The following is a 55,811-nucleotide window of genomic DNA, read 5'->3' on the forward strand; positions in this document are numbered from 1 at the left end:
TTGTAGCCGTCACTGTAGGAGTTAAGTCCGAGCACTGCCGCATCCTCTTCTGTAGCGAGGATGGCGTCGGGATACAGTGCACGGAGCTTTTCGAGAGAGGGCTCGTCGAACGCGCTCTCCAGGTAGGCGATGTTGGTTTCGTCGAGCTTCGCGATGGCGGTGTCGACGTGGTAAAAGCTGGGGTTAATGAGGTTGAGGGAGACAACGTTGCGGCCCGAAAGCTCTGCAAGCTCCCGGTGGCTTTCGACCGAGGTGCGGAAGCCCATGCCTGCAAGGATGTTGTCGCCGACAAGGAGGAAGTCGCCCTCACCCTCATTAACGTTCTCGGGGGAAGCAACGTCGAGGCCGTTGGCGCCGAACCACTCCATGTAGGCGGGGCCTTCTGCTTTGCGCTCGTCGTAGGTGAAGAGGGCGCCGTAGGCTTTGCCGTCGATCACGAAGCCGCCGTTCGCGGCGTAGACCATGTCGGGCAACCCGTCGATGGGGTCGATGAGTTCTACGGTGAAGCCGAGGTCAATGTAGGTGTCGTAGAGCGTCTGCCATTGCTTGACAGCGAGGCTGGTGTCTGTGGGATCGTTGGGATTCATCCACGGGTTGATGCTGTAGGTGACCGTAAAGAAGTCGGGACGGCACATCAGCACGGTCTTCGCGATGGCCTGGCGGGCAGGCGTGGTCGATGAGGTGTCAGTGATCGTCATAGCCCCAGTGTTTCACGCACCTATCCGCAATGTCTCGGCAATCTGCGCACTAATTCGGCGCAATCCCTAGCCACAGCACAACAATCCACCGTACTCTGGGGAGATGGACAAGCTGGACGCAGGAATCATCGACATGCTCCGCCTCAACGCCCGCGCAGGCTATGGAGATATAGGAGAAGCAGTGGGGCTTTCCGCCTCCGCAGTTAAACGTCGCGTCGACCGTCTCGTCGCCAACGGCACCATCCGCGGCTTCACCGTGCAGGTCGATCCCGCCGTCGACGGCTTGGGAACCGAAGCCTACGTCGAGCTCTTTTGCCGCGGCAACGTGGCTCCGCACGAACTCAAGCGAATCCTGAGCGCCATTCCCGAAGTGGTGGATGCCGGAACAGTCAGCGGATCGGCCGACGCTGTCGTCCACATGCGCTCGCGCGACATCCACTCGCTTGAGATCGCTCTCGAGCGGCTGCGCACCGCCACGAACATCGACAACACCCGCAGCTCTATCGTGTTGTCGCGCCTGATTCACCGTCGTTACGAGTAGCAATCTGCCTCGTTGTCGTTCTTGGCGATCTCTTAGATTTGCGCCGTGAAATCGACTCAAAACGACGAAATCCGTTCCGTAACACGATCTTAACCATGTAAACCGTTGCGTCTCATCCGTTTTTCCGGTTGACTACACCCACAGTCGCGAATAAGTTTTCGCGATCTTGGAGGTACGTAGCGTCGTGACAGAGTCATCCCAGAACACAGCCCCCGCCGGTTCAGCCGCAGTGGGTTCCAGTGCACAAACGACGAATGCTAGCGAGCCTGAGGGTTCCGTCGTCCTCGAGGGTGTGACCAAGAAGTTTGGTGGCGCTGTCGCTGTCGACAACATCAGCTTGCACGTGCGTCCGGGAGAGTTCCTCTCCTTGCTCGGCCCTTCCGGTTGCGGAAAGACAACAACCTTGCGCATGCTCGCCGGCTTCGAAGAGCCGACCTCGGGCAGCATCCGCATCTCTGGTCAGGATGTTGTGGGCATTCCTCCCCACAAGCGCAACGTCAACACGGTGTTCCAGGCCTACGCTCTCTTCCCGCACATGAGCGTTGCCGAGAACGTGGCCTACGGGCTTCGCCAAAAGGGCACCCCCAAGTCTGAAATCCGCGAACGCGTTACCGAGTCACTTGATCTCGTGCAGATGCGCTCATTCGCCGATCGCAAGCCCACCCAGCTTTCGGGTGGCCAGCAGCAGCGCATCGCGTTGGCCCGGGCCCTCATCAATCGCCCTGCCGTTCTCCTTCTCGATGAGCCGCTGGGTGCCCTCGACCGCCAGTTGCGCGAAGAAATGCAGATCGAGCTCAAGCTTCTGCAGTCGCGCCTCGGCATCACCTTCATCTTTGTCACGCACGATCAGGGCGAAGCACTCTCGATGAGTGACCGCATCGCGATCATGCGCAAGGGACGCATCGAGCAGTTGGATGACGCGGACTCGATCTACGATTCGCCCGCGAGCGCCTATGTTGCCGGCTTCATTGGCCAACAGAACTTCATCCCGGGCACGATGACAAGCAGCCTCACCGTTATGGAATCGCCGTTCGGCATTATTCATGCGGCCGAGCCGCACGACGACGTTGACCCCGGGATGGCAGCGCAGGCAGCCGTGCGACCCGAGGCTGTCTCCGTGGCGCTCGCCTCGGCATCCGCAAGCTCAGCCCCCACGGCAGAGAATCAGATTCCGGGCACCGTTATTGGTGTCTCGCACCAGGGCGAGACGTTGCAGTTTCTCGTCTCTATTGGTGAAGACCAGACGTTGCTGTCGCGGGTTCCGCGCCCGAATGCGCCCCGACTGGCGATTGGTGACTCCGTGCTCTGCACGTGGGACACCGCATCCGTTCATGTTTTCCCGAGTGAGCAGGCGACTCAGGCTCAGGCCGACATTGCTCGTGCGGTCTCCAACCCAGCACCACCAACCAGTTCAATTTCCCTTTAGAAGGAGCAGCCCGATGTCCCACGAAACTCCCATTCGCATTCTTGCGTCAACGTCAGCAACGAAGATCATCAAGAGCCAGTTGAACCGCCGCCGTTTCCTCGCGCTTTCTGGCGCGGCAGCGAGCGCTGCGGCACTCGCGGCCTGCAGCACCGATTCAGGATCTAGCTCTTCGCCGCAGGCGACCGGTGGCGCACTCGAGGGTTCGCTCTCGGTCTACAGCTGGGGCGACTACGACGACCCCGACCTGGTCACCGAGTACACCGACGAGCTCGGCCCCACGGTCACGTTCGACGCCTTCAACTCGAATGAAGAGCTCATCTCCAAGCTTGTCGCTGCACGAGGCACGAGTGGCTACGACATCGTCGTTCCCACCGGCCCGTTCATCCCGCAGATGATCGAGAACGGCTTGCTCAGCAAGCTCAACCTCGACCTCATCCCGAATATCGCTGACATGGATCCCGACTTCCTTGGTCGCGACTGGGACCCCAACAACGAGTACTCCATCTGCAAGGCCTGGGGCACGACTGGTTTCGTTTACGACAAGACCAAGATCACTCGCGAACTCACCAACTGGGCTGACTTCATCGACGCAGCCCAGAACGAGGCCAGTGGCAAGACCTCGGTGCTCGACGACCCCGCTCCCCTGCTCGGTATCTACTACTGGGCTAACGGAATCGACTGGAACACCACCGACGAGGCCGACCTTGCCGCCGCGGAAGAGTTCCTGACCACTCAGCTGGCCCCGCACATCTCCGCTTTCGACTCCTACCCCGGTGGAGCCGCTATTCCGCAGGCGCAGCACATGCTCATGCAGTCGTGGAACGGTGATGCTCGCATCGGCATCATGGAGAGCGACGACCCCGACCGCTGGCAGTGGGTTCTCGGTTCGCCTGACACGGAACTGTGGATGGATAACTGGGCTATCGCTGAGGGTGCACCCAACCCTGAAGCGGCTCACGCCTTCATTAACTACGTGCTCACACCAGAGGCATCGTTGCGCGAACTCGACTACATCGGCTACCACACCGGAGGAACTGGCATCGAGGACACAGCGCGTTCCGAGGGCCTCGAAATGCTCGACCTCGTGTTCTTCGATGAGGCCCAGATCAGCACCATGCACACTCAAGCCATCGGCGAGGCACAGCAGCGCATCGTTGAAATTTGGGACAAGACGAAGGCGTCGGCCGGCGCCTAACCCGCGACCATCCGGAATTTACTATGACCACTACCGTTGAAGGCCGAACGGCCCCACCGCGAAAGGCGCCCTCGAAGCGCCCTCGCTGGTTGAAGCTGCCCAGCTTTGCCCTCGCCATCCCGGCGTGGGCTTGGCTGTTCGCCTTCTTCGTTGCGCCCGTCGCGCTCGTGGTCTGGTTTAGTTTCGGATACAAGCCGGGCATTTTCGGAACCCACGCCAACGACGTGCTGTCTTTTGACCGCTACGCCGAGGCGTTGTCTCCGACGTTCTTCACAACGTTCCAGAACACACTGTGGGTGGGGGTGGTCGGCACCCTGATATGCCTGGCCATCTCCATCCCGTTTGCGTATTGGCTCGCCTTTAAGGCTCCGGTCGCACGACGTGGCATCCTGCTCGCGATGGTCATGATTCCGTTCTGGACGAACTTCCTGGTTCGCACCATCGGATGGCAGATCATCCTGGCGCCGAGTGGAATCCTTTCGGACGCCCTTCAGTCGATCGGCATGCTGAACGAGCCCCTCGAAATTCTTTACACCCGCACCGCCGTGCTGATCGGTGTGGTCTACAACTACTTGCCGCTCATGATCCTGCCCATGTTTGTGGCATTCGACCGCGTATCGCTCCCGATGCGTGAAGCGAGCAAAGATCTTGGTGCTGGCCGCTGGTCGACCTTCATGAACGTGACCCTGCCGTTGGCCAAGCCGGGCATCATCGTCGGCATCCTGCTCGTGTACATCCCACTCATGGGTGACTACATCACGGCAACGGTGCTCGGTGGAGCAAAGGGAAACATGGCGGGCCAAATGGTCGCTAACCAGTTCCAGACCGCTCAGAACTGGGCGCTCGGATCAGCAATGGCTGTTGTGCTCGTGCTCACGATTCTCACCACGGTGGGGATCGCCGCGCTTGTCACGTGGCTTGCGGCATGGCCCCTGCGCGCCAATCAAAAACTCGTGTTGGGAGACAAGTCATGAAGCGACTCGCCCTGACAGATATTTCGCTCAAAGTATGGGCCGTGATCGTCTTCGCGTTCCTCTTTGCGCCCATCGCCGTCATCATCATCTACTCGTTCAACGAGGGCCGCCTTTTGGTCTCGTGGGATCAGTTCGGTTTCGGCTCGTTCGCGGCGATCGTTACAAAACCAGCGATTACGGATGCCGTGCTGGTGTCGATCCAGACCGGTTTCATTGCGGCGCTCATTGCGACCGCTCTCGGAACAATGGCGGGCGTTGCACTGGCTCGTCGGGCCGGCAAGTGGGCACCCGCGTTCCTTATTCTGCTTGTGCTTGTCACCGTCACCCCTGAAATCGTGGATGCCGTTTCACTCTTGCCGTGGATGGTCTTCCTCGGTCAAGATGTCGGCCTCAGCATCTTCGACAACGGAATCGTGCGACTCGTCGTTGGTCACTCCCTGTTCGCAACCGCTGTTGTTGCCTACATTGTGCGCTCGCGCCTCGTCGGAATCGACGAGAGCTTGGAGGAGGCCGCTGCCGACCTTTACGCTCCCCCCTTCAAGCGCTTCACGCAGATCACTCTCCCGCTCGTGATGCCGGCTGTGCTCGCCGGTGGCCTTCTCTCGTTCACCCTCAGCCTCGACAACACGATCGTTTCGGCCTTCGTGCAGGTGTCGGGTTCAACCCCGTGGCCCGTCTACGTGCTGAGCGCTGTGCGCACCGGGCTCCGCCCCGAGATCGCGGCCGTCTCCACGATCATGCTGCTGCTCACGCTTGCGGCACTCGGTCTCGTTGCCTACGTCTTGCGTCGCGCTGGCGACTCGGCCACCGACATCGCCAAGACTGTGGGTGGCGGCTAGGTCGCTCCCCCGCTCCTGACCGCAGCAGTTCGAACGAACCAGAAGGTGCACGACCATGACGTTTGCTGACCTCGTTTTTACCGGTGGCCCCGTCTTCACGGCTACCGGCGATGAACCGTGCCGCGGAAGCGTGGCCGTGCGCGACGGCCGCATCATCGCTGTCAGCAGCGTCGACGCCGACATCCAGCCCTTCATCGGTCCCGCTACCGAGGTTGTTGACCTTGACGGCAAACTGCTGATCCCTGGATTTCAGGATGCCCACGTGCACGCCGTGTGGGGCGGGCTCGACCTCATCCGCTGTGATCTCTCCGGGGACTCGACGCGCGATGAGTATGTAGCGCGGCTGAAGAACTATGCAGCGGCGAACCCTGAGCTCGAGTGGATTTTGGGCGGTGGCTGGAACATGTCGGCCTTCCCCGGGGGCACGCCAACGGCATCCGATCTGGATCTGGCTGTTGCCGACCGACCCGCGTTCATCCCGAACCGCGACGGCCACGGCGCCTGGGTGAACTCGCGCGCGCTGGAGCTTGCCGGAATCACCGCCGCGACGCCCGACCCCGCCGATGGCCGCATCGAGCGCGACGCCGCCGGCAATCCCACCGGCACGCTGCACGAGGGCGCGATGTCGCTCGTGAACGCGCTGCTGCCCGAAACGTCGCCCGAGGATTACAGTCGCGCGCTTCTGATCGGCCAAGAGTATTTGCACTCCCTAGGCATCACCGCGTGGCAAGACGCCATCTTGGGCGGCTATGGGGATGCCGGCGATGCCACTCCCGCCTACATGGCGGCGGCCGAGTCGGGTGACCTGACCGCGCGCGTTGTCGGCGCTCTCTGGTGGGATCGCACGCGTGGGCCCGAACAGATTCCCGAACTTGTGATGCGCCGGGACAAGAACGCCACCGGTCGCTTCGCTGCGACGAGTGTGAAGATCATGCAAGACGGTGTTGCCGAGAACTTCACCGCCGCGATGCTCGAGCCCTACCTCGATGGTTGCGGTCACCACACCGACAACTCCGGCATCTCGTTTGTGGATGCCGCCCAGCTCATCTCGAACGTCACTGAACTCGACGCCCTTGGCTTCCAAGTGCACTTCCACGCCATCGGCGACCGCGCCGTGCGCGAGTGCCTCGACGCGGTTGAGGCAGCGCGAGCGATCAACGGTCCCAACGACAACCGTCACCACATTGCGCACCTTCAGGTCGTGCATCCGGATGACATTCACCGCTTCGCTGAGATAGGCGTGACCGCCAACCTTCAGTCGTATTGGGCCGCGCTCGAGCCGCAGATGGTCGACTTGACCCTGCCGTTCTTGGGCGACCCGCGCAGTTCGTGGCAGTACCCGTGGGCCGACCTGCACCGCGCCGGAACGCACTTAGCGTCCGGCAGCGACTGGTCGGTGTCGAGCCCTGACCCGATGGCGGCCATCCACGTCGCCGTCAACCGCAGGGCAGCTCCCGGCCACGAAGAGGGCGACTACGACGCGTTCTTGCCCGAGCAGAGCATTGATCTGCTCACCGCGATGACCGCCTACACCGCCGGTTCAGCGTTCACCAACCACCTCGATGCGACGGGCACGATCGCGGTCGGCAAGCTTGCCGACCTGGTCGTTCTCGATCGCAACCCCTTCGCGGGTGCCACGGCCGACATCGGCCGCACCCGCACCGAGCAGACGTTCGTCGAAGGCGAGCGCGTGTACCGCGCGCCCGCCCAACCATAAAGCTCGCCGCCAGGCGAGAGAGGAAAGTGCCCCATGGGCAAGATAGTGTTCGAAAGAAATGTGCCAGCGGCATCCGTGATCAGCCACTCCCTTGAGGGCTCGATGCACAAGCCGTTCTGGATTGACGATGTGAAGGATGCCCGCACCTTCCCCGCGCTGGCCGGCGATGTAACCGCCGACCTCGCCATTGTGGGAGGAGGATATCTCGGCCTCTGGACAGCGGTGCTCGCCAAGCAACGCAACCCCGATGCTCGCGTTGTGCTGCTCGAAGCCCGCGAACTCGGCTGGGCAGCCTCGGGCCGCAACGGTGGCTTTTGCGAAGCGAGCCTCACCCACGGTGAAGAAAATGGCAAGACCCGCTGGCCGAAAGAGTACGACCAGCTTGACCGCCTTGGCCTGCAGAACCTCGACGAGATTGAGGCGAACGTCAAGGCCCTCAACCTCGATGTCGACTTCGAGCGCACGGGCTCGCTCGACCTTGCGATCGAAGAGCACGAGATCGAGTGGCTGAAAGAGGCAGAGACCAACGACGACACTGTCTTTCTCGACGAGGCTGCCATTCGGGCCCAGGTCAACTCGCCCACCTACCTCGCCGGCGTCTGGAACAAGCGCATCAACGCGCTTGTGCACCCCGCGAAGCTCGTTCGTGAACTGGCTCGAGTCGCAAGCGAACTCGGGGTCGAGATCTTTGAGCACTCTCCGGTGCGCGAGGTCGAGACATCCGGTGGCCCAACGGATGCCGCAGTCGTGCACACCAAGAAGGGTCGCGTTCACGCGGCCAGGGTTGCGCTCGCGACTAACGCTTTTCCGTCGTTGCTGAAGCGTGCGCGCCTGCACACGGTTCCCGTGTATGACTATGTACTCATGACGGAACCCTTGAGCCCCGAGCAACTCGCCTCGATTGGCTGGTCGAACCGCCAAGGTCTTGCCGACATGGCGAACCAGTTCCACTACTACCGCCTCAGCGCTGACAACCGCATTCTGTTCGGCGGATATGACGCGGTTTACCATTACGGCCGCAAGGTTCGCGATGAGTATGAGAATCGTCCGGAGAGCTTCGAGCGACTCGCGAGTCATTTCTTCACGACGTTCCCGCAGCTGGAGGGTCTCAAGTTCAGCCACCGCTGGGCTGGCGCCATCGATGCGTCGACTCAGTTCAGCGCGTTCTTCGGGCTCGCTCGCAACGGTCGCGTGGCGTACTCGGCTGGCTTCACGGGGCTCGGTGTCGGGGCGACTCGCTTCGCCGCTCAGGTGATGCTCGACAAGCTCGACGGTCTCACGACGGAGCGCACCGAGCTGGAGATGGTGAAGAAGATGCCGCTCCCGTTCCCACCCGAGCCGATTGCGTCCGTGGGCATTCAGGCCACGCGCTGGTCGCTCAATCGTGCCGACCACAACCAGGGTCGCCGCAACGTGATTCTCAAAACATTGGATGCGCTGGGGCTCGGTTTCGACTCCTAGCCAGGCGTTCGCGCGGCCGGTGCTTTCGCGGCTCCGGTCGCGCAACAACCCGCGCCGCGCGACCGCACCTGTCAGTCACCTGTAATAACTTGCACACTCCTGTGCAAGTTATTACAGTGGCGGAATGACCACTTCCGCTCCCCGTCGCCCGCGACAGGACGCAGTCGATAACCGCGCCGGCATTCTCAGTGCCGCCACCGCCGCTATTGCCCACGACCCCCAAGCGTCGATCAACACCATCGCCCGCAGCGCCGGGCTCTCTCGCCGCGCTCTGTACGGCCACTTCGCCGACCGCAACGCACTTCTCGCCGAGATCATCGATGCTGGCGCCGAACGTTTCAACCGCATCGCCCTCGACGTCACCGACACCGATGCTCAAGTCGCGCTTGCCCGCCTCACCTCACTGCTGTGGCAACAGGCCGCCCACGTGCAGGTTGCCGCCTCCATCGCCCTCGATGATGCTCACCTCGAAGCCACCGGAAAAGCGCTCGCGCCGCTACGGCATGCTGTTGCCGCCATCCTTCAGCGCGGCCAGAATGACGGCACGCTCCGCACCGACGTGGATGTCACCACCCTCGCCCGGCTCGTCGAAGAGGCTGCGCGCGCCGCCATCACTCGCGTCGATGCGTCTCTGCCCGAAGCCCGTTCCCTCGCGGTGCGCACCACGCTCAGCATGGCTGGGCTCTCGTGGCGCGAGACGGTAGCGCTGCTCGAGGCGCATCCCGATATTCTGGGTGCTCCGTCGGCTGACGGCGCTGCCCCTGCCGACGTCGCTCCGGCTGCTGGCGGCGCTGCTCCCGCTGCCGGCGATACTCCCGCCGCTGGGGCCAAACGCTGATGCGCGTCGAGTTGAGCGGAGTGACGAAGGGTCACGACGCCGAAGACTTGCCCGCGACATCCACCACTTATGAAAGTGGCACAGTGACGCTGGCGGTTGCCGAAACTGAACAGCGCCCGACCGTGCTTGGGCTCATCGCCTCTGGTCGCATGCGGCCAGACTCGGGCACCGTCACGATCGATGGTCGAGCGGATGCCCGTGCGCTCCGCCGCAGCGTCGCTCTCGTTGATGCGCCCGGAGTTTCTGACCCAGATGCTGGAGTGCCGCTCGTCGGTGTCGTCGCCGAAGAGCTCATGTTCGCTGGCCGTCGCGCCGACCCCCTCTCGGCCCGGCGCTGGCTCGATGAGGCCGGCTTTCGTTCCCTCGCCTCGACTGCGATAGCCGACATTGAGCCGATCACGAGACTGCGGGTGCTGTGCGAGCTAGCCGTACTGCGCCCCCACGTCGAAGCCCTCGTCGTGACCGCACCTGACCGCCACGGCGGTCAACCCCTCGACTGGTGGACCCTCTTGGGCGAATTTGCTGATCGTGGTCTCGCGGTTCTAGCGGTCGCCGGTCGCGCCTCCGAATGGGCCATTACCCACGCCGATGTGATCGAGCGTGCCGAATCTGCCGAAGCATCCCTGCGCAACAGCCTGGGCGCTTTCGACGAACGTAGCGCTGCCTGGGCCCAAAGTGGCGGCGGCGTAGGAGTAGACAACGTATGAAGGTTCCCGCAATGATCGCCGCTGAACTGCGGCGACTCACTTCGTCACGCATGGCGATGCTCGCTTTGCTCGCGCTCATGCTCGTGCCTGTGCTCTATGGCGGCGTGTACCTGTGGGCCAACCAAGACCCCTACGGCAGCTTTGCCGAAGTGCCGGTCGGGTTGGTTGTCAACGACGATGGTGTGCCCGCAGATGACGACGACGAGGCTGTGAACTACGGCCAGCAAGTCGCCGACGATCTACTCGAGGGCAATGACTTCGAGTGGCACGTGCTTTCCGCCGCCGACGCCGAGACGGCGCTGGCCGACGGCGATGTCGACTTCACGGTGACCATCCCGCACGATTTCTCAGATGCCCTCACCTCCATCGCAGACACCGATCCCCATCAGGCCGAGATCGACCTCGAAACTAACGATGCCAACAACTACTTGGCGTCCACGATCGGCAAACAGGCCGTCGAACAGATCCGGCGGTCGGTAGCGGAACTCGTGGGAGAAGAAGCGGCCGGCACTCTGCTGACGGCGATCTCTGACATCCGCTCGGAGCTGTCGGATGCCGCCGATGGTGCCTCCCAGCTTCTCGACGGTTCGCACGATGCTGTCTCTGGTGCAGGTGAACTGTCGGATGGCGCGAGCACTCTGACTTCGGGACTGACCGAGCTCAGCACCGCCACCGACACTCTCGCGAGCGGAGCCGACCAACTCTCCGCCGGAGCAGCGCAGGTCGCCGCCGGCAACACCGAGCTTGCGGGTTATGCCGATCGCGCGGGCACGGCCGCCCAAGACATCGCAGATGCCCTCCCCACCGCTCGCGCCGACCTCGTGACCGCGCTCACCGAGCAGGGGCTCGACGCGACCGAGATTGACGACGTGCTCTCGGCACTCGACCCGCTCAGTGATCGCATCGCGGCGGGCAACGGCACCGTGCAGTCCGCGGTGTCGCAGGTCGATGAACTTGCCGCCGGCGCGAACACGCTCGCGAGTAGTGCAGCTGAGCTCGCCTCGGGGGCGCAGCAGATCGCCACAGCGACCGGCTCCGCAACATCCGGAGCATCAACACTCAGTGATGGAGTGAGCACCCTCAGAGACGGCCTCGGCACTCTCGCCGACGGAACCGCCGAACTGCGCGATGGGCTCGCGAGCGGCGTCGAAGCTCTGCCCGATTCGAGCGAAGCGCTGCGTGCCCTTCAGGCCGAAACGATTGCTGACCCGGTCGCGGTCGAGACCAGCGCCGTGACGACCGCGGGCAACTATGGTGCTGGCCTTGCCCCGTTCTTCACGGCTCTGGCGGGCTGGATCGGCATCTACGCCCTCTTCCTCATCGTGAAGCCCGTCTCCAAGCGTGCCGTGACCGCCCTGCGATCACCGATTCGGGTGGCTCTGGCCGGCTGGCTCACCCCCGCCGTGCTCGGCGCGCTGCAAATGGTGGCGCTGTTCGGCATTCTCGCCATCGCTCTCGGCTTCAACTTCACGCATCCCCTCGGCACCCTCGGCGTGATGATCGCGGCAAGCTTCACTTACGCGGCCATCATTCTGGCCCTCAACATTTGGTTCGGCTCCGTCGGCCAATTCTTGGGGCTCGTGCTCATGGTGCTGCAACTCGTCACCGCCGGCGGCACCTTCCCGTGGCAAACCCTGCCCGCACCGCTGGCCGCCCTGCACCACGTGCTGCCGATGGGCTACGTCGTGGATGCCATGCGCCAGTTCATGTACGGCGGCGACATCGCCCGAGTCGGCACCGACGCTCTCGTGCTCGGCGCCTGGCTCGGTGGCGCGCTCATCCTTTCTGCCATCGGAGTGACACGCATGACCCACCGCCGTACCCTGCGCGATCTGCAGCCCAGTCTCATAGGCTGAGCCCATGACCGAACCCGCAGCACTCCTCAGCCCCGGCACGCCCCTCGCGGCGAGCGCCGTCCCCGTCGCCCACGAAGCCCTTGAGGCAGACGAGGTGGTTGAGGGCACTCCGACCGCGGGCTACGCCGTGCTCGACACCCTCGGCGACAGCGAGATCGGCGTCTGGGAAATGACGGTGGGCACCGCAACAGACACCGAGGTCGATGAGGTCTTTGTGGTGATTAGCGGGCGCGCCAGCATCCATTACGCTGCGGATGATCGCACCGTCGTTGTAGGCCCCGGCGATGTTGTGCGGCTCACCGAGGGCATGCAGACCACCTGGACGATCACCGAAACGCTGCGCAAGATCTACATCAGCTAGCTCGCGTGCGCCGCCGAGCACGGCTGCGTCGCGTACCGTAGGAGCATGATCACACGCCGGGAAGTTGCACTCCGCCTCGACATTCCTTTGGAAATGGCGAGACGGCATGACCTCCCGAATCGGATGTCGGATGCCGAGTTCGAAGAACTACAAGCCAACCCGCCAGCGTGGCTGGTTCAGTCTCGCGCCAACCGCACCGGCAAGCGCCCCGTCTGGGTGCAGCTCACCTGCACGGTCTGCGGCTTCACGGAGGCGGCTCGTCCCAAGAAGTGGTGGCCAGCATTCACGTATTTGACGTGCGATTGGCATGACGCGGCTGAGCTTCCCGCTCCCGCTGAGGGCGTGTTCCGCTCGGAGGTCGACGGCATTGGCAGTCGCTTCGTCGGCATCGTTGACGAGAAGGTTTAAGCCTCCGCTCCCGCCGTTCGCGCCGCGTCTCTGCGGACGCCGAACTACTTCTTCGGCAGCGGCTTGGCCGCCCCCGCGAGCACGAGCGCGACCACAATCGGCACTCCGATGGCGAGCAGCGCGAACCGGATTCCGACCACATCGCCGAGGAACCCCAGCAGTGGCGGCCCCGACAGAAATGCGACGTAGCCGATGGTGGCAACCACGGAGACTCGGGCCGCAGCACGCTTCGGGTCGTCGGCTGCTGCCGACATCCCCATGGGGAAAGCAAGGGCTGCACCGATCCCCCACAGGGCGACGCCGATCAGGGCGAGCCAGAGGGTGGGCGCGAAGACGAACACGGTGAGCCCGATCGCGGCGGCGGCCATGCTCCCGCGCAGCACAGGAACTCGACCAAACGCATCGATTACTTTTCCGCCGAAGAATCGCATTGCGGTCATCGCGAGGACGAAGGTGGCAAACATGAACGCGCCGTTGGCGTTGGTAACGCCGAGCCCATCGACGGCGGCTTTCGCAATCCAGTCGTTGCCGGCGCCTTCTGTGAGAGTTGCGCCGAGCACGACGACACCGATCAGCAGGGTGCGGTGGTCGCGCCACGCGCTCCGCACCTTCGGCGGGGCAGGCTCGCCCTCGGGCTGCTGCGGCTCCGGGATGCGCGGCAGAAAGTACTTCGGAAGCCACTGCGTTGCCGCAACCACGACGCCAGCGATCACGAGGAGGTGAGCCGGAAGCCCCACACCGATGTTCGCGAGCCCCGCGCCGATGATGGCGCCGACAAACGCACCCCCGCTAAACGCGGCGTGAAGTTGAGGCATGACAGTGCGCCCCAATTTGTGCTCGACGTCGGCGCCCTCGATGTTGATGGCAACATCCCAAAGACCAATACCGATGCCAAATACAAACAATGAAATTGCGGTGCCTATTGTCGTTGCCGCCGAGAGGGAAGCAGCAATGCCGATCCCTGCAAGTGCAGAAATGAGCCCCGCGAGCCGTACCGAATGCGCGATGCCAAGTTTGCCCGTGACCCAGCCGGCGGTCGGCAGCGCGACGAGTGATCCGACGGCAAGGCAGAGCAGCAAGCTACCCATCTGCCCAGGCGTGAGACCGAGAGTGTCAGTGACGGCGGGGATGCGCGCCGCCCAGCTGGCAAACACCAGACCATTGATGCCGAACACGATCACAGTTGCAGTGAGTGCGATCCTGAGTTGTGCCGCGGATGCGGTGGTGCTGGTGGTCATAGGGTCAATACTCCCAGTCCCGATCACCAGCTCAGTGCCACTGCAAGAATCGCACTCGTTTTCGCGTGCGACGCGTCATTCGCGCTACTGCGTAGTGATGGGTGTGGTGACGAGGTCGACAGCGCCAAAGGGGAACGGGAAGAAGAAGGTGCCCGTGCCGTCCCAGTCGGTGATCGGGATCATCCAGAACCAGATTTGGCTGATGAGCACCGAAGCGACGACGAGAATCGCGATGATCGCGGCGGCACGATCAAGGTAGCGCAGCGCGGACTCAACCGTGTGTGCCCGCCGGAGCACAAAGTTGAGGTTCACAACAACGATCGCGAAGATCGCCAGGAAGATCAAGCCACTTGGCTGCAACGTCAGCGAGATGCAGCTCGGATCCACCGCGCCTTCTGGGGTCGGGCAGTAGCCCCTGCTGCCGGTGGTGAAGATCGTATAAACCGCTGCGGCGATTCCCGCAGTCAGAATCAGTCGACGGATGCGCGCCACAATCGGTCGCGCCGGCACCATGCTTACGGCATCCGCCATTTCAGACTCCTCGATGCGCGACATGAGACTCCTTTGGTGGCCCGCGGTGATCCCTCTTAGGGTAATCATGAAGCCGAGAAAATGTCGAGCAAATCTGGCGTCTGCGCACAATGACGGCGAGCGGGTTGGACAGTCAGCCACACACCGGACATGTACTGAGTAGGAGCAACCCTACGAATCGGAGAATGTGATGGACAGAACAACCGAATTGCTCGACGCGAGCGCGCCTCGGCGCGAGCTGACCACGCCTGCCATCACTGCGGCGTTGAGCGATGTTGTGGAGTCGTCCACACGCTCACCGCGGTACTGCCGTCGAGGCCCAGCTTTCCGCGAGCGTACGGATGAGCTAACCCAGCTCGCGGAGCGCAGAAGTGCGGTCGCCGCCAGCATCGCCGGTGTTCACTGTCCCACCAAGTTCAATAATGACGGCGGATACCTCGTGCTCCGCCTTCGGGCAATGTTCAACGCCGCGCGGGATCACAAACAATTCGTTCGGGCCGAGCACAACGTCGCGGTCCCGCAGTTGGATGGTGAGCTCCCCTTCCACCACCAAAAACAGCTCATCTGTCTCGGGGTGGGAATGCCACACGAACTCGCCCTGCAACTTCACGATTTTCACGTCGTGGTCATTGACGCTTGCAACACGGTGCGGCTGCCAATGCTCAGAGATGCTGCCGAGGGCGGCGGTGAGATTGGATGCGGTGGTTGACATGCGCCCACCCTAGCGGGGCTGATCGGTGAGGAAAACCGCTCGGGACGACGCCGGCGAAACTTGGCTATGACCTTCGACGACACCAGGCAGGGCGAAGGCCCGGTGAACCAGCAGCCCCCAAAGTTCAGGTGTCGAGCATTGCGTGAGCTGAGTTTGCGGCCCGACGCTAGAGACTGCGGGGCGCCCACCAGCGCGCGCTACGACCATCAGCGGCACCCGCACTACTCGGTGTATTCGATCGCCACGAGAAGCTGGATGTTTTGCGAAAAGATGCCGTCCCACGCGCTCGTCGACCGCTGCGTGAGCGCCGTCACTCGAGCGTTGGGAAACTCTGCCAGCTGCTCGCGCAGCGCAGCCGCCGCGACCTCCATGTTGGTGCCGGGAACTTTGACGGTGATCAATTGGCGACCCGTGAAATCAGACATGCGCTCATGTTATGTGATCCTGCGCCGCCGCGACAGAGGTCGCGACTGCTGCTGAGATTGCTCAAGAGTGGGACAGTGCTTCCGTCGTCTACATTGCGACAGGCACCGGTTTTGCGGATGCTCTCGCCGGTGCCGCTCTCGCCGGATCACAAAAGGCACCGCTCTTCATCACTCCATCAAATTGCGTGCCGCAGTCAGTCCTGACAGCAATCACCAATCTCGACAACCCGAAGGTAGTACTGCTCGGTGGCATGGGAGTGCTCACCTCGTCAGTGGCAAGCCTGAAGGTCTGCAGCTAACACCGCACAACCAGTAGAGGGAGTGTGGTCCGCACCAGTGCGGGTCACACTCCTTTTGCTTGTGCAGAGCGCGGCACCACAATCACAAGGCGGTTGCTTTACTCAGTGCTCTATTCGATTGCTGCAAGTAGTTGGATGTCCGCGTACACCAACCCGTCCAAGCGCTGGTCGAGCGCTGGGTCAGCGCGGCAACCCGAGCACTGGGGAACTCAGCGAGCTTTTCGCGCAGAGCAGCCGCGGCACAGTAGCTCGGAGATCTCCTCGTGACCCGATCGGGCCACTAACCCGACGAGCATAAATGGCCTGTCCTGCCGACGCGCAGCAACTTCCTGAAGACGACAGTAGAGGGAGAAGCTCCGCACTCTGCGGGGCCGAAATTCGAGGAGATTGAGATGCCATTCATCCAGGTCAAGGTCATTGAGAACGTCTTCAGTGACGAGCAAAAGCAAGAAATGATTCGGAGCCTCACCGACGCCATGGTGGGAATCGAGGGCGAGAACATGCGCCCCGTCACATGGTGTGTCGTCGAAGAGGTGCGCAGCGGCAGCTGGGGCATTGCCGGCAACCCGCTTTCTACGGCAGACGTGAAAGCACTAGCAGCTGGCGTGAACGCCTGAGTCATCCGAACTCGCCGGGCCAGATCGGGCGCGGGCCTGACTGGCTGGCGAGCGAAGGACCATAATGAGGAGATGACGTCCCTTACGTCGGCACGCGAAGCTTTAGCTGCCGGTTCGTGGCAGGTCGCACGAACCGAATTTCTCGCTGCCGCTAAGGAAGATCACGACCCTCTTGCCTATGAGGGCTTAGCCCAAGCAGCTTGGTGGCTCGACGATGGCGAGGCCTGTGTCGGCTCACGCGAGTCCGCCTACCGACGTCATCGCGAACTTGGTGACTCGCTCGGAGCAGCCCGCGCGGCCACGAGTCTGGCGTGGGACTCCCTGCTGTTTGGCCACGGCGAAGCCGTAGCCCTCGGATGGTGGACTCGCGCAGCGTCACTCCTCGAAGGGCGCGCAGAGTCCCCTGAACACGGCTGGCACGCAGTGCGTGAAGCAGAACTGGCGATGGAAGTCGGCCACGACCCCGACCGCGCATTGGCGGCAGCAGTGCGAGCATCCGATATCGCACGCCGACTCGACATTGGCGACCTTGAAGTGGTCGGCATGGCCCTGCAGGGTGTAGCGATGACAAGCGCTGGGGACCTCGAGAACGGAATGGCCAAACTGGATGCCGCGGTGGCCGCAGCAACATCGGGGGACGTAGTTGATCCCATGTGGATGGGAAAAGTGTGCTGTTGGCTGATCGCCGCCTGCAACCAAAATAAGGATGTAACTCGTGCCGCTGACTGGTGTCGCCGCGTGGAAGCGATCTGTGTCGAACGCGATCTCGCTCCCCTCTTCACCGTGTGCCGTATCCAATACGCCTCCGTGCAGGTAGCGCGCGGATCGTGGCGCGAAGCCGAAGACGAACTAGTCGGCGTAATGAAACGACTCTCGTCATCCCAACGCGCTTCACGACTTGAGGCTGTCGTGCAGTTGGGAGAGCTTCGCCGACGCCAAGGTCGCTTCGATGAGGCCGAAGCCCTCTTTGCGCAGGCCGAATTTCATCCCCTCGCGATTACCGGGATCGCCCAGCTGCGTTTAGCCAGCGGCGATACCGCGAGCGCTTGGGCCGCTATCCGGGGGCTTCTCGAATGGCTGCCGCAGAACAGTCGCATTGTTCGAGCAGATGTTCTCTATCTCGCCGTAATCATCGCTCACGCCGCAGCCAAGACCGAGCAGGCACAACTCTTTGCGAATGAACTTCGCCACACCGCCGAACTCACGCGCACCGACTCGCTCATGGCATCCGCGTCTGCCGCCGCCGCCGCGCTCGCCCCACCAGCCGCCGCCGTTCCACTACTGATCGAAGCCGTGCGACGCTACAACGCCGCAGGATTACGCTTCGACGAGGCTCACACTCGCCTGGCCCTCGCGCAGGCTTTGCTCGCAACAGGCGATACGACCGCAGCCCAACGCCATCTCGCCCTCGCAACAGAAGTTCTTACCGAACTATCGGCGTTCCACGATCTCGCCCACGCGCGCAGACTCGCTACTGCCGCGGGTGATGCATCCGCTGAACCGACCGATAGACGGCTCTCTGCCAGAGAACTCGAAGTACTACGGTTGGTTTCGCAAGGACTGAGCAACCCCGAAATCGCGGCATCTCTGATGCTGAGTGAGCACACCGTGCACCGTCACGTTGCTAACATCCTCACCAAGCTCGACCAGACCTCGCGCACCGGTGCTGCCTCGTACGCTATTCACTCCGGGATGCTGTAGCCGGCCCCGGCTGTCACAGTCGCGGATGAGTCGCGAGCTGCCGCCACCGCCCCGTGTGTTCGTCTCGCATCCACGTGGCATCAGCAACGGGATGCGTCACAACATCGGTGAACCAGTAAGTTTCGTCGGGATTCCACCCGGCAATGACACTCGCGAAGCCGTCGTCGAGCGGGATAACGACTCCGGCAGCAGAGAGATAAGCCGCGAGAGTAAGGTGCACCGCGTCGAAATCGTGGGCGACCCTCGACCAGTCAGGCATCATCCATTTGCCGCTACGGCCTGTGGTGCGGTACCAGTCGTGGCGCCGGGTAGCGGTGATCTCGAGCGGGTACCGCCGGCAAAGTTCGGCCCACGACTCTGCAGCAACAATTTCGAACACACGCGGAGTGCCTTCGTAGGCCACCGAGTGTATGTCCGCCGGTTCTTCGTCGGAGCGATCTTCGACCAGCCAGAGCCCGACCGGGCCTAGATCGGGCAGCGCCCGCGTTGTCGCGGTAAGCCCGAACGGTGGCCGCGACCACCAGCCACCCGAATCATCAGCGGTGGGATCTGCCAGGCGATCTCGAAAATTGACCGCCCACTGCTGCGGCGCCACGGGGTCACTCCACCACTCGATCATCGGCGACGTCACGATGTGCTCCGCGACGCGCATCAGCGAACGCTCGAGGCGGGAATCCGCTAAAAGTTCGTCTCTGCCATCGGGTTCTTGCCAATAGCGTGCGCTATCCACAGAAGCGGCGCAGGCTTCAAGAGCCTCGGCGATACCGATCGGGGTCAGCGGGATGCTGTCGAGGGCTTCGGCAATGTCCTCGACGCTTGGCTCGGGAAGCGGATCGGGAATGCCCCAGCCGAAGATAGCTCCCCCTTGCCCTCGTGCCTTCTCCAGATGATGGGCCGCATAGACAAGAAGGTATCCGAGCGATGCCGCTGCCGGGATTGCCCCCTCCGGGTCGTGCTGAGCCACAGCAACACAAAGACGACGGCCGCGCGGTCCCGACAGAAGCGTGCGAGCATCCAAAGGCATGACGCCAGCCTAAATCTCGAAGCCCGCAGAATGAAGCTTTACTCGGGAATGAAATTAGTGATCTCAGGCTTGAGGGCTACTTTGTGGCGGGGAAATCATCCTTACGACGGACCCCGCAACGCGAGTGCGCTCGTACACTTAAGACATGATTGAAATTCAAGGATTGACCAAGAGGTATGGCGCCAAAACTGCCGTCGATAACATCACCGCGACCATCCGTCCCGGTCTCGTCACCGGCTTCCTCGGCCCGAACGGCGCCGGCAAGTCCACCACCATGCGCACCATCATCGGCCTCGACCGCCCCGATTCTGGCTCGGTCACCGTGAACGGCAAAAAGTACGCCCAACACCACAACCCCATGCACGAAGTGGGTGCGCTGCTCGACGCGAAAGCAATCCACACCGGGCGCACCGCCTACAACCACCTCCTCGCCATGGCCGCCACCCACGGCATCGGCAAAGCACGCGTGCACGAAGTCATTGCAATGACCGGCCTCGAGTCTGTTGCCAAGAAGCGCGTCGGCGGCTTCTCGCTCGGCATGGGCCAACGCCTCGGTATCGCCGCAGCGCTCCTCGGTGATCCCCAAACCCTGATCCTCGATGAGCCAGTCAACGGCCTCGACCCCGAAGGCGTCATGTGGGTGCGCAAGCTCACGAGACAACTCGCCTCAGAGGGCCGCACAATCTTCCTCTCCTCTCACCTCATGAGCGAGATGGCACAGACGGCCGACCATCTCATCGTGCTCGGGCGCGGTCGCATCATTGCGGATGCCCCCGTCGGCGAGATTTTGGCACTAGCAACCGGAACCGCAGTGCGGGTTCGCACACCGCAGGCCGCTGATCTCGCCAACCGCCTCGCTAGCAGCGACGTGACCGTCACCAGCCTCGAAGGTGACCTTCTGAACATTGCCGGGTTGGCATCCGCTCAGATTGGTGAGGTCGCAGCACAAGCGGGCATCGTGCTTCACGAGCTCACTCCGCTCGCCGCCTCGCTTGAGGATGCCTACCTAGAACTCACGCAAGACGACGTTGAATACCACTCGGAGGTTTCCCGATGACTAACACCACCCTTGAGGCTTCCCCCGCTGCGGCAGGTCAACGCTCTACACACTTGAGCTTCCTGCGCGTTGTGCGCTCCGAATGGATCAAGCTGCGCACGCTTCGCTCGACCGTGTGGTCGTTTGCGATCATCGTGCTGCTCACGGTCGGATTTGGCCTCCTCATGACAGCCACCATCGACACCTCGACAGGCCCTGCCCTTGACGTCGAAACGCAGAAATCATTCACGGTGATGGTGGCAACGCTTGGCGTGAACTTCACGCAGCTTGTCGCCGCCGTGCTTGGTGTGCTCATCATTAGCGGTGAATACACGACGGGCATGATCCGTTCAACGTTCGCGGCGGTGCCCAAAAGATTGCCGGCCCTCTTTGCGAAAGCGCTAGTGCTGGCGGTAGCCACGTTCGTGGTCGGTCTCCTCTCAATCGCCCTCACAGCACTGGTCACCGCGCCGATACTTGCGAGCAAGGGCGTTGAAGGGCAGCTTCTGGATGGCGACGTGATGCGTGCTCTCGTAGGCGGCGCCGGTTACCTGACCCTCATTGCGCTTCTGGCTTTCGGTTTCGGTGCGATTCTACGTAACAGCGCTGGTGGCATTGCGACTGTGTTGGGACTACTCCTGGTGGTGCCCACCGTGCTCTCCATCCTCGCGAGCGTGGCGCAAGTGGCGTGGCTCTACAACCTTTCGGCGCTACTGCCGTCATCCGCTGGCAGCCAAATGTATGCCATCGGCAGCGACTCCGCCGCGGGCGGCCCGCCCCTCGGAGGGATCGCCGACGAAGTACTCACCCTCGATCCGACCCAGGGCTTCCTCGTGCTGCTCGCCTGGGTTGTTGTACTGCTCATCGCCGCATCCGCGCTCATCAAGCGTCGCGACGCCTAGACGTTTCGACGGAGCAGAAGTTCGCCCGTCTCCTTCAGCCACACCGCTACCTCGGCTGAAGGAGGCGGGCGTTTGCCTTGCATAATGAGGAGATGAACCCACGCACGCGTTCGACTCCCATCGACGTGCGCCCGTATCAGCCAGCGGATGCGGCGCCGACGCTGGCAGTGTTCCTTTCTGCGGTCACCATCACGGCATCCGCTGACTACTCGCCGCAGCAGATTGCGGCGTGGGCACGAGCAGACGAGCGCGAGATACCTGTCTGGGATCAGTCGATGAGCGCCCGCAACAGTTTCGTCGCCCTGGTCGACGGTGAGATAGCGGGCTTCTCGGATGTGAGCTCGGATGGCTACATCGACATGATGTTCGTTTCTCCCCAGCACTCGCGCCAGGGCGTCGCCGCTGCGCTACTCGACTTCATCGAGGTCATCGCCCGCGAGCGAGCGTGCCCGTCACTTTCCGCCAACGTGAGCGTCACCGCCCGGCCGTTCTTTGAACGGCAAGGCTTTCGCGTAGAAGCGGAACAGCATCCCGTGATGAACGGTGTTCCGCTGGTCAATTTTCGGATGACCAAGTCGCTCTGCAGTTCTTCGCCAGCGCGTCAGTGACATCGCAGGATGCTGCAGCACGCGTGTGAAACCACGTAGCCCTACCCCCTTACGCTGGTTGAGACCCGTGGCTACGCTGAAGTTATGAGCGAACACGAGCACGCGAAAGGCGAAGACGAGACGTCTGCCCCTGGAGGCTACGTCGGATTCATCGATTGGCTGAACGAAAAACTGTTCCCAATTTTGGGCACCCCCGATCTGGGTCCCTACGACGCCGTCGTCGAAAAGGTGGCTGATGCAGTCTGTCCCGTGTGCGGAAGGCCGATATCTGAACACTTCATCGACCATTCCACACCGAACACAATTCTCAATTGCCCTATTGCGCACAAACCGGAGCCGGTGGATAACTCACCGCTGAATGAACTCGGAATGGACATCCCTTCCACCGAGAGCTAAACCGCTCGATGGGGCGGTAACAACGCCATAAAGTGGGGATTATGGCATCCGTTACTCCCCCGCTGTCCACGACAGGACGGCCCATCGTGACCCTGACGATCAACCCTGCGCTCGACATCAGCACGTCGACTCCGCGGGTGATCAAGGATCACAAGATGCGCTGCGGCCCCAGCCGGATCGACCCTGGCGGAGGCGGCGTGAATGTGGCGCGCACCATCCACAAACTCGGCGGAGACGCGCTTGCGATCTACGCTGCGGGAGGACTCACGGGAGCCACCTATCAACAATTGCTCGAAGCGGAAGGTGTGCCAAGCCTTGCAGTACCCATAGCGGGCACGACTCGAGAGAGCTTCACCGTTGACGAAAATGATTCGGGGCAACAGTTTCGGTTCGTGTTGCAGGGGCCAGAGTTTTGCGAAGCCGAGTGGCAACGCGGCCTTGCAACGCTAGAAACAGCGATCATTCCCGGTGGCTATGTTGTGGCCAGTGGCAGCCTGCCCCCGGGAGTGCCCACCGATTTCTACGCCCAAGTGGCTCGGTTAGCGCACCAGAAGGGTGCACGCTCGATCATCGATACCTCTGGCGATGCGCTCAAGGATGCCCTTACCGAAGGCGTCTACCTCGTGAAGCCGAGCCTGCGCGAACTGAGCGAACTTGTCGGCCGAGAACTCACCACCGAACAGAGTGAAGTGGATGCCGCCGCCGAGCTCGTCGCTCGCGGCTCCGCCCAGCTCGTTGCTCTCACTCTGGGCGAAGCAGGCGCTGTGCTTGCGTCGGCTGCTGGCGTCATCCGTTTGCCCGTGCCTCAGGTGCAAGTGCAGAGTGCCGTTGGTGCGGGCGATGCGTTTCTTGGAGCCTTCGTGTGGCGACTGTCGCAGGGGCGCGATCCGGAGGCTGCGTTTCGTTCCGCCGTTGCGGCAGGCAGCGCAACGGCAGCGAAGCCAGCAACCGAGATGTGTGCCCTCGCCGAGGTGGAGGCCCTCGAAAAGCTCCTCCCCGAGGCCACGCGTTACTAGTTGTGAATAGCCCCGGTTACCGCCAAACCCTGTGTGAGAGAATCAACCATGGCTGAATCGTGGCGTCGCACACCGACCGAAAGTCCTGTCACTTTTGAGATCGACACCGCAGCATCCATTCCTCCGTTTGAGCAGATCAAAGCTCAAGCGATCGCCCAGATCACGAGCGGCGAGCTTCTGGCCGGCACCAAGCTAGCCACGGTGCGTCAACTCGCCATCGATCTCGGCATCGCCCCCAACACGGTGGCGCGCGCCTACCGCGAGCTCGAAGCCGACGGCTTTCTGCACTCGCGCGGCCGCAACGGCACCGTCGTAAAAGCCCAGCCCGGCGATGCCGCAGCGCTTCTCCAACTCGACGCCCGGGCGTATGCCAACCGCGCAGCCGAGCTCGGCATCAGCGCCGACGAAGCGCAACGCTTCGTCGCTATCGCCCTCAAGGGCTAGTCGGCCAGATCTACCGCAGCACGTCGAGCTGGCGCAGCAGCTCGAACTACCGCAGCACTCCAAGTTCGCGCGCTTTCGAGACCGCAGCGGTTCGCGATGACACGTTCAGCTTCGAAAAAATGTGCACTAGGTGCGACTTCACCGTCGTTTGCGAGACAAAGATTTCTCCGGCAATCACCGCATTCGACATTCCGGCGGCGACGCGCTCCAGCACCTCGATCTCGCGCTTGCTCAGGCTCACTTGCGGAGCCCGCATCCGGTCGAGCAATCGGCCAGCGATCACGGGAGCCAAAGCGCTCTCGCCCGCAGCCGCAGCACGAACGGCCGCGATCAACTCATGCGGTGGGGCGTCCTTGAGCAGGTACCCGCTGGCCCCGGCTTCTACGGCCCCCAGGATGTCGCCATCGGTGTCGTAGTTGGTGAGAACCAACACGTAGGGGGCAGCGTCGAGCGCGCGGATGCGGCGCGTGACATCCGCGCCTGACTCCAGTTCGCCGAACTGTAGATCCATCAAAATCACGCTCGGGTTCGCCGACTGCACGAGCGCAAAAGCCTCATCCGGCGTGGCCGCTTCCCCCACAACCATGAGGTCGGTTTCGTGTTCGAGCAAGGCACGCAAGCCGGCGCGGACGACCGGATGATCGTCAGCAATCGCCACGCGGATCATGCCGTCTCCCCCGCCGTTGGGCTTAGCAGCAGCTCGACCGCCACCGTGGTGCCAGCGCCGGGGCTCGACTCCACCGTCAACGTGCCACCCAGCTGTTCGACCCGTTCGCGGGTTGCCGTCAGTCCGAAAGAATCAGTGAACCCTCGAGCCGATGCTGCCTCCGCACGTTCGGGATCGAACCCTCGGCCGTTGTCGGCGATCGTGAGCCGCACATCCGAATCATTGCGCTCGATCGAGATCGTGGCCTGCGTTGCGTCCGAGTGCTGCACGACATTCGCCATCGCCCCCTGAGCGATGCGCAATAGCGCGGTCTGCACGGGCATCGGCAGGTCAAGAGCATCCGCCACCCGCACCCGGATCTCACGCTCGGGGGTCTGCCACTGGGTTTCAGCGAGACGACGCAAAGCTGCGCCCATCCCCTGCTCTACGAGTGCCGCCGGGGCAAGCTCGCGAATGAAATTACGAGTGTCGGCGAGATTGGCGGCCGCTGTCTCACGGGCAAGGCGCACGTGTTCGAGGCCCGCAGCATCCGGGTCAGCACGTTCAGCAGCATGCAGCAGCATCTGGATGCTCGACAGCCCCTGTGCGACGGTGTCATGAATCTCGCGCGCAAGTCGCGCTCGCTCCGCTAGCACCCCGGATTCGCGCTCGGTCTGCGCCAGCTGGTCGCGCGTCTCAAGGAGTTGCTTCACCAACAGTTCGCGGTCTGCAGCCTCAGCGGCGAGTGACTTGTAGCCAAGACCAATCACAATCGCAACGCCCGCTCCGACGAGTGGCCCCACAACGCCACCCACGGTCCATTCGCTGTGAAGACCAAGCGCCGCGATGGCCAGCAACGTCGAACCCAACACCGCGAGGGTGCGCCAGCCGCGAGGCAACAAGTGCAGATAGAGAAAGAACAGGGGAAACACCAGGTAGGCGGCATCCGGACTCAACCACACCAGCACGAGCCATTCTGCCGACAAGACCAGCGCCCACAGGTAGGCCGTCACCGACTGCGCGCTCGCCCCCGAACTCATCGCGTGCCGCGCCAGATAACCGCCGAAACCGTAAGTGATGAGCAACAGCGCCGCGAGCGCAATCACCGCCACCATGTTCGGGTTGCCATCGACAAGAGCACGCACCACCACGAGCACAGTCAAAGCGACAAAGAGGATGTGCAAACTGGTGCGCAACCCCACAAAAACGGGGGTCAACGCGGTGTGGCTCATAATTCGACCCTACTGCCGTGCACGAGTGCTTCTATCCATCGAAAGGATGATTGTGCCCTCCGTACTAAGCGCCACGAAAGGTACTCTCCCGGGCGATGCCCTACCGCGCCCAGACGAGGAGGCTGGTTACTGTCGCATTCGTCGACGCCGAAAGGACTCCCCATGTTTGTTGCCTGGCGCGATCTGCGCTTCGCCCGCGGACGATTCGTGCTCATTGGCACCGTTGTCGCCCTCATCACTTTGCTCGTGGGATTCTTGAGCGGCCTCACTGGTGGGCTCGCTGCCCAGAACATTTCGGGAGTGCTCTCACTCCCCGCCGACCAGCTCGTGTTCGCAACCCCCAGCAGCAAGGGCGCCGATGAGGCGAGCTTCTCTGACTCTGATGTCACCGAGACGCAGGCCACCATCTGGGCTGCTGCTGACGGTGTCGAATCGGCCAACCCGATCGGCGTCTCCCAGACGAAGGCAGAATCGCCCGATTCCAGCACCGCCATCGCTATCTTCGGCGTTGTCGCCGACTTCGATGAGACGGCCCCGAGCGCCGACGGCAAGGTCGGCCTCTCAGAGGATGCCGCCACCGGCCTTGATGTCACCACCGGTGACACCATCACCATCGCCGGCACCGACTACACGGTCGAGAAGGTCAGCGGAAACTGGTGGTACAACCACACCCCCGTCGTGCAGATGACTCTCGAAGACTGGCAGGGCTACTCGGCCACGACCGGCAACCCCGACGCGTATGCGACCGCCATTGCGGTCACGGGCGACGCGGACTGGGATGCCATCAATAGTGAAGCAGACACCCTCAGCAATTCGGTGGTGTTGTCTCTCACTGCCGTCAGCTCGTTCCGCTCAGAAATCGGTTCGCTGCTGCTCATGGTCGCCATGCTGTTCGGAATCTCTGCCCTCGTCATCGGTGCGTTCTTCACGGTGTGGACGATGCAGCGCAAGGCTGACATCGCCGTACTCAAGGCGCTCGGAGCATCCACTGCTTCACTCGTTCGCGACGCGCTGGGTCAAGCCCTCATCGTGCTGTTGATCGGCGTTGGCATCGGCATCGGAGTTACCGCCATTCTCGGGGCCCTCCTGGGTGACGCTTTGCCGTTCATCCTGAGCCCCCTCACCACCCTGTTGCCGGGCTTCATCATGATTGCGCTCGGCCTTGCCGGCGCCGCTTTCGCGCTTCGTTCCGTCACCACCGCCGACCCCCTCACCGCCCTTGGGAGCACCCGATGATTCAGCTCAACAACGTCACGCTCACCTTCCCCGACGGCGACGGCCGCGTCACCGCGGTCGACCACGTCACCCTCAGCGCACGCCCCGGCACCGTCACCGGCATCACCGGGCCAAGCGGCTCTGGCAAGTCGAGCCTGCTCGCCGTTGCTGCCACCCTCATCCGCCCCGACTCCGGTCAGGTCATGATCGATGACGTGGATGCCGCCCAACTGTCGGCCACCGAGGCGACGGTGTTGCGTCGCGACGCCATCGGCATTGTCTTTCAGCAGGCCAACCTGCTGCCCTCATTGACTGCGCTCGAACAGCTCGCCGTGATGAACGAACTGGGTGCGCCGCACAGCCGCGGCCGCCGTGCCGCTGTGCGCACGCACGCTACCGAGCTGCTTGAATCGGTGGGTCTTGGTGACCAGATGCACAAGCGCCCGCACCAGTTGTCGGGCGGTCAGCGTCAACGCATCAACATCGCACGCGCTCTCATGAACGACCCGAAGGTGCTACTCGTCGACGAACCCACGAGCGCACTCGACCAGGAGCGCGGTGCGAGCATCATCGACCTCATCTTGCGCCTTACTGACGAACGCAACACGTCAACGCTGCTCGTCACCCACGACCTCGTTCACTTGCCGCGGATGCACGCCGTCATGAACATGGTCGATGGGGCTCTCACCACAGTGCGCAGCGAAGAACTCGCAGCCACGCACTAGCAACCACCCGGCTCGTGTGAGCTAGTGCCCGATCTCGTCGGAGTCAGCGCCCGACCCCGGCACATCGATTGCCGCGATCGCTTCAAGGTCGCGGGAGTCGAGCTCGAAATCGAAGATCGCAATGTTGTCGGCCAGCCTCTCGGGGTTGGCCGACTTCGGGATCGCGACAAGCCCGTTCTGCAGGTGCCAGCGCAGCGCAATCTGCGCCGCTGAGCGCTCGTGCTTGGCCGCAATCTCCAGCAACACCGGCTGGTCGAGAACACCCTTGATGGGGCTCCACGCTTCCGTGACGATTCCGCGGGAGTCGTGATAGGCGCGCTCCGTCAGGCGAGCGTTAGTCGGCGAGAGGTCGACCTGGTTCACGGCCGGAACGGTAGCGCCAGCATCCGCCAGCACCTCAAGGTGGGTCGGCTTGAAGTTGGAGACACCAATCGACCGCGCAAAACCGTCGGCTTGCAGCTTCTCGAAGGTGCGCCAGGTCGAGAGAAATTCGCCGCGGTCGGGCAGGGGCCAGTGGATCAGCAGCAGGTCAACGTAGTCGAGGTCAAGGCGCTCAAGGCTGCCACGAAGACCCTCAATCGCAAGGTCGTCGCCCTGAAATTCGCCATCAAGTTTGGTGGTCACAAAGAGTTCGTCGCGGTCAATGCCACTGCGACGGATGCCCTCGCCCACGCCCGCTTCGTTGCCGTATCTCACGGCCGTATCGATGTGGCGGTACCCGAGCTCGATGGCGGTCGGAACCACGACAGCAACTTCAGCATCGCTGAGCGGCCACGTGCCGAGACCAAGCTGGGGGATGCTGTGGCCGTCGTTGAGAGGAATCGAGGGGATCATCCTCTTAGGCTAAACGACGCTCAGGACAGTGCGCGGGGACTCGCTGTAACGAATCCCCGCACACCCTGTGAGTTCTTTAGACCTCGAGCGCGGCCATGGCCAGATCGGGGTTTCCGAAGCGGTGTGCTGTGATCGACAGTGACTGCTCTTGCAGGAAGATCAGCAGTTCGACTCGACCGGATGTCGTGACTTCGCCCGACCACACCGCGACGTCAGGGTTTCCGCCAACGGCTTCTGCGATATCGACAGGGGAACCACCGATGAGGCGCACGCGGCTGGTCTTCAACTCGCCCTTGGCCGCACGCTCGTTCCAGCGAGCATCCGACTCAACACGAACCTGAGCAACCGAGACGCCGGCATTTGCCGACTCGAACGATTCAGTGAGCAGCGACGGCAACGGGATAGCGGAGCTGATGTGAATGGTCGCGCCGACACGAGCGGCACCGGCGATCATCCGCACCAGGTGGCCCATCGGTTCGCCCTCTGACAGGCGAATGGTGACGGGTACCGGGCGGTAGCGGAAGACGTTGCGCTCGACGCCGAGGTCTGAGACATCACGGCTGACGCCGAACTCGGTCTCCCACGCGCGCTGGTCGCTTTCGGCGGCGCGACGAACACGGTCGAACTCGTCGAATTCCATGCCCGACTGTGCCTTCTTGATAACCGAAGAGACCTGGTCGCTGAGACCGCGGACTTGAATGTCGCGAGCGGCGGGCTGCTCGACGGCCTTCCACTGTCCGAGTGTCATCAGGTAGTTGGGTCCGCCAGCCTTGGCGTGGCAGCCAACGGCTGAACGCTTCCACCCACCGAAGGGCTGGCGGCGAACAATGGCGCCCGTGATTCCGCGGTTGACGTAGGCGTTTCCGGCCTGAACTTCATCGAGCCAGCGTGCGACCTCTGTGGGGTCGAGCGAGTGGATGCCCGCCGTCAGTCCGTAGTCCACGGCGTTCTGCATCTCGATCGCTTCGGTGAGGTTCTTAGCGCGCATCACGCCGAGAACGGGCCCGAAGTATTCGGTCATGTGGAACTCGCTGCCGGGGACAACACCGGTGCGAACTCCGGGAGTCCACTGCTTGCCTTCGTCATCAAGCTGACGTGGCTTTACGAGCCAGCTCTCACCGGGAGCGAGAGTCGTGAGTGCACCAAGCAGCTTGCCCTGAGCAGGCTCAACGATCGGGCCCATCATGGTGAGAGGGTCCTGAGGGAGACCGACGCGCAGAGTGCGCACCGAGTCAACAAGCTGACGCTCGAAACGTTCGCTCTTACCAACCGAACCGACCAAGATCACGAGCGAGGCTGCCGAACACTTTTGCCCAGCGTGGCCGAAGGCGCTCTTGGTGACGTCGGCGACGGCGAGATCGAGGTCTGCGCTCGGCGTCACGATGATGGCGTTCTTGCCACTGGTCTCCGCGAGAATCGGCAGGTCATTGCGCCAAGAACGGAACATGGCGGCAGTTTCCCACGCCCCCGTCAGGATGACGCGGTCAACAGCGGGGTCGGCAATCATGACGCGACCGAGTTCACGATCCTTCAGATCAACGAAGGCGAGCACTTCACGCGGCACGCCCGCTTCCCAGAGCGCTTCGACCATTACGGCGGCGCTGCGCTGCGAAAGCTTCGCTGGCTTGATGATGACGCCACTGCCCGAGGCGAGTGCCGAAAGCACGCTGCCGGCGGGAATGGCAACCGGGAAGTTCCACGGCGGAGTAACGATGATGAGCTTTGACGGCACGAACGTGGCATCGTCGATCGCTTCAAGGTCGAGAGAGCGCTCGGCGTAGTAGTGCGCGAAGTCAATCGCTTCGCTGACCTCTACGTCACCTTCGGCGATCGTCTTGCCGGCTTCGGTAGCCATTACCTCGATGAGGCGGGCACGCGAGGCTTCGATCGCGTCGCCGGCGCGGTGCAAGATTGCGGCGCGTTCTGCGGCGGGCCTGCTACCCCAGTTCGCTCCGGCAGTGGTGACGGAACTGAGGATGCTCTTCATCTGCTCAGGGGTACTGACAGCGCCAGCCTTAACAGTGTCAATGCCGAGTTGTGAGTCGCCGCTGCGCGCCAGGATTGCACGACCCCACGTGCGGTTTTCGCCAATGGCCTGGTCAGTATCTGCGACGTTGTTGAACGGGCGGTCGCCGATGAGCGCGGCGGGCTGGTTGCGGTCCTGCACCCGGTTGGATACCTGTGCTGGTGCATCGAGGTTCGCGAGCGACGCCAAGAAGCGGTCCTGCTCGCGCACGAAGATGTGTTCGTTGCTGGAAAGCTCGAACAGTCCAGACATGAAGTTCTCGGTGCTGGCGTTCTCTTCGAGGCGGCGCACGAGGTAGCTGATGGCCGAGTCGAACTCGCTCGGCTGAACGACGGGCGTGTACAGCAGCAGGCTGCCGACATCCTTCCTGACTGCTTCGGCCTGGCCGGTAGCCATTCCGAGCAGCATTTCGAATTCGATGCCCTCGGTTACGCCACGCTCTTGAGCGAGGTGCCACGCGAATGCGATGTCGAAGAGGTTGTGGCCGGCAACACCGATGCGAACAGCGTCGATGTGCTCGGGGGTGAATGCCCAATCGAGCACGCGCTTGTAGTGAGTGTCACTGTCTTGCTTGGTTCCCCACGTAGCCATCGGCCAGTGGTGAGTTACCGCGTCGACGTGTTCCATCGCGAGGTTGGCGCCCTTAACAACGCGCACCTTGATGTTGGCGCCGCCGCGAGCGCGACGAGCCGTTGACCAACGGGTCAGTTCCTGCAGCGCCGTGAGGGCATCCGGCAGGTACGCCTGAAGCACGATGCCCGCTTCAAGTTCGAGCAGTTCTGGCTGGTCGAGAAGCTTCTCGAAGACCGCGATCGTAAGGTCGAGGTCTTTGAATTCTTCCATGTCGAGGTTGATGAACTTCTTCGACGGCGAGCGCAAGGCAAGCAAGTAGAGCGGGGTGAGGCGGTCAACAACACGGTCGACAGTCTCATCGAAAGCCCACATGGAAAGCTGCGACACGACTGACGACACCTTGATGGAAACGTAGTCAACGTCATCCCGGTTCAGGAGGGCGCGCGTTCCGGCGAGACGGTTGTCGGCTTCGTCGTCACCGAGCACGGCTTCACCGAGCAGGTTGAGGTTCAGGTTGACGCCTTCACGACGAAGGTGCACGAGAGCCTTGTCGAGCTTCGCTGGGGTCGCGTCGATGATGAGGTGGCCAACCATGCCGCGGAGCACGCGGCGAGCGATCGGAACGATGATCCACGGAAGCAGGGGCGCGAAGCCACCGCCGACGAGGATGGCGAAGCGGAGGTACCACGGCAGGAACGCCGGGATGATGTGGGTGAGGCGCTCGAGGTTGCGGCCGGCGACACGCAAATCTTCGGGGCGAACCACGGTGTCGATGAAGCCGAGAGTGAACTCGAGTCCGTTCGGATCCTTCAGTACGCCAGCGAGGCGCGTGGCGCTCGCATCGGTCGGAAACTCTTCACTTTCAGCCAGCCAGCGACGAACGGTGGCTACCGTTTGGTCGGCAATCTGCTGGTGTGAAGCATCGAGGTTGTCGGTAGAAGTTGACATGCTCACGAGAATAGGCCTCCGAACGGGGATTGGGCTGGAACTCTCAGTGTGCGCCCGGGAGTGCCTTTAGCAAAAGCGACGGAAATCGCAGGGTTTCAGTTAGAATTAGTTAACGATTGGCGGAGAAATGCTCGACGTAAGACGGCTGCGACTTTTGCGAGAACTCAAGCTTCGCGGCACCATCGCCGCAGTGGCAAACGCCCTCAGTTACACGCCGTCTGCAGTCTCTCAACAGCTCGCTCTTCTCGAAGAAGAAGCGCGGGTTCCGCTGCTCGTCAAAGCGGGTCGACGGGTGCAACTCACCCCCGAAGCCGAGCTGCTTGTTGAGCACACCGTTGCCCTCCTCGAACGCCTCGAACTCATGGAAGCAGAGATCCATTCCTCGCTCACTGAAGTGCGCGGAAAAGTACGTCTCGCTGTATTCCAATCGGCAGCGCTCGGCATCATTCCGCAAGCGCTCAGCATCATCGCGAACGAGCATCCCCAACTGCGCATCGAGATGACCCAGCGCGAGCCCGAAAGCGCCCTCTTCGAAACCTGGACGCGAGAGTTCGACCTCGTGATCGCCGAACAGTATCCCGGCCATGCCGCACCCCGGCATCCCGATCTCGACATGCTCCCCCTCTATGCCGACGAACTCTCGCTCGCTGTTCCTCACGAAAGCGGAATCATGAGTCTCGCCGACACCACCCAGAGTGCCTGGGTGATGGAACCCCGAGGCACCGCATCCCGCCACTGGGCAGAACAGCAGTGCCGCCGCGCAGGCATAGAGCCCGACGTGCGCTACGAAACCGCCGACCTTCAGGCCCACATTCGTCTCGTTGAATCAGGCCACGCGACGGCGATCTTGCCCGGTCTGGTCTGGGGAACTCGCACGCCGACCGTCGCGTTGCGGCCGATGCCCGGCCTTCCCCGACGCACCGTCTTTACGTCGGTGCGCGACTCGAGCGTCAGCCGGCCATCGATTGTGGCGTGCCGAGAAGTGCTTGAGCGAGTCGTTCTCGCGCTCGCGCCGGAGTAGCCGCGACGGCTGTGTTGGCGACTGAGGCTGCTGCAGTCGCTCTGGTCGCTGCAGCGACGAAACCTAGCTACGCAGAATCGCGGATGACGAGCTCGGTATCGAGGGTCGTCACGGTGTCGACTGGTCGGTTTTCAATCAGGCCGACAATCATTTCGGCCATGCGTCGGCCCATCTCGACGGAGGGTTGGCGCACTGTCGTCAGCGGCGGAGTCGCGGTGCTCCCATAGTTGTCGTCGTCGAAACCAACCACGGCGATATCGGCAGGCACGGAGAGCCCGGCTTCGCGGATCGCCGAGTAGGCGCCGATGGCCATCTGGTCGTTGGCCGCGAAGATGCCGTCGATGGGCTCACCGCGGGCGAGCAGTCGACGCATTGCTTCTGCTCCGGAGGGCGGCGAGAAGTCGCCGACTTCAACGAGATCGCTCGTGAGTCCGTGCTTGCCGAGAGTGGAGTGGAAGGCAGAAAGGCGGTCTACGCCCGGGGGCATATCTTGCGGGCCGGCGATCGTAGCTAGCTTGGTGCGGCCGGAAGCGATCAAATGCTCAACGGCGGTGCAGGCACCAGCGAAGTTGTCGACATCCACGTAGTAGTTGTCGCCGCTAACGTCGCTGAGCGGGCGCCCACCGAACACGACAGGCAAGGTGCGGCTGAGCTCAGAGTAGGAGTGGTCGCCCGTGTGGTGCGAGACCACCAGAGCGCCATCGACGTTGCCGCCGAGGAGGTAGCGCCGCGTCTTGTGTGATGCGGCGCCTGACTCGATGATCATGTTGAGCGTGTAATCCGTGTCTTCGAGATAGAGCGCAACGCCCTGAACGACCGCCGCGAAGAAGGGGTCATCGAAGACCTTGGCTGCCGATTCCGGAACCACCATCGCGATGGCCTGCGTCTTGCGACTCACGAGCGAACGGGCAGCGCGATTGGGCACGTAGTTGAGCTCGTCGATGGCGGCCTGAACGACAGTGGCGACATCCGGGCTCACCTTAGGAGAACCGTTGACCACGCGAGACACGGTGGCGCGCGAAACGCCTGCCTGTGCCGCCACCATTTCGAGTGTTGGCATGGCCCCGCTGCGCAGTTTCTCCGCCACGAGCTCGCTCTCTATTAGAAGGTCTTGCCTAACCCTAACGATCAGGAGGCCTTCTTCGTGGCAGCGATGTGGGCTGCGTATTCCGTGGCGCTGCGCTTCGGGATGCGCTCTTGAGTGTCGTAATCGACGTAAACAATGCCGAAACGTTTGTTGTAGCCCCACGCCCATTCGAAGTTGTCGAGGAGCGACCACACGAAGTAGCCGCGCACATCAGCACCGTCTGCAATGGCATCCGCCACAGCCTGGATGTGTTGCGCAACGTAGCTGGCACGCTGGGGGTCGTCGATCGTGTCGCCCTCACGAGTGTCGTCGTAGGAGGCACCATTTTCGGTGACGTACAGCGGCGGCAATGTGGGGTACTCCTTGCCCAAGCGCACAAGGAGGTGCTGCAAACCGCTCGGGTTGACTTCCCAGTCCATCGCCGTGCGAGGGAGGTCACGCGGGGGCATCGTAACGAACTCGCTGCCGACAAACATCGAGCGACCGGGCTTAGTGGTTGGCCGAAGTCCGGGTGCTGCATCAGCGGGAGCGGGATGCCCACTCACGTTGTCATCGTGGTAGTGGTTCACTCCCAAGAAATCGATGGGCGCCGAGATGATGTCCAAGTCTCCGGGCTGAACATACTGCTCGAAGTTGTAGTCGCGCATGTCTTCGAGCACGTCAGCCGGGTAGGCGCCAAGCACGAGCGGCTCTAAGAACATGCGGTTCCAGATGCCGTCGATGCGACGCGCAGCGTCGAGGTCAACAGGATCGTTCGGATCGTTGGGTACGGCGTTCGTGAGGTTCAGCGTGATGCCGAGCTCTATCTCGCGGCCCTTCGCGGCAGCAAGCTTGCGCAGGCGCTCGGCAGCCAAACCGTGAGCCAAGTGCTGGTGGTGCAGCGCGGCGAGGCCCTGATTCGGGTCAGTGAGGCCGGGAGCGTGCTCGCCCGCGATGTAGCCAATCAGCGACGAGCAGAGCGGCTCGTTGAAGGTTGTCCAGTGGCTGACGCGATCGCCGAGCGCGGTGTAGACAGCTTCGGCATAGTCAGCGAAACGGTACGCTGTTTCGCGGTTCGCCCATCCGCCCTTCTCCTGAAGTGCCTGTGGCAAGTCCCAGTGATAGAGCGTGAGCCACGGCAGGATGCCGGCCTCCAGCAGCGAGTCAACAAGACGACTGTAAAAATCGAGGCCCTCGGCGTTGGGCTCGCGGTCGCCGGGAACAACACGGGCCCAGCTGGTGGAGAAGCGGTAGGAGTCGAGCCCCAGCTTCTTCATCAACTGCACGTCGTCGTTCATGCGGTAGTAGTGGTCGACCGCAATTTCGGGGGTGTCTCCGTTGGCGACGGCGAGCGGCTGGCGGGCATAGTGATCCCAAATGGAATCCTCTTTGCCGCCTTCGTGAGCTGCTCCCTCGATCTGGGCAGCCGCGGTGGCAGATCCCCAGAGGAAGCCTTTCGGCCAGGTGGTGGTGAGAGTGTTCATTAGCCTTTTACTGCTCCTGCCATGATGCCCGAGACGAGTTGCCGTCCGGCGAGAATAAAGATGAGGAGCAGCGGCAAAGTGGCAAGCACCGCTCCCGAAAGCACGACCGAGTAGTCCACGTATTTTGCGCTCTGCAGTTGGCTCAGCGCAACCTGCAGGGTCGGATTTTGTGGTGCGACCAGCAGAGGCCACAAGTAATCGGTCCACGCGGTCATGAACGTGAAGAGTCCGAGGATCGCCATCGCGGGGCGAGCTGCCGGAATCCCGACGCTCCAGAAAGTGCGGAACATGTTGGCCCCGTCGACACGGGCCGCTTCGATGAGTTCGTCAGGGATGACATCCACCAAATATTGGCGCATGAAGAACACACCGAATGCTGTCACGAGCGTTGGCACGACAACAGCCCCGAGCGTGCCGGTCCAGCCGAGCTCTTTCATGAGCATGAACTGCGGGATGATGCCGAGCTGCGTTGGCACTGCGAGCGTCGCGATCACGAAGATCATGAGCCCTTCGCGGCCTTTGAAGCGCAGCTTGGCGAACGCATAGCCGGCGAGGGTCGAGAAGAAGATCACCGAGGTGGTGATGATCGTTGACACGATGATGCTGTTCAGCAGCGACTGCCAGAAGGGAACGGTCGAGAGAACTTCGCCGACGTTGATCCAGAAGCGACCGCCGGGCAGCAGCGGCGGCCAGGTTTCGGTGATGGCCGTGTTGTCGCTCGAGCCAACAACGTACGACCACCAGAGCGGGTAGGAGCCGCCGAGGAAGAGGGCCATCAGCAGGCCATAAACAAGGAAGCCGGGGCGTTCAGCGAGTCCGCGTGCACGGCCTCTGCTGCGGCGCTTCTCGTCGGCTACGGCCTGCTTGTCGGCGGCGCGATCGGGGGTTCGTGTGGGGCTCGTGGTGCTCATGAGCTCTTCTCCTCGTCTACGACGGATACCGCCGGCACAGCAGTGGGGTTGGCCGCGGTGGTGGCGCGGTAGCGCGCAAGCTTCTTAGCTCGACGCTTGGAGATGACCTTCACTTCGGTGGAGGCGATCTTGCGCGAGATCATGAAGTTCAGCAGTCCGATGCCGACGATGATCAGGAACAGCAGCCAGGCAATCGCCGAAGCCTTGCCAAAGTCTCCGCGGTTGAAGGCCATATCCCACAGGTACAGCACGGTGGTTTGGTACTCGCGATGGGCGCCGCCCAGGTTCGCGCTGGTGGGGTTGAAGAGCTTCGGTTCGGTGAAGATCTGCAGGCCACCGATCGTGGCGGTGATGATGACGAAGATCATGGTGGGGCGGATGCTCGGCAGCGTCATCGAGAAGAACCGACGCACGGCGCCCGCTCCGTCCAGGGATGCCGATTCGTAAATGTCGCGGGGAACGGCCTGCATTGCGGCGAGCAGGATGAGCGCGTTGTAGCCCGTCCAACGCCAGTTAACCATCGTGGCGATAGCGAAGTGGCTCGGGAATACTTCGCTCTTCCACAGCACCGGGTCGATATTGAACGAGGTCAGGATGTTGTTGATGAGCCCGTACTTTTCACCGAACGCACTCGAGAAGATGATGGCCACAGCAACCGGGGTCACGATGTACGGGATCAGGATGCTCATGCGCCAGAAGGTTTTGGCACGAAGGTTTTGGTCGAGCAGAGCCGCGATGAAGACGGCGGCGACCAGCTGCGGAATCGCGCTGAGCAGGAAGATGCTCATCGTGTTGAAGAGCGAATTCCAGAAGTAGGGGTCGTTGAGTTCGGCGACGTAGTTGTCGAAACCGATCCACTCGCCGGCACCGCTCAGGATGTCCCAGTCGTTCAGTGACACCACGAAGGTGTAGACGAGCGGGAAGAGCCCGATGAGTGCAAAGAGCACGAAGAAGGGGGCGATGTAAAGGTAGGGGGATGCCTTCACGTCGAGGCGACTCAGACGCTGCCGCCTGGTGAGCTGGGTGGTTGTGCGCGTGGAGCGCTTCTTCGCCTCACCTGAATCAGGTCGGGGCGGGCTCGTCATCGTCGTCATGAGATATCGCTTTCAAGAAGTGAGGCCCCCGGCAGAGGGGACGCCGGGGGCCTCAATTACTGCTGTGGACTAGTTGAGGTCGAGGTTCTTCAGAACCTCAATCGCGTTGTTCCACGCGGTGTCACCGTCAACGCCCGAGTCGAGTTCCTTGGTAGCGGGGCCGAAGACCTGCTCCTGGATAACTGAGTCGTTCGGGCCCTTGAACTGCGAGGTCACGCCTTCTGCACGCGATCCAAGGATCGTGCCGATGGGGGCATCGTTGAAGAAGGTGCTGAGCTCGCTGCCGCCGGTTACACCGTCGTCAGTCTGAGCTGCGATAACGCTGGGGAAGGTTCCTGCAGCCTGGAAGGCAGCAACTTCGGATTCAGCGGAGGTGAGGTAAGCGGCAAGCTTTGCTGCCTCTTCAGGGTGCTCAGACTGAGTCGGAACGGTCAGGAAGGCGCCGCCCCAGTTTGCTGCTCCACCGGGGAAGACATCTGCGAAGTCCCAGCCAGTGCTGGCGTCTCCGCCTGCTGCTTCAACCTGTCCCTTGACGACACCGAGCATCCAGCCGGGGCACATGAACGTAGCGAATGAGCCATCAGTGAAGGCCTTTCCCCCGCCCCAGTCCCACGCGCTCTGCTGGCTGGAGAGTCCAGCTGCTGCGCCATCGGCGAGCTTGTCCCACTGCGACTGCAGTGCGGAGTTGCCCTCGACGTTGATTTCGCCGTCAGCGGTGTAGTAGCCCTCGTCAAGCTGGTTGACCATGGCGTTCCAGACGAAGCCGGAGTGGTCGTAGAAGGCCTTGCCAGTTGCTGCGTTGTAGTCCTTGCCGACCTGGAAGAATTCATCCCAGGTTGCGTCGTCGCCACCGAAGAGCTCGGCAACGGCGTCGCGGTCAGACGGCATGCCGGCTTCTTCGAGAAGTGCGCCGTTGTAGCAGAGGCCTTCCGGTCCGATGTCGGTTCCGTAACCGATGATGCGGCCGTCGGCGTCGGTGCCCTGAGCGAGCTTCCAGTCGACCCAGCGGTCCTTGATGTCGTCTGCGCCATATTCGCTGAGGTCTACGAACGTGTCGGAGACCTGCATGACCTGGCCGAGCCATCCTTCTTCAACGGCCTGAACGTCGGCGAGACCGGCGCCTGCTGCCTGCTTGGTCTTCCAGTCGGTCAACGCGTTTCCACCGGTGTCGATGTTGGTTGCCTTGATGGTGATGTTGGGGTTGTCGGCTTCGTACGCTGCGTACAGTCCGTCGAGTCCCATCGTGCCGAAGGTGGTCACGGTGAGGGTGATGGGGCCATCGCTGTCTCCACCGTCAGTTGCTGAACAACCGGTGGCGAGAAGAGCGAGAGATGCTGCGCCGGCGACGGCTGCAACCATCTTGGTGCGTCGTTGAGATTTCACGGTCACTTCCTTGTGAATGAGGGTTATTGGTGTCCGAAAGAGACCCCCATCAGGAATGAGAGCGCTCTCACGATTGCAGACTGATCTTATGAGAGCGCTCTCTCAAATGTCAAGAGAGCGCTCTCATAAAAGTGAAAGTCATACGAATCGGTGCAAACGCTTGCTGTTGGCGCTTACTCCCAGGTGCTTGGCGCATCGGCGCGACTGACGGGCAGAGCAACATGGTCAGCCCACTCCTGAACCCAGTCGGGCATGACGGGTTGTTCGTCATCCCAACCAATGGTTTCGAGCAGTTCGGCAACGCTCACGGTGCCGCCAGAGCTCCGCAGGAAGCGGGCGCGGGTCATCGCCTGGGCGTAAATCTGGCCGTCGACCACAAAACGTTGCTCAACAAAGACGGCCTTGTCGTCGTAGCCGACAACGCGCGATTCGAGCTGGAACTTCTTCCAGAGATCGAGCGACTTGCGAAAGCTGATGGTCTCGTTGGCCATCACCGGGTAGAAACCCTTGGCTCGAAGCTTCTGCCAGCCGCCGGCACGGATCAGGAGGTCCATGCGACCGATGTCCATGATGGAGAAGTAGCGGCCATTATTCATGTGGCGCAGTAGGTCAACATCGGTCGGCAGAACCTTCATCGTCATGCTGCCCACATCGGTGATGCCGAGGGCCGATCGTCGCGTGCTGAGGATGCGGTGCAAGATGGTGCGGAAGATCAGGTTCACTCGCCCAGATTAGGTGAATCGTGATCGACTCCGTGAATCGTTTGTAGAGATGCTCTAGCGAGTTGAGCTATTTTGTTCCGGTAAAACGCACAACAGCCTGCACGGGCGTGTGATCCGATGGCCAGCCGCCCGCATACCGCGTGACGTTGATACCTGCCTCCATCACGGTCACATCGGGCGTTGCAAGAACCCAGTCAATCCGCTTGCGATTGTGCTTCGGCGGGCCGTAGTTGGGGAACGTGCCCCACACTTGGGTGAGACGCTCCTCGGCGGTGTTCCACGTGTCTACGACCAGTCCATTACCGGTGAGCTGGCTATAAGGGTGAGTGTCAGCATCCGTATTGAAATCGCCGGTCAGGATGCTGGGGTGCGGTGTCGCCTGCACGATGTTTCTCAACGCGTCGGCGGAGTGAAGGCGAGACGTGCGAGACCGGTGGTCGAGGTGAGTGTTCACAGCCTGAAAGTGGATGCCGGTGGCGAGGTCGCGGAAGATAGCTTCCACCACGACGCGAGGCGTGCGATTGCCCCACGAGACCGATCCCGGAACATTCGGAGTATCGGAGAGCGCCGACTGTCGCCATTCGACTACTTCCAGACGAGTGGAGTCGTAAAAGATGGGGCAGCCTTCGCCACCCGTGTTCCTCTCGCGACCATGGCCGAGAGAACGGTAGTGCTCCCCCAACGACTGGCGCACAAACCGCGCCTGAGTGAAGAGGGCTTCTTGCACGCCGACCAGCGTCGGTTGTTCGGCGAGGAGGAGGCGTCGCATTAAGGGCTGACGGTGCCGCCACTGGTCGGGATTGCGCGGCAAAAGCTTCGGCAGGCGCCGACGGATGTTGTAGCTCATCACATGCAGACCGGGGGCGTCGATGGGGCCGATCATCGAGCTACCGCGCGGAGGGAACGCCAGCTGGGGCTCACGCTCCGGGGCGAGCGCAGAAAAGTGCTTCGACCGTGGGGTGGTGATTCCCGTCATAGTTCAAGCCTAGGGCGTGGTCTGGCGTTTCGGTGGGGTCGGGCGCGTGAAATGCCTTGCCGATAAGCGTGCTCGATATGCGCGGTAGCGGCACGTGTCACCGACGATGTCGCTTGCCGGCCATATTCTGATCGAGACATGTACCTACTCACCGATACCGCTCTCGTGACGAGCGCCAGCGATCTGACCCAAGCGTCGAACTGCGAATTTGGGTTTCTGCGCGTGCTCGACAAGCGGCTGGGGCTCTCTACCGATCGCCTGCCCGCTGACGATGCCATGTTGGAGCGGGCGGCCGAGCTGGGAAACGTTCATGAGGCACGGTTGCGGGATCGCTATCGCGCAGAGTTCGGTGACGCGATGGTCGAGTTCGATAAACCTCCGGGGCGCGACGCCGCTGTTCTGCGTGACTATGCCGCGCGCACGCGTGATGCGCTACTGGCCGGCGCACCCGTCGTTTTTCAGGGCGTCTTCTTTGACGAAACCGACCCCGAGTCGCCGTTCATTGGCTACGCCGACTTTCTCGTCAAGCAGCCCAACGGCGAGTATCGCGTGGTCGACTCGAAGCTGTCACGTCACGTGCGGGTCACCGCGCTGCTGCAACTGGCGGCGTACCACGAGCAACTTCAGAAGCTCGGCGTTGCCGCTGATGGCACCGTCGAGTTGATTCTTGGCAACGACGCCTCCGAGCTCGCCGCAGTGGCCGACATCGCCCCCGTCTTTCGACGTCGTCGGGCCCGCATGCACGCGATCATCGCCGAACATCGCGCCGAAGGTAAGCCGGTCGACTGGCACGATGAGCGGTACGCGCGGGATGGCCGGTGCAAGTTCTGCACGGAACCCGCCAAGAAAGCCGACGACCTGTTTACCGTCGCGGGGCTGCGCGCCGGTCAACGTACGAAGTTTCTGGCGGCGGGCATCCGCACCCTCACCGACCTCGCCGAGACCTCTGAGCGTCCCGAAGAACTGGCCATCCCGAAAGCCAGCTTTGCCAAGCTCCATCTGCAGGCCAAGCTGCAGCACACTGTCGATCCGGCCGACAGCCACGCCATCCCACCCGTCGTTGTCGTTGACCCGCGGCCGATCGCGAACCTGCCCGCACCCAACGCCGGCGACCTCTTCTTCGACTTCGAGGGCGACCCAATGTACTCCGAGCCGGGAATCGGCGGAGTGCCACGCTGGGGCCTTGACTACCTCTTCGGCTGGGTCGATGCCGCGGGCGAGTTCGATTGTCTGTGGGCTCACTCCCAGGCCGAGGAACGGATCGCGCTGCGGGCGTTCCTGGACTTCGTGACCGAGCGGCGGCAGCAGCATCCGGGCCTCCACATTTATCACTACGCCAGCTACGAGAAGACGCACCTGCTGAGCATCGCCGCCCGGCACGGCGAGGGTGAGGATGTCGTCGACCAGTTGCTGCGCGATGGCGTGCTGGTCGACCTGTATCCGATCGTGCGGGGCGCGCTGCGCATCGGGACGCCGTCGTATTCGATCAAGAAACTTGAGCCGCTCTACATGGGTGACGAGGAACGTGCCGGAGTGACGAACGCTGCCGACTCCATCGGTGAGTACGTGGAGTCGAGTGTGGCGGCCGCGAACGGCAACGTGCAGCGCGCGACCGAGATTCGCGATGCGATCGCCCGCTACAACGAGTACGACTGCGTTTCGACGCTCAAGCTGCGCGATTGGCTCCGGGCTTTGCCTGAGGTGCAGGGCGTGAAGGTGGAGCCGGTCGAGGAGGAATTCGAGGGCAAGGTCTTCGAACCCAGCGCGCTCGACATTGCGTTGCAAGCTCTCGGCGATAACGCTGAACGAGCGGACGATCATCCGACCGCTAGTGCGTATCGCATGGCCGCCGCGGCGATCGATTACCACCGGCGCGAGGTCAAGAGTTTTTGGTGGGAGCACTACGACCGCCTCGAGCAACCGTCGGAGTTGTGGGAAGACACTCGTGGGATGTTCGTCGTCGATGGCGCCCAGCTGGATCGCGATTGGCATAAGGAGGGGCGGCAGCGCACCGAGCGTCGTCACCTTTATCTCCGCGGTCAATGGGCACCGGGGAGTAGTGCCCCGCGCCCAGGCGGCGACGTCTTTCTGGTCTACGGCGACCCGCTGCCGTATCTTCCGCCGGGCCATCGTGCCGGTGCGCGCCTCGCCCGCGGGGTTCGTTTCGCTGACCCCGCCGAAGATGAGGGCGGCATTTTCGTTATCGAAACGCGGCCCGACGACATTCCGGCGTGGGATGAAATCCCCACGCACCTCACGCCAGGCCCGCCACCCCGCGCCGACAGCATCGTTGCCGCGATCGAAGCGTGGGGTGAGACCGTCGTGGCGGCCGCTCCCGAATGGCCGGACGACGCAATGTCTGACCTGCTGCTGCGCAAGGCTCCCGCCGAGGTGAGCGCGCTTGAACCCATGACGAGTGCGGATGATGGGGTGCGCGCCGTGATCGCCTCGCTGCTGTCGCGGGAGAGTGGCTACCTCGCGGTGCAGGGCCCACCCGGCACCGGCAAGACGTACCTCGCTGCGCACGTTATTCAGCGGCTGGTCGAGAAGCATCACTGGAAGGTCGGCATCACGGCGCAGTCGCACAAGGTGGTCGAGAACGTTCTCGACGCTGTGGTTCTCGATGCGAGCCTTGATCGGGACCTTGTCGCGAAGGCGGTGCCGGGAGAGTTCGGCGTTGGCTACTACGCCGATGGTCCGTTCAGCGAGTTGCCGGCGAATGGCCACGCGGGTTTTGCGCGCGAGCACGACTCGGAGGGTTACGTCATCGGCGGCACGGCCTGGGACATGACCAATCGCAAGCGGGTGCAGGCCAACCAGCTCGATCTGCTCGTCATCGATGAGGCGGGCCAGTTCTCCCTCGCGAACACGATCGGTGTTGCCGCGAGCGCGAAACGCATTCTGCTGCTGGGTGACCCGCAGCAGCTCCCCCAGGTGAGCCAGGGCATCCACCCGGCACCGGTCGATGGTTCGGCGCTCGGTCATGTGATCGGCGAGCTGGCGGTGCTGCCGGATGATTTCGGCTACTTCCTCGAAGAGAGTCGCCGCATGGATGAGGCGGTCACGCACCCCGTCTCGCTGCTCTCCTATGACGGCCTGCTGCGCTCGCACGCGTCAACGGCGGGGCGGATGCTCGAGGGCTTCGCCCCCGGCCTGCACTCGGTGCCGACCACTCACGTCGACAACTCCACGTTCTCTGCCGAAGAGGCGGACCGCGTGGTGGAGCTGGTGCGTGAGCATCTCGGAGCGCTGTGGACCTCCGAAGCCGGTGGTAAGGCGAAGCCGCTCGCTGAGGACGGCATCATTGTGGTGACGCCGTACAACGCTCAGGTGGAACTCCTCCGTGGCCGCCTCGACGCTGCCGGCTATTCGCGCGTCGTCGTGGGCACGGTGGACAAGTTTCAGGGCCGCGAAGCGGTCATCTCGATCGTCAGTCTCGCTGCCTCGAGCGCCGACGATGTACCCCGCGGTCTCGACTTCCTTCTCTCCCGCAATCGCCTCAACGTGTCGATCTCGCGCGCGCAGTGGGCCGCGTATCTCGTCTACTCGCCAGCGCTGCTCGATTCGCTGCCGCAGTCGGCGGAAGGGGTCGCGACGCTGAGTCGGTTTATTTCGTTGGTTGAGGGTGCCTGAGACGCCTGATGAAAAGGCCAAACCGGGCTGCCGCAACTAACTAATCCCCGCGCACCCCAAACAGCGAAACCATGGCCGGTTCCACTTCCGCACGCGAGATGTGCCCCGCCACCACGAGCTCGGCTAGCCCATGCACGACGCCCCACACTGCGGTCGCGAGCGCAGCCGCGGGAGCCTGCTGCTCGGGCGGGAGTAGTGCGGCTGTTGCGCGCGCCAGAACGCCTTCCGTTTGCTCGAGTAGGGGTTTCATTTCGGCGCTGGGCGACCCGGGGATGCACACGCTCGGGTCATAGATGAGGCGAAAGCGCTCGGGGAAGTCGGCCGCGTACCCGACGTAGGCAGCTCCGATTGCGACAGCGTGCGCCCGCGCCGAATCCGCGGATGCTTGTCCCTGCCCCTCAGCCGAGTCCTGCTCCTCCACGGCTTGCAGGGTGCTCAGCAGCTCGCCCATGCTGCGCTCACTCAGGCGCTTGAGCAGCGCGGCTCGATCGCCGAAGTGATGGTACGGCGCGTTGTGGCTCACGCCCGCGGTGCGCGCGACTTCGCGCAAACTCAGCGAAGCGTGCCCCTGGGTGCGCATGAGTTCGAGCGCCGCGTTTTCGAGCGTCGGCCCGAGGTTGCCGTGGTGGTACGCAGAATCGGATCTTGACACGAGCAACATCGTACCCCTAGAGTCAAAGCGAGCAATCTAGACAGTGTCCAGATTGCCTCGACATGCCCCCGAGCCGCTGCCCAATGCAGCTCGGTACCCCATCCGATTCACCATCCCTTGGAGCGACATGAACACTCTTATCATTGACGGCCACCCCAATCCCGACTCTTTGTGCGCCGCCATCGCCTCCGCCTATGCCGAAGGCCACGGCGACGCCGCCGTTGTGGCCCTGCGCGATTTGCAGTTCGAACCGAGCCTGCGCTTCGGCTACACCCGCCGCCAAGAACTCGAGCCCGACCTTGAACGCGCTTGGCAGTTGCTGTTGGATGCCCGGCACGTCGTTGTGGTCACGCCCGTCTGGTGGGGCTCCGTCCCGACGCTGCTGAAGGGTTTCTTCGACCGACTCCTCCTGCCGCGCCGCGCCTACCGAATCAGAAAAAATGGAACCCCCGAAGGCCTGCTCACCGGGCGAACCGGGCGCGTCATCGTCACCGCCGACTCCCCCTCCTGGTATCTCCGGCTCGTCGGCGACACCACGGTTCGACACGTCCGCGACCGCACGCTTGCCTTCTGTGGAATCAAGCCCGTGCATACAACACGGTTCGGCCCGGTGAAGAATTCGACGCTCGAGCAACGCGAGGGCTGGCTGGCAAAATCCGCGAGCCTCGGTGAAACGGATGCTGCGCGACTAGCCAGAAAGCGCCCGACAGGTAGCGCTACAGAAGCAACCGCCGCCGAACGCGTGGGCGCACGCTGAAGGACTCGCACGCCACTAGTGCCCGCGATGATCCTGAATCGTCATGCGCGGCCCGAAGGCTGGCTTGCGAAACCCGGATGCCGTGATGAGTCGCACGACGCGTTGCCGGTGACCGCGCCAGGGCTCGAGCAGTTCGAGCATCCGCTCATCGTCGACGGGTTCGCCAATCAGCGCCCAGCCCACAACGGCGGCCAGGTGGTAATCGCCAACGCTCGGGCTGTCGGGGTCGGCGTGGGAGCGCTGCATGGTTTCGGCGGCCGTCCACACGCCAACGCCCACGACTGATCGCAGCGCGGCTTCAATGCGCGGCCCGCCACGCCCCCAGTCGGCGGTGCGCTCGAGGGATGCCGCCACTTGCGTCGCGCGCATTACGGTCGCCGAACGCTGTGGCCCGACCCCCGCGCGGTGCCACTCCCACGACGGAATTCGTGCCCAGCCCTGCGGCGTCGGCACCACGCGCATCCCGGCCGGGGCAGGCCCGGGCGCCGGCGAACCATGCTTGGTGACGAGGATGCGCCACCCCCGCTTCACTTCAATGCCCGTAACTTTCTGCTCGAGAATCGCCATCACGAGCGCCTCGAACACAAGCTTGGTGCGCGGCAAACGCAAGCCGGGATTCTGACGCTGAGCTTCAGCGGCGAACGGAAGCGCCGATATGTCGAAGTCGCTCCAGTCGTCGCCCTCCCCCAGCAGCTCGGGAACGCTGGCGATCGCCCACTCAGCTCCGGCGCCCCACGCGGTGCAGTCCACATGCGACTGGTGCTGCACGAGACGCAGAGTCGCGGGGCCGTGCGGCGTGAGCATCGTGCGCCAGGTGCCCGCGTCGTCCACTCGCATCGTCGGGTCACCGACACCGCGCTTGAGTGGTCGCAGCGTCGCACGAACATCAACGGGCCGCCCGGGCGCAAAACGCATGCGCACCGGCTCGTCGACGGCGAGCGCTTCGGTCATGAGCCCTAGATTACGCGCCACCCCTGACGTAGAGTTTGGCTCATGATCTGGCTCGCGATAATGACTCTCAGCGGGGCAAGCCTCGGCATCTATCAAGCGCTCGCGATGGTGCCGAAAGTACGAGCGTTGCCCTTCATCGGTCAAGCGCTGATCATCGCGGGGCTGATCGTGTGGCCCAACATTCCGCCCAACGACGTTATCGCTCCGGCGTGGCTCAACTTCGCTGGTGTTGCAGCTTTTGTGATCACTATGGCGAGCGCATCCACTTTGTATTCGGCCAAGCTGTGGATGGATTACTTTCCCGAGGCGGGCCTCACGTACCGGGAGTTTGCGTGGCGAGACTTCACCGGCTCCTTTTACATACGGCAGCAGTACGCGGCGATGCTTGCCGACCGCGAAGAACTGCGGGCAACTTGGGACTACGACGGCCGCGGCGCGATCAGGCCAGCGAATGACGAAGCCAGCACCAATGAGCCCTAGATTACGCGCCACCCCTGACGTAGAGTTTCACTCATGATGTGGTTGGTTGTTGCAGCGGTGATCGGATTGATCACGGGGGTTCTGTCGTGCGAAGCACGCACTCCCACCTATAGGCCCCTCCCCAACCTCGTCATTCTCATGGTGGGCATGGGCGCGGTAATCGTCATCACCGCAACAACAGGAGGCCACGGGTTGATGAGCTACGCCTTTCTTGGTGGCCTGATCATTACCCAAGTTGTCTACGCGCCACGGGTCTGGCTACGAGTCTTCCCCGAATCCGGCTTCAGCTACTGGCAGCTTGTTGCGCGCCAATTCACCAACCCCCGCGACCTGCGCAAGGAGTACGCGGCGATGCTCGGCGAGCGCGCAGACCAGAACGCGGCCGCTCGCTAAACTGCGCTCATGCTTCTCTTTCTGGGCGCGATCGTCGCGGGGCTCCTCATCGGCACCCTGCACGCGAAGGTTCGTGTTCCCGCAGGTCGGCGCCTCACCCGCGCAGGCACCGTCATCCTCGCGCTAGCCGGCGCCGCGGCAGTTCTGGTGCTGCGCCCCGATGGCTCGTCATTGCAACTGAGCTTCGCCACCCTCGTTGCCTACGCCGTGTGCTTCGGCCTGGCATCTGCCGTAGTGAGAGGGCTGCTCTGGCACCGTTTGCTCCCCGACTCCGGGCGCACCGCCGTGCAGACAATCGGCCGCAGCTTCTTGCACACCGACGAAATCTACGACGAATGGATGCTCTTCCTCCAGTCCGAGATCGCCGCCACCGCAGCCGGCGAAAACGCTCCCCGCCGGTAGCGACTGATGTTCTGGTTTGTGACGTTTCTCGCGATCGGCATCGCGACCGGTGTAGCTCTGAGCGGCGCACGAACGCCCGTCATCCGTCACGTCCGCATGATCGGTGTCGTTGCCATCGGCACCGGGCTCGTACTGCTCATTCTGTTCAACTCGACGGCATCGTCAGAACTCACCTTCGTCTATGCCATCGCCGTTGCCCTCAGCGAGTTGACCTGGACGGCGCGAACATGGACTCGCCTGTTTCCTGAGTCAGGAATGAGCTTTCGCGATCTCTTTCTCGACGAACTCGTCGCTCCGAACCGGGTACGGATCGCCTATGCCCAGATGCTCCTCGAGCGCGAAGGCGATCCCCTCGGCGCAGACCCCGAAACACCCGTCGAAGCAGAAGACGCTACGAACGACGAGCCGAACGACACGGATGATCCGGATGCCGGCCCGCCACCACCAGCCCCGCGCAGCTCGCCCAGCTAACAGCCGTAAACTTGCCCCGTGGCTGTTCCCAAGATCCTTCTCTTCTACGTGTTCACGCCGCTGGCCGATCCGGAGGCTGTGCGGTTGTGGCAGCGCGACCTCTGCGAGTTCCTCGGGCTCGGCGGTCGCATCATCCTCTCTAAAGACGGCATGAATGGCACCGTCGGCGGCGAGCTCAAAGACATTAAGCGTTACGTGCGCAAGACGCGGGAGTATCCGGCGTTCAAGAACATCGACTTCAAGTGGAGCGAGGGCCAGGGCGACGACTTCCCGAAGCTCAGCGTGAAGGTGCGCGACGAGATCGTGAGCTTCGGCGCCCCCGGTGAGTTGAAGGTCGACGAGAACGGCGTGGTTGGCGGCGGCACGAAACTCAGCCCCGAAGAGCTGCACGAGCTCGTTGCCCGCAAAGAGGTCACCTTCTTCGACGGCCGCAATCCCATCGAGGCTGCGATCGGCAAATTCACCGATGCGATAGTTCCGGATGTCGCAACCACTCGTGACTTCGTCGCCGAACTCGACAGCGGCAAGTACGACCACCTGAAAGACAAGCCCGTCGTCACGTACTGCACGGGCGGCATCCGCTGCGAAGTGCTCTCCTCTCTTATGCGCAGTCGCGGATTCGGCGAGGTCTACCAACTCGAGGGCGGCATCGTTCGCTACGGCGAAAAGTACGGCGACTCCGGCCTGTGGAACGGTTCGCTCTACGTCTTCGACAAGCGCATGGCCATCGACTTCACGGCAGACACCGAAGCGATTGGCCGCTGTTACCAGTGCGGTGCGGCAACCAAACGGGTCGAGAATTGCCACAACAAGGCCTGCCGCGAGCAGTTCGTGGTGTGCGATGAGCACGCAGACTCCGTGGCGTGTGCCGCGCATCCGATCACAGAAGCGGCAATCAGCCAATAAAGCGACGCGGCGCTACGAACCAGATCGTGGCTCGGAAACGCACAAAAATGCGCCATGATGGGTTCATGAAGATCGGAATCCTGACCAGCGGTGGCGACTGCCCCGGGTTGAACGCAGTTATTCGCGGCATCGTGCTCAAGGGCACGCAGGTCTACGACAAAGAGTTCGTCGGCTTCCGCGACGGTTGGCGTGGAGTCGTTGAAGGCGACGCCATGCCCCTCACGCGCAAAGACATTCAGGGCATCTCCAAGCAGGGTGGCACCATTCTGGGCACCTCGCGCACGAACCCCTTCGAGGGCACCGACGGCGCAGACACTGTGCGCGAAAACATGGAACGCCTCGGCGTTGACTCCCTCATCGCCATCGGTGGCGAAGGAACTCTCGCTGCCGCCAAGCGGCTGACGGATGCCGGAATCAAGATCGTCGGAGTCCCCAAGACGGTAGACAACGATCTTTCCGCCACCGACTACACGTTCGGCTTCGACACTGCCACGCAGATCGCGACCGACGCCATGGACCGCCTGCGCACCACCGGCGACTCGCACGGCCGCTGCATGGTTGCTGAAGTAATGGGCCGCCATGTTGGCTGGATCGCTCTGCACTCGGGCATGGCTGCCGGCGCCCACGCGATCCTCATCCCCGAACAAAAGACCTCGATGGCTCAGATTGTGGAGTGGGTCACTTCGGCTCGCGACCGCGGTCGTGCCCCTCTCGTTGTTGTTGCCGAAGGCTTCACCCTCGATACCATGGACGACGCCCACTCCGAGCGCGGCCTCGACGCCTTCGGTCGCCCCCGCCTCGGCGGAATCGGCGACCAGCTTGCGCCCGAGATCGAAGCTCTCACCGGCCTCGAAACTCGCTCAACTACTCTGGGTCACATCCAGCGCGGTGGAACTCCCAGCGCCTACGACCGCGTGCTCGCCACTCGCTACGGCCTCGCCGCCGTCGACGCGGTCATCCACGGTCGCTGGGGTCGCATGGTGTCGCTGCAGGGTACCGAGATCACCAACGTGGCGTTCGAAGATGCCCTCGGCAAGCTCAACACGGTGCCGCAGTCGCGCTACGACGAAGCTGCGATTCTCTTCGGCTAAACCTGCTTTCTGACTCAGAACCCAGCCTCCGGTTCTAGGCTGACGGTATGTGGCGTGGAATCGAAGTAGTCAAGAACGAGTCCGACCGACAAACTCCGGCGCACGTCGAGCTCTCTGAGCAACTGGATGACAGCATCCTGATGCCCGGAGATGTCACGATCGATGTCGAGTTCTCCAGCCTGAACTACAAAGACGGCATCGCCCTCACCGGCAGACCTGGCATCGTTCGCGCCCCGCGCCTGATCGCCGGTATTGACCTCGTCGGCGTTGTCGCCGAGTCGACGGATGACCGCTTTAGTGCTGGTCAGCGTGTGTTGGTTAACGGCTGCGGCCTTAGTGAAACCCACCATGGTGGTTTCGCGGAGCGTGCGCGCGTTCCCGGCGATTGGGTCGTTCCGGTGCCCGCAAGAATCAGCAATCATCAGGCCGCCGCCATCGGCACGGCAGGGTTCACGGCCATGCTCTCCGTGCTCGCCATCGAGCGTGGAGGCGTCTCCGGCGAGGTTCTCGTCACCGGTGCCGCCGGCGGAGTGGGGTCTGTGGCCATCGCCCTGCTCAACAAGCTCGGCTACAGCGTGACGGCATCCACTGGTCGCGAAAGCGAACACGACTACCTGCGCGCCCTAGGCGCCACCACCATCATTGACCGCGCCGAACTCAGCGCCGAACCCAAAGCCCTCATGAAGCAGCGCTGGGATGGCGCCATCGACGCCGTCGGTGGCACCACTCTGGCCTCGGCGATCGCCGCCACCCAGTACGGCGGAACGGTGACCGCGTGCGGCAACGCTCAATCGAGCGATCTACACACGAGCGTGATGCCCTTCATCTTGCGCGGCGTGAGCCTCGTCGGCATCAACTCGGTCTTCACTCCGCGAGCACACCGCCTCGAAGCGTGGGAACGCCTTGAGCGCGATCTCAACCTCAGCTTGCTCGAGAGCACGACTTCCACGATCGGGCTCAGCACCGCTATCGCGGCCGGAGAAGACATCATTGCGGGGCGCATCCGCGGTCGAACGGTCATCGACGTGCACGGCTAAGCATTCCGGCTGTGCCACACTTTTGAGCATGAACACTGCTTTAGCCATCCTCGGATCAGCTTTTATCTTTCTCGCCGCGCTCGTGCACCTCATGATTTTCTTCATGGAGAGCGTGCTCTTTCACACGCCTCGCGTGCAGCAGATCTTCGGCGTGAAGCCTCACGAAGTGGATGCCGTCAAACCCTGGGCCTACAACCAAGGCTTCTACAACGTCTTCCTCGCTCTCGGCGCCGGAACGGGTCTCGTGCTCATGGGCACCATCAACCTGTGGCCAGCTGGCATTGCGCTCGCCATGTTTGGCGCACTCAGCATGGTGCTCGCTGCGATCGTGCTTGTCACTTCGCAGCCCAAGACGATGCTGCGTCCCGCGATCGTTCAGGGCACCCCGCCACTGCTCGGAATCATCTTCTTGGTACTGGCCCTCAACGTCGGCTAAGACGGCACGATCGGGCGGCAACCGCCACCCAGGATATCGTCCACCTTCGCCCGCTGGCGGGCCTCACCACCCGCTAGCGGCGCAGGTACTCCACGAGCGTCTCGACGAGAGATTCGCTCGAGCGGTCTTCGGCGATCACGTGCACGGTGAGTCCAGCGGCACGCGCGTCGAACGCCGTGCGCGGTCCGATGCAGGCGACGATGGTGTCGTCGGGCAGCGGCGCGAGTTGCTCGGCCACTTGACGCGCGACTGAGCCAGAGCTGATCAGCACGGCTCCGATGCGACCGGATGCAACATCCTCCCGCACCTTGTCAGCCACAGGCACTCCGACGGTGCTGTACGCCGAAACGCTCACTACCTTGTGACCGAGCGCACCGAGCCCATCGATGAGAGTCGTATCGGCAAGGTTCGATTGCGGTGCCAGAACCCGCAGACCTGGTGATGCATCGGGCCACTCTTTGACGAGCCCGCGACCGGAGTTATCGAACTCGGGAACGAAATCGACCCGGTGTCCGGCAAGCATGAGTGCGCTGGCGGTGGTTTCTCCCACAGCAGCGATCTTGGTGTTTTCGGGGATCTTGACGTCGCTCGCGATCAACACATCAACGGTGGTCGCGCTCGTGACAGCGATCCAGTCGAACTGCCCATCATTGAGTTCATGAAAGGCGTTGGCGAGCGCGGCGACATTCTCCGAGGGCGCGAAATTAATGAGGGGTGCGATCACGGGAATGCCCGAGTGACCCCTCAAAAGTGCTGCGACGCTGTCGCCCCAATTGCCTCCGCGCGGGACGAGCACGCGCAAACCATCGAGTGCTTTTCTTGCCATGCTCTCTATACTCCCCCTGTTGGGGAGTCAGACGCTAATCGAGCTAGTCGTCGTCGCTGAGAATTGCCCATGCAACGACAGCAACTACAGAGACTGCGGCCGCTGCTGCGCCAATAATCCACGGCAGCGGGTTGCTCTCGTACGAGTTGCGCACGGTGGTTGCAACTTCATCAACACGCTTGCCGACGTTGAACTTATCTTCGATCGCGTCGAGTGTTTTTTCGAGTTCGGCGCGGGCCTGCTCGATGCTCTTGTTGGTGTCCTCAGACATTATGACCTCCGCTTTCGGGTGCCTTTGATGGCACGAACGTCGCTCTTAATACTTTCAATCGTTTCGGTGGGTGCCGGCGGGGTTCCCTTTTTGACGAGCGCAACGCCCGCCAACACAAGGATCGCCACAATCAGCAGCAGGATGCCGGCCACGATTAGCGCGGCGGCCCAGGCTGGCACTACTTCAGCAAAGCCAAGCACGGCAGCGGCAATGAGAACCATCAGTGCGAACAGCGCGACAAACGCGGCGCCGACAAACAGTCCGATGCCAATGCCCGCGTGCTTGAGCTTGTCGACCATCTCGCTCTTGAGCGATTCGATCTCTCCGCGCACGAGGTCGCCGAGAAGGCGAGGCACGTCGGCGATTAGTGCAGCCAGTGACCGCTTGGGGTCGCGCTGCGAGTCTGTATTCGGTGATTCACCGTACATGGCAGCCCTACTTCGAGTTGGTGGACTTCGTCGTGGATGCCGCTGACGAAGACTTCTTGGCGGCAGGCTTCTTCTTGGGAGCGCTGCTGGTGGTCGTCACTTCTTCTGACGCCGACTTGTTGCTCTTGCTGGAGGCAACCTGCTTGACGACCTTCTTGGCGCCGTCTGCAAGGAACTCCGCAACATCCGGAGCCTTGTCTTTCACAAAGTCTTCAGCGTTATGGCGTTGCTGCGTAATGCGGGGATCGTTCCACAGCTTGCCTGCCGTGGCCTTGATCTTTTCGTACTTTTCGCGGCCAGCGCGGGTTCCGAGCACGTAGCCGATGCCGAGTCCTACTACTAGGAGGATCTTGCCCTTCATGGTGAACTCCATTTCGTTGCCGGTTGGTTCTTCCAACATACTCGCGATAACTGCAGACGGTGGTCAGCTTTTTCTGTTATCGCAGGTAACTAGTCTGGAGCATATTCTCAGATTGGCATAGGGCAACGTCCAGAACTCACACAGAGTTTACAGACGAGTCATTGTGGCGAACGGAATCACGCTCCGGGCCCACGCGAGCCCAGCATCCCTTCTCGCTGTTACTGCGGGGCGGATGCCGCGGCGGCAGCCTTCGCGGCGGCGGGCAGTGCCTCGACAATCTTCGAGACCACGCCATCGTCGTGGGCTGCCGAAACGAACCACGCCTCAAACACACTCGGAGGCAGTGACACCCCCGACTCCAGCATGGAGTGGAAGAAGGGTGCGTAGCGGTAGCCCTGCTGGGCCTTCACGTCGGCAAAGTTCATGGGCTCGGCGCCGCTGAACACGAACGAGAACAGGTTGCCCGCGTGCTGCACAACGTGCTCAACACCCTCGGCGGAGAGTGCGGCAGACGTTTCGGTCGAAAGCGTTTCGGCAACCTGGTTGAGCCGCGAATACACGGCGTCGTCGGCGAGCCGAAGCGTAGCGAGGCCCGCAGCGACGGCGACCGGGTTTCCGCTCAGGGTGCCTGCTTGGTAGACCGGGCCGAGTGGAGCCAGCAACTCCATGATGCGAGCCGAACCACCCAAAGCGGCCAACGGCATTCCGCCACCGATGACCTTGCCAAAGGTGAAGAGGTCGGGGACCCAGCGCGCGTCAGGGGCTTCGGGGTTGGCGGCTGCTGCGGCACGAGCATCCAAGCCCCAGTAGCCAGCGGGGTCGACGCGGAAGCCCGTGAGGACTTCGTCGCTGATGGCGAGGGCGCCGTGCTCGTGGGCGATGCGCACGATGGCTTCGTTGAAGCCGGGTTGTGGCGCCAGAACGCCCATGTTCGCGGCGGCGGCTTCGAAAATGACACCGGCGATGTCGTGGCCGTGTTCGGCGAAGACCTGCTCGAGGGCGGCAACGTTGTTGTACTCAATAACGAGAGTTTGGGCTGCGGTCTCGGCGGTGACTCCGGCCGAGCCGGGCATCGAGAGCGTCGCAAGGCCAGAACCGGCTTCAGCCAGAAGCCCGTCGGAGTGACCGTGGTAGTGCCCGGCGAACTTCACGAGCAGGCGACGACCAGTAGCGCCGCGAGCCAAACGTATAGCCGTCATGGTCGCTTCGGTGCCGGTGGAAACGAGGCGCAAGCGTTCGATCGGGCTCACTCCCCCAACGCTGATGCGCGCACGCACGAGTTCGGCGAGCTCGGTCTCGGCGGGAGTGGATGCTCCAAAGCCGAGGCCGCGCGACGCTGCCTGCTGAACGGCGTCGATCACTTCGGGATGAGCGTGGCCGAGGATGGCGGGGCCCCAGGAGTTGACGAGGTCGATGTACGACCGGCCCTCAACATCCGTCACGTACGAGCCGGAGGCTTTCACGTAGAAACGGGGCGTTCCGCCGACGGAGCCGAACGCACGCACGGGCGAGTTGACGCCGCCGGGCAGCACGCCGCGAGCGCGGTCGAACGACTGTTGGTTGGTGACGGGGGCGGACGGGGTGTTGGACGTGGTGTCGCTCATTCGCGTAGCCATTCTGCAAGTTCGGTTGCGTAGTAGGTGAGCACCGCTTCGGCGCCGGCCCTCTGGATGCTGAGTACTGATTCTTCAATAGCGCGGCGGCGGTCGATCCAGCCGTTCGCTGCGGCGGCTTCGATCATCGCGTATTCGCCGGAGACTTGGTACGCCCACACGGGCACGCTGCTGATGGCGCTGGCGTCGGCCAGCACGTCGAGGAAGCTCATGGCGGGCTTCACCATCACGACGTCGGCACCCTCGTCGATGTCGAGTTCGACTTCGCGCACGCCCT

General features: G+C 62.7%; 58 protein-coding genes and 1 pseudogene (2 of these 59 running past the window's edge). 34 read left to right on the forward strand and 25 right to left on the reverse strand.

Annotated features, from left to right (window positions below; genetic code table 11):
- Positions 1-698, reverse strand: the 5' portion of a protein-coding gene (ddaH, locus tag I6E51_RS00550; protein WP_197106999.1) for a dimethylargininase. Its footprint begins 139 nt before the window's first position; only the first 698 of its 837 coding nucleotides appear in the window; it begins with the start codon at positions 696-698; its stop codon lies beyond the left edge, outside the window.
- 103 nt (positions 699-801) lie between these two features.
- Between ddaH and I6E51_RS00555 the strand changes: the two genes are divergently transcribed.
- From I6E51_RS00555 to I6E51_RS00610, 12 genes are all read left to right on the forward strand, one after another.
- The gene (locus tag I6E51_RS00555; protein ID WP_197106998.1) at positions 802-1,239 is read left to right on the forward strand and encodes an Lrp/AsnC family transcriptional regulator; all 438 of its coding nucleotides are present in this window, start codon (positions 802-804) and stop codon (positions 1,237-1,239) included.
- A 184-nt stretch (positions 1,240-1,423) separates the two neighbouring features.
- Positions 1,424-2,665: an ABC transporter ATP-binding protein gene (locus I6E51_RS00560; RefSeq protein ID WP_307783737.1), complete on the forward strand. Its 1,242-nt coding sequence runs from the start codon at positions 1,424-1,426 to the stop codon at positions 2,663-2,665.
- Between the two features lie 13 nt (positions 2,666-2,678).
- A complete protein-coding gene (locus tag I6E51_RS00565; protein ID WP_197106996.1) occupies positions 2,679-3,860 on the forward strand; it encodes a spermidine/putrescine ABC transporter substrate-binding protein in 1,182 nt (393 codons plus the stop codon).
- A 23-nt stretch (positions 3,861-3,883) separates the two neighbouring features.
- Positions 3,884-4,834, forward strand: coding sequence for an ABC transporter permease (locus I6E51_RS00570; RefSeq protein WP_231599610.1), 951 nt, complete (start codon positions 3,884-3,886; stop codon positions 4,832-4,834).
- Positions 4,831-5,673 carry an ABC transporter permease gene (locus I6E51_RS00575; RefSeq protein WP_197106995.1) on the forward strand — a complete coding sequence of 281 codons (843 nt, stop codon included), beginning with the start codon at positions 4,831-4,833 and terminating at the stop codon, positions 5,671-5,673. The genes I6E51_RS00570 and I6E51_RS00575 overlap by 4 nt, the downstream gene beginning before the upstream one ends.
- A 55-nt stretch (positions 5,674-5,728) precedes the next feature.
- The gene (locus tag I6E51_RS00580) at positions 5,729-7,390 is read left to right on the forward strand and encodes an amidohydrolase (RefSeq protein WP_197109096.1); all 1,662 of its coding nucleotides are present in this window, start codon (positions 5,729-5,731) and stop codon (positions 7,388-7,390) included.
- 33 nt (positions 7,391-7,423) lie between these two features.
- Positions 7,424-8,851, forward strand: a complete 1,428-nt coding sequence (locus tag I6E51_RS00585) for an FAD-binding oxidoreductase (protein WP_197109097.1) — start codon at positions 7,424-7,426, stop codon at positions 8,849-8,851.
- 124 nt (positions 8,852-8,975) lie between these two features.
- Entirely contained in the window at positions 8,976-9,689 is a 714-nt protein-coding gene (locus I6E51_RS00590) for a TetR/AcrR family transcriptional regulator (RefSeq protein WP_197109098.1), read from the forward strand.
- A 20-nt stretch (positions 9,690-9,709) separates the two neighbouring features.
- Positions 9,710-10,396 carry a hypothetical protein gene (locus tag I6E51_RS00595; protein ID WP_307783738.1) on the forward strand — a complete coding sequence of 229 codons (687 nt, stop codon included), beginning with the start codon at positions 9,710-9,712 and terminating at the stop codon, positions 10,394-10,396.
- Positions 10,393-12,252 carry a YhgE/Pip domain-containing protein gene (locus I6E51_RS00600; protein ID WP_197109099.1) on the forward strand — a complete coding sequence of 620 codons (1,860 nt, stop codon included), beginning with the start codon at positions 10,393-10,395 and terminating at the stop codon, positions 12,250-12,252. Before I6E51_RS00595 ends, I6E51_RS00600 begins: the two co-directional genes overlap by 4 nt.
- A gap of 4 nt (positions 12,253-12,256) precedes the next feature.
- Positions 12,257-12,613 carry a cupin domain-containing protein gene (locus tag I6E51_RS00605; RefSeq protein ID WP_197109100.1) on the forward strand — a complete coding sequence of 119 codons (357 nt, stop codon included), beginning with the start codon at positions 12,257-12,259 and terminating at the stop codon, positions 12,611-12,613.
- Between the two features lie 45 nt (positions 12,614-12,658).
- On the forward strand, positions 12,659-13,021 hold the full coding sequence (locus I6E51_RS00610) for a hypothetical protein (RefSeq protein ID WP_197109101.1): 363 nt from the start codon (positions 12,659-12,661) through the stop codon (positions 13,019-13,021).
- Between the two features lie 44 nt (positions 13,022-13,065).
- On the opposite strand, the gene I6E51_RS00615 is transcribed toward I6E51_RS00610, so the two are convergent.
- The 4 genes from I6E51_RS00615 to I6E51_RS00630 all read right to left on the reverse strand — a co-directional run bounded on the left by I6E51_RS00615 (position 13,066) and on the right by I6E51_RS00630 (position 15,927).
- A complete protein-coding gene (locus tag I6E51_RS00615; RefSeq protein ID WP_197109102.1) occupies positions 13,066-14,259 on the reverse strand; it encodes an MFS transporter in 1,194 nt (397 codons plus the stop codon).
- An 84-nt stretch (positions 14,260-14,343) separates the two neighbouring features.
- Positions 14,344-14,814, reverse strand: coding sequence for a hypothetical protein (locus tag I6E51_RS00620; RefSeq protein ID WP_197109103.1), 471 nt, complete (start codon positions 14,812-14,814; stop codon positions 14,344-14,346).
- 322 nt (positions 14,815-15,136) lie between these two features.
- A complete protein-coding gene (locus tag I6E51_RS00625) occupies positions 15,137-15,502 on the reverse strand; it encodes a cupin domain-containing protein (protein ID WP_197109104.1) in 366 nt (121 codons plus the stop codon).
- A gap of 221 nt (positions 15,503-15,723) precedes the next feature.
- A complete protein-coding gene (locus tag I6E51_RS00630) occupies positions 15,724-15,927 on the reverse strand; it encodes a hypothetical protein (RefSeq protein ID WP_197109105.1) in 204 nt (67 codons plus the stop codon).
- A 41-nt stretch (positions 15,928-15,968) separates the two neighbouring features.
- Between I6E51_RS00630 and I6E51_RS14610 the strand changes: the two are divergent.
- The 3 genes and pseudogenes from I6E51_RS14610 to I6E51_RS00645 all read left to right on the forward strand — a co-directional run.
- Positions 15,969-16,226: pseudogene (locus I6E51_RS14610) on the forward strand (cell wall-binding repeat-containing protein); the annotation flags it as partial.
- Positions 16,227-16,618: 392 nt separating this feature from the next.
- The gene (locus I6E51_RS00640) at positions 16,619-16,843 is read left to right on the forward strand and encodes a tautomerase family protein (protein ID WP_197109106.1); all 225 of its coding nucleotides are present in this window, start codon (positions 16,619-16,621) and stop codon (positions 16,841-16,843) included.
- 72 nt (positions 16,844-16,915) lie between these two features.
- Positions 16,916-18,544 carry a LuxR C-terminal-related transcriptional regulator gene (locus tag I6E51_RS00645; RefSeq protein ID WP_197109107.1) on the forward strand — a complete coding sequence of 543 codons (1,629 nt, stop codon included), beginning with the start codon at positions 16,916-16,918 and terminating at the stop codon, positions 18,542-18,544.
- A gap of 13 nt (positions 18,545-18,557) precedes the next feature.
- Here the strand turns inward: I6E51_RS00645 and I6E51_RS00650 are convergent, their stop codons facing one another.
- Positions 18,558-19,568, reverse strand: a complete 1,011-nt coding sequence (locus tag I6E51_RS00650; protein WP_197109108.1) for a hypothetical protein — start codon at positions 19,566-19,568, stop codon at positions 18,558-18,560.
- A gap of 145 nt (positions 19,569-19,713) precedes the next feature.
- Here I6E51_RS00650 and I6E51_RS00655 point away from each other — a divergent pair, with 145 nt between their 5' ends.
- The 6 genes from I6E51_RS00655 (at position 19,714) to I6E51_RS00680 (ending at position 23,970) form a co-directional block, all read left to right on the forward strand.
- Entirely contained in the window at positions 19,714-20,625 is a 912-nt protein-coding gene (locus I6E51_RS00655; RefSeq protein ID WP_197109109.1) for an ABC transporter ATP-binding protein, read from the forward strand.
- The gene (locus I6E51_RS00660; RefSeq protein ID WP_197109110.1) at positions 20,622-21,506 is read left to right on the forward strand and encodes an ABC transporter permease subunit; all 885 of its coding nucleotides are present in this window, start codon (positions 20,622-20,624) and stop codon (positions 21,504-21,506) included. The genes I6E51_RS00655 and I6E51_RS00660 overlap by 4 nt, the downstream gene beginning before the upstream one ends.
- Positions 21,507-21,598: 92 nt before the next feature.
- Complete coding sequence (locus I6E51_RS00665) at positions 21,599-22,114, forward strand: GNAT family N-acetyltransferase (protein WP_197109111.1); 516 nt, start codon at positions 21,599-21,601, stop codon at positions 22,112-22,114.
- Between the two features lie 84 nt (positions 22,115-22,198).
- Positions 22,199-22,510 (forward strand): hypothetical protein, encoded by a 312-nt coding sequence (locus I6E51_RS00670; RefSeq protein ID WP_231599611.1) that lies wholly within the window; start codon positions 22,199-22,201, stop codon positions 22,508-22,510.
- 41 nt (positions 22,511-22,551) lie between these two features.
- Entirely contained in the window at positions 22,552-23,526 is a 975-nt protein-coding gene (locus I6E51_RS00675) for a 1-phosphofructokinase family hexose kinase (RefSeq protein WP_197109112.1), read from the forward strand.
- A gap of 48 nt (positions 23,527-23,574) precedes the next feature.
- Positions 23,575-23,970, forward strand: coding sequence for a GntR family transcriptional regulator (locus I6E51_RS00680; protein ID WP_197109113.1), 396 nt, complete (start codon positions 23,575-23,577; stop codon positions 23,968-23,970).
- Between the two features lie 46 nt (positions 23,971-24,016).
- Here the strand turns inward: I6E51_RS00680 and I6E51_RS00685 are convergent, their stop codons facing one another.
- Positions 24,017-24,637, reverse strand: coding sequence for a response regulator (locus I6E51_RS00685; protein WP_197109114.1), 621 nt, complete (start codon positions 24,635-24,637; stop codon positions 24,017-24,019).
- Positions 24,634-25,848 carry a sensor histidine kinase gene (locus I6E51_RS00690; RefSeq protein WP_197109115.1) on the reverse strand — a complete coding sequence of 405 codons (1,215 nt, stop codon included), beginning with the start codon at positions 25,846-25,848 and terminating at the stop codon, positions 24,634-24,636. The genes I6E51_RS00685 and I6E51_RS00690 overlap by 4 nt, the downstream gene beginning before the upstream one ends.
- Positions 25,849-26,010: 162 nt before the next feature.
- On the opposite strand from I6E51_RS00690, the gene I6E51_RS00695 reads away from it, so the two are divergent.
- Together I6E51_RS00695 and I6E51_RS00700 are read left to right on the forward strand one after the other, a co-directional pair.
- Positions 26,011-27,084 carry an ABC transporter permease gene (locus I6E51_RS00695; protein WP_197109116.1) on the forward strand — a complete coding sequence of 358 codons (1,074 nt, stop codon included), beginning with the start codon at positions 26,011-26,013 and terminating at the stop codon, positions 27,082-27,084.
- Positions 27,081-27,788 (forward strand): ABC transporter ATP-binding protein, encoded by a 708-nt coding sequence (locus tag I6E51_RS00700; protein ID WP_197106970.1) that lies wholly within the window; start codon positions 27,081-27,083, stop codon positions 27,786-27,788. Before I6E51_RS00695 ends, I6E51_RS00700 begins: the two co-directional genes overlap by 4 nt.
- Before the next feature lie 21 nt (positions 27,789-27,809).
- Here I6E51_RS00700 and I6E51_RS00705 read toward each other — a convergent pair whose 3' ends face one another.
- Both I6E51_RS00705 and I6E51_RS00710 read right to left on the reverse strand, forming a co-directional pair.
- The gene (locus I6E51_RS00705; protein WP_197106969.1) at positions 27,810-28,622 is read right to left on the reverse strand and encodes an aldo/keto reductase; all 813 of its coding nucleotides are present in this window, start codon (positions 28,620-28,622) and stop codon (positions 27,810-27,812) included.
- Positions 28,623-28,698: 76 nt separating this feature from the next.
- Positions 28,699-32,169: a bifunctional proline dehydrogenase/L-glutamate gamma-semialdehyde dehydrogenase gene (locus I6E51_RS00710; RefSeq protein WP_197109117.1), complete on the reverse strand. Its 3,471-nt coding sequence runs from the start codon at positions 32,167-32,169 to the stop codon at positions 28,699-28,701.
- Between the two features lie 127 nt (positions 32,170-32,296).
- Between I6E51_RS00710 and I6E51_RS00715 the strand changes: the two genes are divergently transcribed.
- Positions 32,297-33,190 (forward strand): LysR family transcriptional regulator, encoded by an 894-nt coding sequence (locus I6E51_RS00715; RefSeq protein WP_197106967.1) that lies wholly within the window; start codon positions 32,297-32,299, stop codon positions 33,188-33,190.
- A 67-nt stretch (positions 33,191-33,257) separates the two neighbouring features.
- Here the strand turns inward: I6E51_RS00715 and I6E51_RS00720 are convergent, their stop codons facing one another.
- The 7 genes from I6E51_RS00720 to I6E51_RS00750 all read right to left on the reverse strand — a co-directional run bounded on the left by I6E51_RS00720 (position 33,258) and on the right by I6E51_RS00750 (position 40,826).
- On the reverse strand, positions 33,258-34,250 hold the full coding sequence (locus I6E51_RS00720) for a LacI family DNA-binding transcriptional regulator (protein WP_197109118.1): 993 nt from the start codon (positions 34,248-34,250) through the stop codon (positions 33,258-33,260).
- 68 nt (positions 34,251-34,318) lie between these two features.
- Positions 34,319-35,740, reverse strand: coding sequence for a GH1 family beta-glucosidase (locus I6E51_RS00725; RefSeq protein ID WP_197109119.1), 1,422 nt, complete (start codon positions 35,738-35,740; stop codon positions 34,319-34,321).
- Complete coding sequence (locus I6E51_RS00730; protein ID WP_197109120.1) at positions 35,740-36,651, reverse strand: carbohydrate ABC transporter permease; 912 nt, start codon at positions 36,649-36,651, stop codon at positions 35,740-35,742. Before I6E51_RS00730 ends, I6E51_RS00725 begins: the two co-directional genes overlap by 1 nt.
- Positions 36,648-37,745 carry a carbohydrate ABC transporter permease gene (locus I6E51_RS00735; RefSeq protein ID WP_197109121.1) on the reverse strand — a complete coding sequence of 366 codons (1,098 nt, stop codon included), beginning with the start codon at positions 37,743-37,745 and terminating at the stop codon, positions 36,648-36,650. The genes I6E51_RS00730 and I6E51_RS00735 overlap by 4 nt, the downstream gene beginning before the upstream one ends.
- Positions 37,746-37,814: 69 nt before the next feature.
- Positions 37,815-39,128 (reverse strand): ABC transporter substrate-binding protein, encoded by a 1,314-nt coding sequence (locus tag I6E51_RS00740; RefSeq protein ID WP_197109122.1) that lies wholly within the window; start codon positions 39,126-39,128, stop codon positions 37,815-37,817.
- A 173-nt stretch (positions 39,129-39,301) separates the two neighbouring features.
- Entirely contained in the window at positions 39,302-39,850 is a 549-nt protein-coding gene (locus I6E51_RS00745; protein WP_197106961.1) for a thioesterase family protein, read from the reverse strand.
- Positions 39,851-39,917: 67 nt separating this feature from the next.
- Positions 39,918-40,826, reverse strand: a complete 909-nt coding sequence (locus tag I6E51_RS00750) for an endonuclease/exonuclease/phosphatase family protein (protein WP_197109123.1) — start codon at positions 40,824-40,826, stop codon at positions 39,918-39,920.
- 138 nt (positions 40,827-40,964) lie between these two features.
- Between I6E51_RS00750 and I6E51_RS00755 the strand changes: the two genes are divergently transcribed.
- Complete coding sequence (locus I6E51_RS00755) at positions 40,965-44,459, forward strand: bifunctional RecB family nuclease/DEAD/DEAH box helicase (RefSeq protein ID WP_197109124.1); 3,495 nt, start codon at positions 40,965-40,967, stop codon at positions 44,457-44,459.
- A gap of 40 nt (positions 44,460-44,499) precedes the next feature.
- On the opposite strand, the gene I6E51_RS00760 is transcribed toward I6E51_RS00755, so the two are convergent.
- Positions 44,500-45,111, reverse strand: coding sequence for a TetR/AcrR family transcriptional regulator (locus I6E51_RS00760; RefSeq protein ID WP_307783741.1), 612 nt, complete (start codon positions 45,109-45,111; stop codon positions 44,500-44,502).
- Between the two features lie 127 nt (positions 45,112-45,238).
- Between I6E51_RS00760 and I6E51_RS00765 the strand changes: the two genes are divergently transcribed.
- Positions 45,239-45,868, forward strand: coding sequence for an NAD(P)H-dependent oxidoreductase (locus I6E51_RS00765; protein ID WP_197109126.1), 630 nt, complete (start codon positions 45,239-45,241; stop codon positions 45,866-45,868).
- Between the two features lie 15 nt (positions 45,869-45,883).
- On the opposite strand, the gene I6E51_RS00770 is transcribed toward I6E51_RS00765, so the two are convergent.
- Complete coding sequence (locus tag I6E51_RS00770; protein ID WP_197109127.1) at positions 45,884-46,819, reverse strand: DNA-3-methyladenine glycosylase; 936 nt, start codon at positions 46,817-46,819, stop codon at positions 45,884-45,886.
- Positions 46,820-46,861: 42 nt separating this feature from the next.
- Here I6E51_RS00770 and I6E51_RS00775 point away from each other — a divergent pair, with 42 nt between their 5' ends.
- The 8 genes from I6E51_RS00775 (at position 46,862) to I6E51_RS00810 (ending at position 52,035) form a co-directional block, all read left to right on the forward strand.
- Positions 46,862-47,299 (forward strand): hypothetical protein, encoded by a 438-nt coding sequence (locus I6E51_RS00775; RefSeq protein WP_197109128.1) that lies wholly within the window; start codon positions 46,862-46,864, stop codon positions 47,297-47,299.
- 33 nt (positions 47,300-47,332) lie between these two features.
- Positions 47,333-47,692, forward strand: coding sequence for a hypothetical protein (locus I6E51_RS00780; protein ID WP_197109129.1), 360 nt, complete (start codon positions 47,333-47,335; stop codon positions 47,690-47,692).
- Positions 47,693-47,701: 9 nt separating this feature from the next.
- Complete coding sequence (locus I6E51_RS00785; protein ID WP_197109130.1) at positions 47,702-48,094, forward strand: hypothetical protein; 393 nt, start codon at positions 47,702-47,704, stop codon at positions 48,092-48,094.
- Positions 48,095-48,112: 18 nt separating this feature from the next.
- Positions 48,113-48,565: a hypothetical protein gene (locus I6E51_RS00790; protein ID WP_197153683.1), complete on the forward strand. Its 453-nt coding sequence runs from the start codon at positions 48,113-48,115 to the stop codon at positions 48,563-48,565.
- Between the two features lie 18 nt (positions 48,566-48,583).
- Complete coding sequence (locus I6E51_RS00795; RefSeq protein WP_197109132.1) at positions 48,584-49,471, forward strand: rhodanese-related sulfurtransferase; 888 nt, start codon at positions 48,584-48,586, stop codon at positions 49,469-49,471.
- 65 nt (positions 49,472-49,536) lie between these two features.
- A complete protein-coding gene (locus I6E51_RS00800) occupies positions 49,537-50,562 on the forward strand; it encodes a 6-phosphofructokinase (RefSeq protein WP_197109133.1) in 1,026 nt (341 codons plus the stop codon).
- A 47-nt stretch (positions 50,563-50,609) separates the two neighbouring features.
- Entirely contained in the window at positions 50,610-51,599 is a 990-nt protein-coding gene (locus I6E51_RS00805; RefSeq protein WP_197109134.1) for an MDR family oxidoreductase, read from the forward strand.
- A 28-nt stretch (positions 51,600-51,627) separates the two neighbouring features.
- Entirely contained in the window at positions 51,628-52,035 is a 408-nt protein-coding gene (locus I6E51_RS00810) for a DUF1304 domain-containing protein (protein WP_197109135.1), read from the forward strand.
- A 73-nt stretch (positions 52,036-52,108) separates the two neighbouring features.
- Here I6E51_RS00810 and I6E51_RS00815 read toward each other — a convergent pair whose 3' ends face one another.
- The 6 genes from I6E51_RS00815 to hemB form a co-directional block, all read right to left on the reverse strand.
- The gene (locus tag I6E51_RS00815; protein WP_197109136.1) at positions 52,109-52,861 is read right to left on the reverse strand and encodes a uroporphyrinogen-III synthase; all 753 of its coding nucleotides are present in this window, start codon (positions 52,859-52,861) and stop codon (positions 52,109-52,111) included.
- Positions 52,862-52,904: 43 nt separating this feature from the next.
- Positions 52,905-53,132, reverse strand: coding sequence for a DUF3618 domain-containing protein (locus tag I6E51_RS00820; RefSeq protein ID WP_197106945.1), 228 nt, complete (start codon positions 53,130-53,132; stop codon positions 52,905-52,907).
- Entirely contained in the window at positions 53,132-53,560 is a 429-nt protein-coding gene (locus I6E51_RS00825) for a phage holin family protein (protein WP_197109137.1), read from the reverse strand. Before I6E51_RS00825 ends, I6E51_RS00820 begins: the two co-directional genes overlap by 1 nt.
- Before the next feature lie 7 nt (positions 53,561-53,567).
- Positions 53,568-53,921, reverse strand: a complete 354-nt coding sequence (locus tag I6E51_RS00830) for a YtxH domain-containing protein (RefSeq protein WP_231599612.1) — start codon at positions 53,919-53,921, stop codon at positions 53,568-53,570.
- A 218-nt stretch (positions 53,922-54,139) separates the two neighbouring features.
- Complete coding sequence (locus I6E51_RS00835) at positions 54,140-55,525, reverse strand: glutamate-1-semialdehyde 2,1-aminomutase (RefSeq protein ID WP_197106942.1); 1,386 nt, start codon at positions 55,523-55,525, stop codon at positions 54,140-54,142.
- Positions 55,522-55,811 carry the 3' end of a porphobilinogen synthase gene (gene hemB, locus I6E51_RS00840; RefSeq protein ID WP_197109138.1) on the reverse strand. The gene runs 706 nt beyond the window's last position, so the window shows 290 of its 996 coding nt (coding positions 707-996); the start codon falls outside the window, past its right edge — the gene reads right to left on this strand; its stop codon occupies positions 55,522-55,524. Before hemB ends, I6E51_RS00835 begins: the two co-directional genes overlap by 4 nt.

Source organism: Salinibacterium sp. NSLL17 (genome assembly GCF_015864935.1).
Lineage (GTDB): Bacteria > Actinomycetota > Actinomycetes > Actinomycetales > Microbacteriaceae > Rhodoglobus.

Excerpts from the sequence above, each read along its gene's own strand:
- I6E51_RS00805 (WP_197109134.1), top strand. The coding sequence starts at position 50,610 with ATGTGGCGTGGAATCGAAGTAGTCAAGAACGAGTCCGACCGACAAACT.
- I6E51_RS00670 (WP_231599611.1), top strand. The coding sequence starts at position 22,199 with ATGAGCGAACACGAGCACGCGAAAGGCGAAGACGAGACGTCTGCCCCT.
- I6E51_RS00785 (WP_197109130.1), top strand. The coding sequence starts at position 47,702 with ATGCTTCTCTTTCTGGGCGCGATCGTCGCGGGGCTCCTCATCGGCACC.
- I6E51_RS00590 (WP_197109098.1), top strand. The coding sequence starts at position 8,976 with ATGACCACTTCCGCTCCCCGTCGCCCGCGACAGGACGCAGTCGATAAC.
- I6E51_RS00650 (WP_197109108.1), bottom strand. The coding sequence starts at position 19,568 with ATGCCTTTGGATGCTCGCACGCTTCTGTCGGGACCGCGCGGCCGTCGT.
- I6E51_RS00835 (WP_197106942.1), bottom strand. The coding sequence starts at position 55,525 with ATGAGCGACACCACGTCCAACACCCCGTCCGCCCCCGTCACCAACCAA.
- I6E51_RS00610 (WP_197109101.1), top strand. The coding sequence starts at position 12,659 with ATGATCACACGCCGGGAAGTTGCACTCCGCCTCGACATTCCTTTGGAA.
- I6E51_RS00625 (WP_197109104.1), bottom strand. The coding sequence starts at position 15,502 with ATGTCAACCACCGCATCCAATCTCACCGCCGCCCTCGGCAGCATCTCT.
- I6E51_RS00695 (WP_197109116.1), top strand. The coding sequence starts at position 26,011 with ATGTTTGTTGCCTGGCGCGATCTGCGCTTCGCCCGCGGACGATTCGTG.
- I6E51_RS00690 (WP_197109115.1), bottom strand. The coding sequence starts at position 25,848 with ATGAGCCACACCGCGTTGACCCCCGTTTTTGTGGGGTTGCGCACCAGT.
- I6E51_RS00555 (WP_197106998.1), top strand. The coding sequence starts at position 802 with ATGGACAAGCTGGACGCAGGAATCATCGACATGCTCCGCCTCAACGCC.
- I6E51_RS00765 (WP_197109126.1), top strand. The coding sequence starts at position 45,239 with ATGAACACTCTTATCATTGACGGCCACCCCAATCCCGACTCTTTGTGC.
- I6E51_RS00775 (WP_197109128.1), top strand. The coding sequence starts at position 46,862 with ATGATCTGGCTCGCGATAATGACTCTCAGCGGGGCAAGCCTCGGCATC.
- I6E51_RS00725 (WP_197109119.1), bottom strand. The coding sequence starts at position 35,740 with ATGAACACTCTCACCACCACCTGGCCGAAAGGCTTCCTCTGGGGATCT.
- I6E51_RS00585 (WP_197109097.1), top strand. The coding sequence starts at position 7,424 with ATGGGCAAGATAGTGTTCGAAAGAAATGTGCCAGCGGCATCCGTGATC.
- I6E51_RS00615 (WP_197109102.1), bottom strand. The coding sequence starts at position 14,259 with ATGACCACCAGCACCACCGCATCCGCGGCACAACTCAGGATCGCACTC.
- I6E51_RS00755 (WP_197109124.1), top strand. The coding sequence starts at position 40,965 with ATGTACCTACTCACCGATACCGCTCTCGTGACGAGCGCCAGCGATCTG.
- I6E51_RS00705 (WP_197106969.1), bottom strand. The coding sequence starts at position 28,622 with ATGATCCCCTCGATTCCTCTCAACGACGGCCACAGCATCCCCCAGCTT.
- I6E51_RS00685 (WP_197109114.1), bottom strand. The coding sequence starts at position 24,637 with ATGATCCGCGTGGCGATTGCTGACGATCATCCGGTCGTCCGCGCCGGC.
- I6E51_RS00660 (WP_197109110.1), top strand. The coding sequence starts at position 20,622 with ATGACTAACACCACCCTTGAGGCTTCCCCCGCTGCGGCAGGTCAACGC.
- I6E51_RS00720 (WP_197109118.1), bottom strand. The coding sequence starts at position 34,250 with ATGCCAACACTCGAAATGGTGGCGGCACAGGCAGGCGTTTCGCGCGCC.
- I6E51_RS00815 (WP_197109136.1), bottom strand. The coding sequence starts at position 52,861 with ATGGCAAGAAAAGCACTCGATGGTTTGCGCGTGCTCGTCCCGCGCGGA.
- I6E51_RS00630 (WP_197109105.1), bottom strand. The coding sequence starts at position 15,927 with ATGTCTGATTTCACGGGTCGCCAATTGATCACCGTCAAAGTTCCCGGC.
- I6E51_RS00680 (WP_197109113.1), top strand. The coding sequence starts at position 23,575 with ATGGCTGAATCGTGGCGTCGCACACCGACCGAAAGTCCTGTCACTTTT.
- I6E51_RS00655 (WP_197109109.1), top strand. The coding sequence starts at position 19,714 with ATGATTGAAATTCAAGGATTGACCAAGAGGTATGGCGCCAAAACTGCC.
- I6E51_RS00665 (WP_197109111.1), top strand. The coding sequence starts at position 21,599 with ATGAACCCACGCACGCGTTCGACTCCCATCGACGTGCGCCCGTATCAG.
- I6E51_RS00770 (WP_197109127.1), bottom strand. The coding sequence starts at position 46,819 with ATGACCGAAGCGCTCGCCGTCGACGAGCCGGTGCGCATGCGTTTTGCG.
- I6E51_RS00735 (WP_197109121.1), bottom strand. The coding sequence starts at position 37,745 with ATGACGACGATGACGAGCCCGCCCCGACCTGATTCAGGTGAGGCGAAG.
- I6E51_RS00620 (WP_197109103.1), bottom strand. The coding sequence starts at position 14,814 with ATGTCGCGCATCGAGGAGTCTGAAATGGCGGATGCCGTAAGCATGGTG.
- I6E51_RS00830 (WP_231599612.1), bottom strand. The coding sequence starts at position 53,921 with ATGAAGGGCAAGATCCTCCTAGTAGTAGGACTCGGCATCGGCTACGTG.
- I6E51_RS00700 (WP_197106970.1), top strand. The coding sequence starts at position 27,081 with ATGATTCAGCTCAACAACGTCACGCTCACCTTCCCCGACGGCGACGGC.
- I6E51_RS00645 (WP_197109107.1), top strand. The coding sequence starts at position 16,916 with ATGACGTCCCTTACGTCGGCACGCGAAGCTTTAGCTGCCGGTTCGTGG.
- I6E51_RS00710 (WP_197109117.1), bottom strand. The coding sequence starts at position 32,169 with ATGTCAACTTCTACCGACAACCTCGATGCTTCACACCAGCAGATTGCC.
- I6E51_RS00580 (WP_197109096.1), top strand. The coding sequence starts at position 5,729 with ATGACGTTTGCTGACCTCGTTTTTACCGGTGGCCCCGTCTTCACGGCT.
- I6E51_RS00575 (WP_197106995.1), top strand. The coding sequence starts at position 4,831 with ATGAAGCGACTCGCCCTGACAGATATTTCGCTCAAAGTATGGGCCGTG.
- I6E51_RS00675 (WP_197109112.1), top strand. The coding sequence starts at position 22,552 with ATGGCATCCGTTACTCCCCCGCTGTCCACGACAGGACGGCCCATCGTG.
- I6E51_RS00570 (WP_231599610.1), top strand. The coding sequence starts at position 3,884 with ATGACCACTACCGTTGAAGGCCGAACGGCCCCACCGCGAAAGGCGCCC.
- I6E51_RS00820 (WP_197106945.1), bottom strand. The coding sequence starts at position 53,132 with ATGTCTGAGGACACCAACAAGAGCATCGAGCAGGCCCGCGCCGAACTC.
- I6E51_RS00565 (WP_197106996.1), top strand. The coding sequence starts at position 2,679 with ATGTCCCACGAAACTCCCATTCGCATTCTTGCGTCAACGTCAGCAACG.
- I6E51_RS00600 (WP_197109099.1), top strand. The coding sequence starts at position 10,393 with ATGAAGGTTCCCGCAATGATCGCCGCTGAACTGCGGCGACTCACTTCG.
- I6E51_RS00780 (WP_197109129.1), top strand. The coding sequence starts at position 47,333 with ATGATGTGGTTGGTTGTTGCAGCGGTGATCGGATTGATCACGGGGGTT.
- I6E51_RS00730 (WP_197109120.1), bottom strand. The coding sequence starts at position 36,651 with ATGAGCACCACGAGCCCCACACGAACCCCCGATCGCGCCGCCGACAAG.
- I6E51_RS00810 (WP_197109135.1), top strand. The coding sequence starts at position 51,628 with ATGAACACTGCTTTAGCCATCCTCGGATCAGCTTTTATCTTTCTCGCC.
- I6E51_RS00715 (WP_197106967.1), top strand. The coding sequence starts at position 32,297 with ATGCTCGACGTAAGACGGCTGCGACTTTTGCGAGAACTCAAGCTTCGC.
- I6E51_RS00605 (WP_197109100.1), top strand. The coding sequence starts at position 12,257 with ATGACCGAACCCGCAGCACTCCTCAGCCCCGGCACGCCCCTCGCGGCG.
- I6E51_RS00825 (WP_197109137.1), bottom strand. The coding sequence starts at position 53,560 with ATGTACGGTGAATCACCGAATACAGACTCGCAGCGCGACCCCAAGCGG.
- I6E51_RS00750 (WP_197109123.1), bottom strand. The coding sequence starts at position 40,826 with ATGACGGGAATCACCACCCCACGGTCGAAGCACTTTTCTGCGCTCGCC.
- I6E51_RS00800 (WP_197109133.1), top strand. The coding sequence starts at position 49,537 with ATGAAGATCGGAATCCTGACCAGCGGTGGCGACTGCCCCGGGTTGAAC.
- I6E51_RS00640 (WP_197109106.1), top strand. The coding sequence starts at position 16,619 with ATGCCATTCATCCAGGTCAAGGTCATTGAGAACGTCTTCAGTGACGAG.